Here is a 57,671-nt window from a genome sequence, read left to right as displayed (position 1 = left end):
TATAGATTATTTTTGTAAAGATCTTGTATCTTTTCTGATATTCCTAATGAAGTATTTCTTGAGATTAACTTCGCATACTCCCAATACAGTAGATCTCTAAAAATATCCTCCCTAAAGCCTTTAAGAAAACCAGTTTCGTTTATACTCTTTCTCATCTCCTTCAGCATCATATTAACGAAAATCGCTTCAAACTCTTCAGCAACTTCCCTGAGCTTTGTAAGATTAGCACTCCTAATCTTGTCTTTTACAGACTCTACCTTCACAACATCCATTAGACTTGTGTAATCAATACTATTGACCATAGAATATTTATCGGAAAGTATTTAACGATCAAGAGTTTTGAAGAAAGATACCAATATACCTCTATTGACATAAAGTCATGTTTTTGTTATATTTTATTAGCGTTTGACGATTAGGGGGTGTAGTATGAAGGTAAAGCCTTTAGGAGATAGGTTACTTGTTAAAGTTTTACAAGTTGAGGAAAAAACCAAAGGAGGTATTTACATACCTCAAACTGCTCAAGAGAAGACACAACAAGGTATCGTTGAAGAGATAGGTGATCCTGATCTTGTCAAGGTAAAGGTTGGACAAAAGGTAATATACGACAAATATGCTGGAACTCAAATAAAGATAGATGAAGTTGAGTATCTAATTCTCAAGAATGATGATGTTTTAGCTGTCGTTGAGGACTAGCTATATGGAGGAGTTCTGCTCCTCCAGAACTTTGTTCCATATATCGTATAATCTTCTTATCTTTGCTTTTATATCCTCTGATTGAGTAATGTCTGTTACTATACAGATACACTTTGCTCCCCTTTTCACAACTTCACCTATATTATGTTCTTTTATCCCTCCTATTGCTACAACTGGAACTGTTGAATTCTTAAGTGCAAAATCAAGATATTTCAATCCAACAGGCGGTATAACATCTTCTTTGGTATGAGTTTCAAACAATGGTCCTGCTCCTATATAATCAACACCTTTGTTTATCATATCAATCATCTGGAAATCCCAGTGTGTTGAACCACCTATTATCATATCATCCCCTACAATTTTTCTAACTTCATCTGCAGGGTAATCTTCATGCCCTACATGAACACCATCGGCTTCAACCATCATAGCCAAATCTACATAATCATCCACTATCATTAACGCACCATAATCTCTTGTAATCTTCCTTATCTCTTTTGCCTCGTTGTATCTATAAAGCCCCTTTTTCTTTTTCTCACGATACTGTATTATCTTTATACCGGCTTCAACCATCTCCTTTACCAATTGTATATTCGTTCTACCCAACGAATATTCCTCGGCAGTTATACAATAGATCTGATTTTGGTAAAAAAGAGACATTTTTTCTTGCTTTGTCATACATCAAATTATTATTCCCACCAAAAAGAATTATCAATATAAATTGTTTTATAATTACCTTGTCTATGAACAGCATAATCAGAAACTTCCTCAACCGTAAAAACCTATTCACTAAAGAAAACGAAAGAATACTATTTGAAATCTTTAAACACCTTGAAAAGGAAGACCTGTACTATACGCTTAACGTTTGTCCCTCATCACTTTTCTCACCGTTCGTATTTGAAGATATGGACAAAGTATGTAGCAAAATAGTACAAAACATTAAGAACAATAACAACATACTAATATTCGGTGACAGAGACGTAGATGGAATGATAGGGACTTTTATTCTCAAACATTTTCTAGAGAACCTCAAGAAATCATTTAACTCAAACTCCGAAATATTCTACGAAGTTCCTGAAGGCAATGATGTTTATGGAATTACTCCTGATGATGTAATAAAATACTCAAACAGAGTGTCTCTTATAATAACTGTAGATAACGGCACATCCGCTATAGACGCACTTAAAGAGGCTAAAAATTTAGGAATTGATGTCATAATTACTGACCACCATGAATTACACAACAATGATGTTTTTAAGTATTCCTATGGGGTTTTGAACCCAAAGATTAAAAAGACTGAAGGGAAGTATCTCTCCGGTAGTGGCGTTGTTTTCTTTTTGATACTAGGGATACTAATAAAACACTATTACAACAATACAAGTTTTTCTCATATAAACATAACCAAAGACAATATTGTTGAATTAACTGATGTAGATAAATTTGTTCCGAAAACTCATATTTATAAATTAGATGATTTTAGAAGAAGAACAGATATTGCCAGAAGAACTTTCCTATTCATCAGCAAGGAACATTTTGGTAGAATTTCAAGGTTAGTTGATTTATCAAAAATTGTTGATAAATTCTATTACTTTCAGAGCGTTTGTTCTTTCTTTGGACTAAAGGAGTGCAATTTTCAAAAATTCCTATCAGACTCTAACATTCCTCCGTTCTATTCAGAAGGAGAAAAGTTATCAAAAGTTATGTTTCTAATACACATACTTAACAAAGATGAAATAAAAAATTATGTAGACACTTACTTACCCCTAGTTGGTTTATCTGTATTGTCAGACAATATGCCTTACTTGTCTTACAACAAGTTCTTCATAAAAGAAACTATAGACAAGCTAGATAGGATTAATATAGAAAGTATGAAACTTCTAATCTCAGAGATAGTTGGTAATAACAAATTAAACATATGGAACTTGACCATAAATGTAACACCTTTTATAAACTCTGCTGGCAGAATGGGTAAGGGGTCAAAAATTGTAGAACTACTGCTTGAAAATAATATTCAAAGAATTAAAAGCATGATATCAGAATTAAGAACGATTAACAATAACAGAAAAGCGATAATAAATCAAGTTAGCAAGAAATATTCCGAGGTAATAAAGAGAGATAGAATCTTTGTAAGTAATGAAATTGATAAAGGTATCATAAGTATACTATCAACAAGAATATCAAATGAGGTTGATTCCCCTATAGTCTTGATCAGCAATAGTGGGGATGGAGATAAGTATTCAGGTTCTGCTAGGTTTAGGAATGGAGATATATTTTCAATTATAATGTCTTTGTCTAAACATCTTGAAAATTTTGGAGGACACAAGAAAGCTGCTGGTTTCGTAATATTGGAAAAGAATATCCAGAGTTTTATAAACGATTTCAGAAATATAGATTACACAAAGTTTAAGGACGAACTAAAACCACTTATGAAAATAAAAATATCCGAATTTTACAACAGATATGTAAAGCTACTGTATTCAATAGAACCTTTGAACGAAGATTATAAGCCCATCTTTGAGGACAGAGTCATTATACAGGATTTCAGAAGATCTCGTTCGGGCAAATCATACCAACTGAATATAGATAATAGATGGTTCAATGTAATATACACAGATACAGATTACATCAGAAAGTTTATCGGTACTGAAGTTATAATACTATACTCTTACGATATCATCTTTGAAAATAATTTGCAACAAGAAGTTTTCTATCCGAAAATTTTGGAGATAAGAAATGTTTGATGAAGGCATAGTAGAACCTCAGAAAATAGTTTCTTTCCTTAAGAGGTTAAGGAGCATAAATACAACTATTGAGATAATCTATAAAAATTCAAAAACGAAAGGAAATGTTAGGTATGTAGGAGACTATAGTTTTGAAATATCCACCCAATCTCCAATTGATATTAGCGACCCAATAATAGAATTAGAGCTACCTTTTGAGAATAAGATATACCACATAAGAACAGAAGTTTTGAACAAAAGAGACAACATCCTACTCTTAATTATGCCAACGAAGATAGAAGTATGGACCAAGAGAAAGTATCCTAGAAAGAATGTGTATGGTAAATTATTTATGAGTATATCGTTTATAAAACCTTTGGATTTTTCAAGAATAGTCGAAAAAAAAGAAGAAATCCCAGACAACTTAAAAGACATAAAAACTGAACTTGATAAAGACCTTCCTGACCTAAAGAAGATTGTTAGTATGATAATAAGAGAAATTCATAAGACATCGGAGAAGTATGATTTTATCTTCTATAAAAGAGGTATGTCTTTATCATCATCAGCGATAGTAAGTATGTATTTTAGAAAACCACTTTTTGTTGAAGATACTTCAAACCTAGAAAGCTACATCACAAGCTACGAAGTGTTCAACATAATAACATATGGCGACTATATGCGAAAGATGTCATGGAGTGAAACCAAAGTTATAGAACAGATAAGGAAATTGAGAGCATCATTCCTAGAACAAAACATCAGGAGTTTTATATGTGTTCCTATAAAAGTCATAAACGATATAATAGGTTTTATAGTATGCAAGAACACTAGTAAACAATTCTCTATCAAGGATGTAATTTTCATAGACGCCCTAGCAGGGATAGTATCCGAAGCATACATAAAAACCAAAATTAACGCTATCAAGAACGCAGGAGAACTCTCATTACAAGTAATAGACATAAGCGCAGGTGGAATAAGATTTGAAGTTGATGATATTATAGGCAAGATAATGAAAGTAGGGGACTCAATAAGAACTTTTATCAACATTGAAGGTAGGAATATACAGGCTATTGCTAGGATCCTAAGAATAGATACAACTAAAAATACCAAAAAACTATGGGTAGCTGGAGCATTTACATTCATCTCTCCAGACGATCAACAGTTCATACTATCCTACACTACCAGAGATAATTAGAATGTTATTCTACAATCTTTTAGAATTCCATTTGTATGCCAAGAAAAGTTGAAGATCAATTAACAAGAGGTCTTAAGAAATATCTTAAGGTAATCTCAGATATTGAGGTAGAAAAGGGGGTTGTAAGAGTTAAAGAAATAGCAGATAGGCTTAGAGTTTCAATGTCATCTGTCTCAACCTCGTTAAAAAAACTATCAAACTTAGGCTATATTGACTACGAAAAACACTTCTTTGTAAGATTTACATTTAAAGGGAAAGCACTAGCCGATAAGTTCCACTACAACTCAACATTACTCTACAGGTTCTTCGTTGATGTTCTTAAAGTTGACGAGAAAACAGCAAAACTCCAAGCAGATGAAATATCCGTTGATATCTTTGATGATGTAATTCAAAAACTTGAACTATACCTTAACACGAGGGTATGAAGAAAAGTAAAACAACAGAAGAAATAATCAACGAAATTATAACACTATACAGTCAAGGAGAATTCGGTAAGGTTATAAATATCGTTGATGAAAACCTTGAAGTTGATAACTCTGATCTACTTACAAAGAAGATATACTCATTCTCCCTTTTGAGGACTGGAAACATATTTGAAGCAGAATACATAATTGACAAAGCTTTAGAAGGTAATCCTGAAGACTCCGAACTACTCAATGCTATGGGGTATATCCAGATAATGAAAGGTAATAAGACACCAGCATTAAACTATCTTCTTGATGCAGACTACTACTCCCAAGGTGAAACGAAAGAAAGAATAAAATCAAACCTAAAACTCTTTTCGGAATACCCGGACATTAACACTCTAAAATCAATAGTTAAACCTAAGGACTTCTTAATCCTATCACTTCCAAAAGTCAAAAAGAAATTACTGAAAATGCCTAACTTCAAATTGCCTACGATAAGTAGTAAGATTATGGCAATCCTAGGAGTAATTGCATTAACCTTTGGTGTTATATACCTAGTCTTATCAAACCTACTAAACAAAACAAACACAAAAGATATAGTTTCTGAAAACATTTCAAGGATTGAACTAGAGAGTGCCACAAAACTTGTTGAACCAAAACCAATTTTAACAAATGATATAAGGCTTTCTGAAAAGGAAATTTCTTCTATCTTTAATGAGATAAGGATTCTTTTGTCTAAGGATCGTAGCTCAAACAAAGCAAGGTTTCTAGCAAACTATCTCTTAAACTCAAATGCTTCAACAGAAGTAAAGAGTAAAGTGGAAGTCCTAAAGACTTTCATGGAAGAACCAGATATAAATCTAGACTGGCAACCGATATACGAAGAAGTTAGTTCAAAACCTACTATTTACGATGGAGTATATGTATCTTGGAGGGGCAAAGTAGTCAATGCTGTAAAACAACCCAACTATACCGAATTCACATTTCTAATATATGGTGATAACGAAAGTATTGTAAAAGGCTTCATCAAAGGAGTAGCAAAAGAATTTCTAGACGGATACATCGGTCAAAACATACGAGTGATTGGTAAAATAACCGTCTCAAAGGATATTGTTCTAGAGGTTAAGAGGGTCGTTGGAAACTAAACTACCTTTCAGGTTCTATTCTATCAAACTGTGTGTATGGAACTAAAACTTCTGGTATCACAACAGTTCCATCTACTTGTTGGTAGTTTTCAAGTATCGCTATTACTGTTCTTCCAACTGCTAGTCCTGAACCGTTAAGTGTATGAACGAACTCCACTTTCTTGGTATCTTTTCTTCTAAATCTTATGTTCCCTCTCCTCGCTTGAAAATCAAGACAGTTTGAAACAGAAGATATCTCTCTATAAGTTCCATAACTTGGTATATAAACCTCAATATCGTAGCACTTTGAAGCAGAAAAACCCATATCTCCTGAAGATAGTTTTACAATCCTATGTGGTAAGTTAAGTGCTTTAAGCAAGTTAGATGCATCTTCAACCATCTTGAGGTGTTCCTTTTCAGAATCTTCTGGTTTCGTTATCTTTATAAGTTCAACTTTGTTGAACTGATGTTGTCTCAATATACCTCTAGTATCCTTACCATAGGAACCTGCCTCTTTTCTAAAACTTGGAGCGTATCCCGTTACACATATTGGTAATTCATCTTCGTCTAGGATTTGATCTCTAAATATATTCACAAGAGGAACTTCCGCCGTAGGGTTAAGAAAAAGGTCTTCATCCTCAAGTTTGTATAAATCCTGTTTGAATTTCGGAAGTTGTCCAGTAGATAGAAGAGACTCTCCTTTTACCAAAAACGGAACTAATATCTCCTTATATCCAGATTTTGTAGTATTATAATCTAGAAAAAAGTTTATCAAAGCTCTCTCAAGCCTTGCTCCTTTTCCCTTCATCACAACAAAACCTGAACCTGCAACTTTAGCAGCAGACTCAAAATCCATTATCCCAAGTCTTTCTCCAATCTCCCAATGCGGTTTGGGTTCAAATTCAAATTCCCTAATATCACCCCAATAACTTATAACTTCATTGCTTTTCTCATCTTCTCCCTGAGGAACATCATCAAGTGGCAGGTTCGGAACTAGAAGGAGTTTCTGTTTTATTTCTTCTTCCAAGTTATTCAGCATCTCTTCTCTCTCTTTTATCCTCTCTGATATTTCTGAAATCTCCTGTAATAGGCTTGAAGTATCTTGCCCTTTTGACTTTAGCATACCTATCTCTTTGGATAACTGTTTCTCTCTTGCTCTCAGATTATCTATTTCAAAAACCGCTTTCCTTCTATCTTCATACAGAGAGACGATGTAGTCTAAATCAACGGTACAATTTCTATATTTGATTTTTTCCTTTACTAGCGATAGATTTGAAACAATAAACTTTATATCTAACATAGCGCCCAAATTCTTACTTTATTCTGAACAATCTACAGTATCTAAGGCAATTTTGCAATACGCAGAGTAGTTCAGATGCAGTTTCTCCTTTCCATCACTGTTACTATCAGGGTAGTATGAATTATCTTCTTGGCAATCATCTAGAAGGTATCTAGTGAGAAGTGATACTCTGCAACCGATAAATCTGTCTAGAATCAAAGACTTGAGTAATCAAAAGGCTCATAATTTTATCCTCTCACCTAATTGAGATTATAGTTTATTGTTCAACATTCATATTCTAAAAGTCTAAAATTCACAATTAAGCGTAGTTTCTTCTTTTCCTTTTAGGTCTCTACAAATACAAAATAAACAATCTCCTAATAAGAAACTAAAGTAACCGTTATGAAGTGAAATCTTGGAACTAACAATCCTGCATAGCATCAAAATCAGTCAATAATCAAAATTTAGGATTTTATCAATTTTCAAAATGAAAAAACTGAAATTGTATTGCTTGACTATACTAGTTTAGTTTGATTATATTTAAAAACTTTTTGGGGGTCTTATGAAGGCTATCATAGTTGGTTCTGGTATTGGAGGACTTACATCGGCAGTAGAATTAAGAAGCCTAGGATTGGATGTTGAAGTTCTTGAAAAAAACCCTACTATCGGTGGTAGGATGAACTTCATAAGAAAGGACGGATACTACTTTGATACAGGTCCCTCACTTCTTATAATGCTCAAACCACTAAAAGACCTGTTTGAAAAAAACGGTAGAAAACTAGAAGACTACCTAAAAATCAAACTAATTGACCCCACATATAGGGTATATTTTGAGAAAGATGGTAGTGTTCTAGAACCTTCTGTAATTATTCCTAACTATCTTGCTCAAATACCTAACGAGATTGGAAATCTTTTGAAATTCTTTGGAGACATATCAAATATGTATCACTTCGTTATAACCAACCTAGTTTATAAAAATTTCAATACAATTTTTGATATGATAACTCCGAAAGGTGCTTATAACGCTCTAAAATTTGGCTTCCTTTCTAATCTGTATAGGAAGACTAGTAGTTATTTCAAAGATTACAGATTAAAGTGGCTTAATACTTTCCAATCTATGTATCTCGGCGTATCTCCTTATGATGCACCTTTTGCGTATGCTGTTGTTAATTACATGGAAAGTGTAGAAGGAGTATATTATGCCCTTGGAGGAATGTATAAAGTTGCAGAGGCTATCGCTAAACTCGCTCAAGAAATGGGGGTTAAGATAACAACAAATACTGAAGTCAAAAGTGTTGTCAATAGCAACGGTAAAAAAGTAGTTATAACTAACAGAGGAGAGTATGATGCCGACATCGTAGTTGTAAATGCTGACCTTACTTTCGCAAAAGAGAAACTTCTTAACAAGAAAGTCCCGAAATACAAGCATTCTTGTTCAACACTTATGTATTACATAGGTTATGAAGGTCAGACAGAACTACTACATCATAATGTATTTTTTGGAACTAAATTCAAAGAAGTTCTAGACGACATATTCAAGAGTGGTAAGTTTAATGAAGATATATCGTTCTACGTACATATCTCCGCAAAGACAGACCCAGAGCACGCACCAAAAAATTCTGAAAATATTTATATTCTCGTTCCTGTTTCAAATCTTGAGGTATCAAAAGAAGACTACAATACACTATCTCAAAATATCTTGAACATCGTATTTGATAGGTTAGAGAAGAGGACTAGTTTTAGAAGAGACAAAGTAAAGTTTGTAATAACAAGAACACCTAATGACTGGCAATCTCTTTACAATCTGTATCAAGGTAGCACCTTTGGTATCTCTCACACACTTTTCCAGTCAGCATATTTTAGACCTAAAAACTACGAGAAAGATATAAAAGGCTTGTATTATGTAGGTGCTTCAACGATACCAGGTAGTGGCATACCTATGGTAATCATATCAGCACAACTTGTCAAAGAAAGGATAAAAAATGACTATGGTTTATAACAGAACCATAGCAGTGCTACTAGGACTCACAATAGCAACCTCTATAATCAGTATCGTCGGTTATATACTGAAAGTTATTATTCTACCAGAACTAGACACATCTTCAATAGAAAACTATCTTTCACAAACATTCATACTCCTAACGATAGTTCTAGCACTCCTGATAGGAGTCAGTGCAATCGGTTATGAAAGAACAGCTGCTATATTTATTCTAACCTTTATAATTTCGTTCCTATTTGAGTTATCATCAACATACAACGGATTTCCGTATGGTAAGTATGAATACACTGACAGGATGGGATATAAACTACTTGGGGAAGTTCCTATCCTAATACCGCTTTCGTGGTTCTCAATAATCCTACCTTCATACCTTATCGGTCATAGACTTGGTTATAGAGGTTGGAATTTAGTGATAGTTTCATCTATTTTTGTACTTTTCTGGGATTTATCGCTTGAATATATGGCAAGTTATATCCAGAAGTTCTGGATTTGGGAAAGTGGTTTCTTCTACGGAATGCCGATTGAAAACTGGGGAGGATGGTTATTAACCGCATTTATCATTCATTCTTTATTCTACCTTCTTTTTGGTGATGAAAAAATTAACTATAGTAAAAATGCTTTATTACTTTATCTAACCATAACACTCTTTAGTGCTATTTTTTCAATAGTTTCAGGGGGACTTCTACCTGGGTTGCTCACAGTTGGAGGAATTCTAATCATTATTCTATCCTCAATATACAGAGGAGGCAAAATATGGTAGATCCCTATGAATATTGTAGAAGTATAATGGAGAAGTATGCCAAAACATTCTATTTAGCATCACAGAGACTCCCACTGAGTGATAGAAAACACTTTTGGAGCATATATGCATACTGCAGAACAGTTGATAATATCGCAGATGAATTGTTTCCAAACGATTCATCCAAAGGTATTGAAGAACTTGAGAGAGTCAAAAGAGACTTACTACTCTCTTATAACGGACAATATAACGGTGAAGACCTTATATTCATTGCTTTAAGTCAAACTTTCAAATCATACAAATTTAGGATAGAACCGTTCCTAGAACTAATAGAAGGTGCAAGGTGGGATTTATTAAAAAAACCTATAAACACTATAGATGATTTGATTTACTACTCTAGACTTGTCGCGGGTTCTGTCGGTGCTATGCTACTTCCTGTAATATCCAATGAACCTGATAGTTTATATGAAAGTGCCTATAACTACGGTGTGTTTATGCAAATTGTAAATATAATCCGAGATGTAGGCGAAGACATAAGAGACAGAAATAGGATATATATACCTACAGAACTTCTCAACGAACACAGCATTAGTGTTGAAGACATAAGAAAAGGAATAATAACTAGAAACTACAAGGTTATGATTGAAAGGCTTATGGAAATAGCAGAAAAGATTTTCTTTGAGAATGTCAGAACAGTCTGGAAGTTGAAAAAGGAAGTTAGAACTTCTATCTATCTAGCAGGTATATGGTATCTTGAGATACTTAACGCAGTTCGCTTCTCAAATTACGATAACCTAACTAAAAGAAATTACGTTCCCAAATTATTTAAATACGCGACTATTATCGGTGGCTACAAGATTAGGAAGAAAGTTGCCAAGTTCTTGTTTATCTAACTCGTTAGCAAATTTTGAACCTAGGATTGCTTTGGAATAGGATTTCATTGAATTGAATGACAAAAAATCCCTCATTAAGAATTTCTATTAGTTATGGTTAGATTAAGGTTTGCACCGAGCCCTACTGGATACCTTCACCTTGGGAATGTTAGGACAGCGATATTCAACTACCTATATGCAAAGAAGCATAATGGTAGTTTTATTCTAAGGATAGAAGATACTGACCTTCAGAGGTCAGAAGAGAGATTTGTTGAAGCGATAAAAAAGGACCTTGAATGGCTAGGACTTCAATGGGATGAACTATATTTTCAAAGTCATAGGTTTGAAATATACAGAGAGTATGCCGAAAAACTTGTATCCATAGGAAGAGCATATTACTGTACTTGCACCAGGGAAGAAATAGAAAATAGACTAAAAGATAATCCTAACTCAAAATTCGGTTTAAAATACGATAGGCATTGTAGGGGGAGAAGAGAAAAACCTTCGGGCAATTATGTTATGAGGTTTGACATTGGAGATTTTGAGAGAGTTGAGTATGAGGATGTTGTAAAGGGGGAGGTCAAAGTTCCGTTTTCTGACCTTGATGACTTCATAATAATAAAAGGTGATGGAACTCCTACATATAACTTCGCAGTTGTAATTGATGACTACCTTATGAATATCACTCATGTGATAAGAGGAGAAGATCATATAACAAACACAGCAAAGCAATTACTCATATACGAAGCACTTGGACTAAAAGCACCTATATTCGCACATCTTCCTTTGATTTTAAACTCTAACAAATCTCCTCTATCAAAGAGAGAAGGCTCAATTACTATAGAACATTACAGGAAAGAAGGTTATATACCAGAAGGAATCATAAATTACCTCTCAAGGCTAGGATGGTCTTACGGAGACAGAGAGATATTCACGATTGAAGAACTTATAAACCTCTTTGACATACAAAACCTTAACAAGTCAAACGCAATCTTTGACGACCAGAAAATGCTTTGGGTCAATAGTGAACAGATTAGAATGCTTACTCCAGAAAAGTTTCTAAAGTATTACACGATTTTCATCAAAGAGAATGCATTGGAAGAAGAACTCAGCGAGGACTTTCTTGTAAAGGCTTTTGAGGTATATAAAACAAGAATTAATACTCTAAAGGATTTTTACTACGAAACAAGGGTATATGTTGGTGATGATATTGAGATTGACAAAGAGTTCAACATAGAAAGCATGATTGATGAGACTGTGATAAAGTGCTTCAGGGACTTCGTAAAGAATTTGGATACCATAATCTCTAGCCCCGATGAAGAGAGTGATAGAATCTTGAGAGAAATACCAGAGAGATACGGAATAAAACTTAAGCAATTCGGTCCCCCCTTGAGAATAGCATTAACTAGCCGCAAAGTAAGTCCAGGTCTCGTTCCTGTAATCAAACTATTAGGTAAAGAAAAAACCTTAGCGAGAGTTCAAAAATTCCTAAAGTAGATAAGTTTGAAAATCTATAGACATAAGGTTTATCTTTCCATCAAGAATTATGATAAAAGTTTTTGCTCTCATTTTCACTCTAATACCACTACTCACCTTCGGATACTCCGAATTCACATTCTACAAAGATGTAGTTTTAGCAAAGATTGATATAAAAACGAATGTAATCATTATCCCAGACACTGACCTTGAGTTCGTAGTTGAAGATAATACAATACTTGGTATTTCTAACACTAACTATGTAGACGCTAGGTTAGTCCAAGAATTAAGTAATGTGGTAAATTCCATAAGAGTAATAGAGAAGAGAATCAAAGAGTATAAGAACGAAATATATAAGCACAACGACAGTCTTGAACTTATAAAGATAATTCTAGGCAGTGGATATCAAAAAGACACAAAATACATATCGCAGATGGTTGAAGAATACAAAGAAGTAAGAACAAGAATACTCAAACTTGAGAGCGAGATTGAATCACTTGAAGAAGATAAGAAAACAAAAGAGGAGATGAAACTAGCACTGGAAAAGAGGATAGAAGAAACCAAACAGGATATCAAGGTTATATATCTATCCAAGACTGGAGGAGTTTTATACTTCAAATTCAACGGTTCTTGGAATATAAACTATACTCTTGATGTAAGTAGTTCAAAACTTCTAGTCAAGGTTCTAATAAATTTACCAAGTGGTTTAAAGATGAAAGCATCAAGGATTGTTTTTACAACATTTCCATTCACACCAAACATAGTAAATACTACATTGCCTAAATTGATAGGATATCTTTACGAAGTAGGAATATTCAAACCACAGTTGAGTAGGAAGATGTATAAAATGCAACCTCAAAACGGTCAGGAAGAATTATCAAAAGAAACAATACCTACTTCAGAAAACATTCAAGAAAGCTTTAGTGATGTTGGAATTGTCTGGGAATACACAAAAGACACCACTCTAGAAAATGGGCTTGAAATAACTATTTTTAGCAACATTACACTAGAAATCACCAAAAAGTATATGGCAATCCCTCAAAGATATCAGAAAGGATTTCTAGTATTAAACATCTCAAACACATCCGAACTTACAATCTTGCCTGGTAGAATGGATTTAATAATTGATAACAAAAGAATAGAAGGACTATACATCAGCAGTTTCATACCTAAAAACCTATTCTTTGAAACTGATGGTGTTGTGATTGATGGAATATCAGTAAGGAGAGAAATTGTTGAAGAACGAACCGAAAACCCTAAGTTTCTAGGAACGAACAAAAGAAAAGTCAGAGTGTTTAAGAATATCATTGACAACAATTTACCTTTTGATGTTGATATAACCATAGTTGATAGAATACCCATACCTTCTGATGATAGGATAAAGATAGGTATTGAAAGAATAACACCCACTCCTACTTCACGGTATGAAGAGATACTCAAAGACAGTGTGTTTAACATCAAGACAAAAGTAGGTAAAGGCAAGAGATTTGAGAATACTGTATCTTACTGGATTGAGTATCCTACCGATATGACCTATGGAGAGTATGAGAGATAGATCACTTGTTTAGGTTGAAGAATTTCTTTAGCATTGCTGCTCTCTCTCTACCAACCAGTGACTCCGTTGGAGGTATGTTTGAGTAAAGCATGATACTTGCATCCCGCAGAAGTAAGATTAGATAGTTTATCATCTCACTCAGGTCAATAGTTTCACTATCCCTCATACTACTAAAAAACGATATCATACTCAACTTTGATATTAGAGACACAAACGCTTTGTAGTGTATAAAATTGGCGCTTTTAATGGTATTCTTAAAGTCATTGTATTCTTTTATAAGGTTATGAACACTGAACCTTTGTTCCATCTTTATCCTCTCGTTCATCTCAACTTCTTTAACCCTGTCAATGAGTGTTTTGAAGAGTATCTTGTTTGCTATCATTGACTTATCTGGTTGAAACGAGTATGTAAACTCCATAAAGCTTGTCCTATCGTAGAGAGGATTCCTATTGTACAGGATACCATTTGACGAAAGTGTATCTAGAACATTCTCAAAATTGCTTGAATTTCTAAGGCCCCATATGTTGAGTAAAAACTTGACCTTAACACCATGACCTATCGTTGACACATCACTGGTTATGTATCCATAAGATTTGTTAAACGCAGGAACAAAATAGTCATCAAACAGTATGCTATATCTTTCTATTATATCAAAAGTCTCGTCTATACTATTACCAGTGAAAGTGCTTCTAACATAGAAGTGGTCATAAAAATTTGTAGTTATTGAGTATCTTATTCTATTCTCAAGGTATATCTTGATGCTCCTATTTTTGGTATTCAAGAACTTAATTATATCATATTCAAGGATTTCCCTGTCTATAATACCTAGAAGTTCCACATCTCTTGATGTTATGTAAGTTATATCTGTCATACTATCACCATCAGGCAGAGTTGATAGAAACTCTTTTATCTTTGCGTTTATCTCCTTCTTCTGTTTATCATCAAGTCTTGCTGGTAGATCATATCCTGCTATATTCCTTGAGAGCGTCAAAACTGTATACACTACAAAATTTTCATCTCTCTTTGACTGTGGTGGTATCGCAGTAGTAAAAATTACATTACCAATCATAACATAAAACTATAAGATTTCTTTTACGAAAGTCAAAACAAAATTACACATCAAATCAAAATTCAAAATCATAAATTTCTCCCTTAGGGGCTTCCTAGAAGTTAAGATAGGTATTTAAAGATCTTAAAACTTCGGATTGTTATAGAAACTATCTCCAAAACCTACTATCAGTAAAGTCTGAATTCTTATTAAAACCTTTGCAACTACTAGGAAAGTAACGAATAACTAAATGATGATAAAAATTGAGAAGTCACTGGATTGAAAATGCTAAACACAAACTTTTTTGTAAGGTTCAGACTTTAACTAACCTACTCTATGTTAGATGATAGAAATGAAAATAATCTTAAATAATTAACACTATGAGCAAAGATGTAGAGATTTTGATAAAGGCATTACCATACATAATAAAGTTTAGAGACTCTATAATCGTTATAAAATATGGTGGTAGTGTTATGACAAATGAAGAACTTAAAAAATCGTTTTGTGAGAATGTTGTTCTAATTAAAACACTAGGTATGCATCCTGTGATTGTCCATGGTGGTGGCAAGAAGATAACGGAATTGATGAATAAATTAAACAAAGAACCTGTTTTCATAAAAGGTCAGAGAGTGACAGATGCAGAAACTATGGAAGTTGTTGAAATGGTTTTGAGTGGTATCATAAACAAAGATATCGTATTCAACATAATAAAGGTTGGTGGTAAGGCTGTTGGAATATCTGGCAAGGATAGTTTTACTATAAAAGCAAAGAAAAAAATAATAGAAACTGGCGAAGACCTAGGATTTGTAGGAGAAGTTGATAAGATTGAACCTTCACTAATACTATCCCTAATTAAGGACGGATACATTCCTGTAATATCACCAGTAGGAGTGGACGAAGATGGTAATTCCTACAACATAAATGCTGATGATGTAACCGCAGAAGTAGCAGTTGCTCTTAAAGCAGATAAACTCATTTACCTAACAGATGTAGATGGTATATACGAAGACATAAACAATCCAGAAACTTTCATCTCTTCAATAACCATAAAGAAGTTGGAAGAGTTAGTTGAAAAGGGTGTTATAAAGGAGGGGATGATACCGAAAGCGATGTCAATGATAAAGGCAGTAGAGAGAGGCGTCAATAAAGTTCATATAATAAACGGAACTATAAAGAATTCTCTTCTTATAGAAATATTCACTGACGAAGGTATAGGCACTCAAATAACAATCTAGATAATAGACTTTGAGTCAAGAAAGGATAGAACTACTGAGTTAAACTCTTCAGGTATCTCCAAAGCAGAAAGGTGACCAACATTCTCAAACTCAACAAAAGTTGAATTAGGTAAACTATCAGCCATATTCTTCATTACATCTAGTGGAACAATCTTATCAGACTTACCCGCTATTACCAAAGAAGGGACAGTAATATCCTTGAGTAAATCTCTTGAATCTGGTCTCGTTGCGATAACATGAACAAGATAACATAAGCCTTCCTCAGTTGTATTCTTAACAATTTCACTTATAAACTCTACAACTTTAGGTTTGTTTTGATAACTATAATCTGAAACTAGACTTTTGCTAAAGGTTTCTAGGTATGAAAGTCTATCCTGCTTTATTCTATCTATATCAGATAATCTCTTTTTTCTTGCTTCTTCGTCTAGCGCTTCAGGTCTTGTATGACAGAACACAAATCCTGCTATCCTATCCCTATGTTGTCTCCACATCTCAAACATCACATACCCACCCATACTCGTTCCTATAGGTATAAGTTTGTCAAACGGAAGGTCTTTTATATTATTCCATATAACACTAACCAAATCAGATACCGTCATTTCAATCTTGTCAGGTTTATCACTCTTGCCAATACCAGGATAATTCAAGGATATATAAGGAATACCATTCTTTGAAAAAATTTTAATCTGCTCAACATACATATCTCTAGGAGTAGGAAATGCTGGAAAGAAAATAATAGCATTCCTTGTCTTGTCCAACCCACTGTGCTCTATCTCTAGTCTCATACGAACTATTATGAAAATTTAAAGACTACTTTATCAAGAAACTCAAACTCCCGTTTCCTCTAGGTTTCGTTGAGAGGTAAAAAGTGTCTATCATTATAAATCATAATCATCAACAAACCTTCAATAAATTATATCTTTCAAAGATATCTTTCAAAGATCCCGTATTGAGATTAAATCCATAATCCTTTCTCCGAAACTCCGACTACTATCGTTTAGAGCAACAAACAATTAAATCATAGACTCGCAAGACTACTGATTAGTAATATCAACCATAACTCTTTTTTCAACAATTTTAGACCTACACAAAGAATTAGCCGATATTGGAAAAGACAGGCTATATTATTCATAATTACGCTATGAAAGTCAAAAGTTCATTCATCACTGCTTTTGCGATAATCTCAGTTGCTGCTATAATATTCGCGTTTTTGGTAATAATCTACTTAACACTATTCAACACTGGTGGAAAGGAATACCGAGAGTATATTCTTATCATAGAACGGGGTGATAACCTACACACAATCGCAACAAAGTTGCACAATCAGGGGTTCTTGGAGAATAAGCAAGTCTTTATACTCCTATCAAGGCTTTTAGGTGTAGATAAAAAGATCATCCCCTCCGCATATAAAGTCAATTCAACGATGAATATGCTTGAGATAATAGATATGATACTAAACGAAAGGATATACACAATCAAAGTAAGGATACCAGAAGGAGCAACTTCGTATGACATTGACAAAATAATCGCAGAATCGGGTCTTACGAAGAGAGGTGATATACTAAAAGAAGTAAGAAGCAAAGAACTTATCCAAAAGTATGGTATAAAATCTGACAGACTAGAAGGTTTTTTATTTCCATCAACATACTATATACCATTCTACTATAAAGATAAGCCTGAAAAAATAGTTGAGATGCTTGTAAATACCTTCTTCAAGAAAGTGAATAGAAAGGAATATGAATATCTTGCTAGCAAAGTTGGATTGACATTTGAACAAGCTGTTACTCTTGCATCAATAATAGAGAAAGAAGCAGGAAGTCCCAAAGAAGAGAAGTATCTCGTTTCATCAGTATTCCATAACAGAATGAAGAGGAACATTCACCTAGCATCCTGTGCTACTGTTATATACGGACTTATGGAACTGAATATGTGGCACGATAACAATCTAAAAAAATGGCATCTATCCTACGATACTCCTTACAACACATATATAAAGCGAGGATTACCTAGAACACCAATATCTAACCCCTCTCTTGAATCTCTGAAAGCAGCAGTAATGCCTTACGAAACAGACTATCTTTATTTCGTCTCAAAAAATGATGGCACACATATATTCTCACGAACATACCAAGAACATCTAAAGTATGTTAATATCTACCAGGTTGAATACTGGAGATACCGTAGAAATGGACAATACTAGAATATCAATATCAAATTTTAGAATAACTTACAATCTTTGATTCAAATCCATAAAGAATACTTATCAACTTATATAACATATTTAAGAAGACATCATAAAAACAACATTCTAAATGACCACTAGAACTAAACTATTCCTTTAATCTTCTCCTTGTAGCACCTGTAGATTATTCCAAGTGCTATAAATGAAGTTATAATGTTAGCACCTCCATAACTTACAAGAGGTAAGTTCGTTCCAGTAGGCGGTAGAAGACCTATATTTACAAGTATATTCACAAGCCCCCAGATTGATATTATTGAAGCAAAACCTACCACCAATGAACTTCTGTAAGTATCATTTATCCTTACTGCTAGCCTGATTGAGTAGTAGAATAACATCACAATCAAAACTATTACTAGAAGAGTTCCAATAATTCCTGTCTCTTCTGCTATTACTGAAAATATTGAGTCTGTGTGTGCCTCAGGCAAATATTTGTCTTTAATAACACCATTCCCTATTCCTACACCGAAAATTCCATTCTGGAACGACCTAAGCATACTTATGTAGTGATACCCTTTACCGAAAGGATCAGACCAAGGGTCTAGGAAAGCGATGATTCTATTGTGAAGATAAGGTAATCTATCACCTACAAGAAATGTAAATGACAAAGAGACTACGAATGTTAAAATTATCTGTATAAGAGGAACTCCCCCAACATACATAACTACCAAACTACTCAACAATATCAGAAAAGCCATTGAAACATCCATCTGAAGAGATATAACCCCGAAAAAGAAAACTGCAACTATGAAGATAGGTAAAAATACACTAAAAAAATTCTTCTTATCCATCTTTCTTGATAGGATGACTGAAATATAGATTATAAGAACCATCTTGACAATCTCGGATGAAGATATGTTTAGTATCCCAAGATTTATCCATCTATACGCATCCCCTCTAGCCTTACCAACACCTGGAACAAAAGGAAGCAAACTAACCACTATCCCTACAAGTAGAATAACTTTCACAAATTTGCTATATAGCGATGTATCTATTCTGGAAAAGACCAACATAAGCAATATTCCAACACCAACCCATAAAAGTTGTCTCAAAAAAAGACTAAACGGATTACCATACCTCTGGATTGAGATTGAATAGGTTGAGGATAGAATGAAGGTAAGTCCTATTACAACTAGAGAAAATGCGACCACAATAACCATCTGTATATAAAACGATAACTCTCTCCTCAGATTATCATCTAAGTTTCCTACGTTTTTTTGAAAAGGTAATTGTTTGGTTATAGACTCGTTCAAATAGTTCATAAAGGAATCTTCGGAAAATAAACACTTTTGTGAATACCTCTAGATTGACTTCTTCAAAGTTATGTAATAGGGAATAGATGTATTGAATGTTATAAGTGGTATTTTGTTTGAGGTTGTTGCTATGTAAAGTCTCTCTAAAAAGGTAGAAATCCTATCAATGTAGTTCTTATAGGACTCACTTACCAGTATAAGTTTTTTGACATTCTCTTCAGGCTCCACCAACTCAACAAAACTGCCTTCTACAAAATCTATCTCTTCCTGTGATAGAATTTGAAATGCTATTATATCTCGTTTCGGAAAGCATCTTCTTATAAACGAAACCTCTTGTGATGTTATAAACACAAAATCTGAGACTATAAGAAGATTGGAGTTGCTATTCACAAAAGCAGGTAATCTTTTGAGAACTTCTGAAAAGTTAGTTTTGCCGTAAGGTTTAACTTGCGATAGAAATTTGTCAAACCTACTGAAATTCTTTATCCCAAAGGAGAACGTCTGATATAAAGCATCACTGAATGTTGAGAAAATAACCTTGTACCCTTCAATACACAACTTGTAAGCGACGACACTTACTAAATACTTCGCATACTCCAACTTTGAGATACTTCGCCCAGCAACCATTGACTTTGAGATATCAAGAAGTATAAATACATCCTTACTCACGTCGGTTGAGAAGACTTTTGTATATAATTTACTTGTTCTCGCAAATAACTTCCAATTGATATTCTTAAGGTCATCAGAATACTGATACTCTCTGTGCTCTAGAAATTCGTTACTATTACCTTTGATGTTTACACTTTTGTTACTACTTTCTGATACAAAATACTTTTTAAAAATCCTATCTATCCTTACATTCTTTAGGTAATCAACGGCTATTTTCTCAAGATACATAAACTAGTAGAATAATCCTAGAGCCTGCTTACCTTCATCCGATATCATCTCTGGTGTCCAAGGTGGGTCAAACACAACATTCACACTAACATTTTCAAACTTTGACTTCAAGACTTCTTCAACCATGTTGATTAAGGTAGGACCTATCGGACAACCTACCGATGTTAATGTCATATCAAGATCAACACTCTTTCCATCCTCGGATATATCAATTCTGTATATAAGCCCTAGATTGACTATATCAAGACCTATTTCAGGGTCATATATCGCTTTGAGAAGATCCAAAACTTCCTGCTTTGTCATACATCCTCCGCATTAAAATTTAATAACCTCTTTAGTTTTGTGTCAAGGTTAGTTGAGATAGTAGTTAGAAACTTATTTATAATTCAGTTATGGGATTCACATACGACAAGTCAAAGTCCCTTCTTGCTAGAATTGAACAAAACCTTGAGATATTCAAAATACCTCAAAAGTTAGAAAGGATGAAGGAGATAACAGAACTTATCTCAAAAGCCTACTCAAATAACGACATCCAGTATGCATCATCACTATTAGTTGAACAGAACAACCTAAAGAAAGAGATTGAAAAGTGGATCAACCTAAGAAAAGAAGCATTTGACATTACAAACTTATCACAAGAAGCAGAAAAGATGGAAGATGAAAATTTACTTTCAGAGATAAACAAAGAACTAAAAGCAATAGAAGATAAATTGAATGAATATGAGATTGAGAAGTTTTTTGACTATGAGATTGATAATAGCAACTGTTTTATGAACATACACCCGGGAGCTGGAGGTGTTGAGTCGTGCGACTGGGCAGCAATGTTGTTCAGAATGTATACAAGATTTCTTGATAGAAAAGGTTTCAAATATGAAATTGTAGATTTCCTACCTGATGATGTTGCAGGAATAAAAGATGTGACTATCTATGTTCAAGGTGCTTTTGCTTTCGGCTACCTTAAGTCAGAAACAGGAATCCACAGGCTTGTGAGAATATCACCTTTTGATGCATCCAAAAGAAGACATACTTCCTTCTCCGCTGTTCATGTGATTCCCGAACTGAAAGAGGACAATAAGATCATAATAGACCCTTCAGAAATAAAGATTGAAACATTCAGGTCAAGTGGCAAAGGAGGACAGCATGTCAACAAAACGGAGTCCGCAGTAAGAATAACACACATACCAACGGGTATAGTAGTGTCAATTCAAAACGAAAGGTCACAGATACAGAACAAGGAGCTAGCAATAAAGATACTGAAATCCAAACTCTATGAACTCAAACAAAAAGAGTTGAAAGAAAAACAAGAGGAAGTAGCAGGTGAAAAGAAAAACATTTCTTGGGGTAACCAAATAAGAAGTTATATACTTCATCCTTACAACTCTGTAAAGGACCACAGAACAGGAGTTGAAACAGCAAAGACATCTCAAGTTTTAGATGGTGAGATTGATGAGTTTATAAACGCTTACATAAAGTGGGCATATATCAACAGAACAAAATGATATGAACATCCTATATGTATTTGACTTGTTTGGGACAATGGTTTTCTCTTCCACTGGAGCGATAAGAGGACTTGAAAAGAAACTAGACCTTTTCGGTATATTCGTTGTAAGTTTTCTAACTGCTGTCGGCGGTGGAACCATAAGAGATATTATCATAAACAGAATACCATTCTATTTCTACGACCTTAACTACACATTCGCTATACTTTTAGGTATTCTGATAGTAGTTGTGTTTAGAAAATTCGTTGAGAAGTATAAAAGCATTCTAGTTTATCTGGATGCTCTAGGACTTGGAGTTTTTAGTATCATTGGTGCAGAGAGGGGACTTAATGCTAACTTACCTGATATTGGAGTAGTAATAGTTGGGCTGATAACTGGAATAGGTGGTGGAATTCTGAGAGATATACTTGTTAAAGAAGTTCCTTTCGTTCTGGAAAAGGAGATATACGCAACTGCAAGTATCGTAGGATTAGTTTTATTCTTACTATTCGTCAAAACTTCAATATTTCCTTTTGTAGTCTCTGTTTGGATATGTATAGGGGTTATAGTTATGATAAGAATAACATCCTACCTACTTAACCTAAACCTTCCAAGGTTCTGAAAGATTGATTTTTTGAAAATCGGACCCGATCTAGCAAAAACCTTGACGAACCTTCTAAAAGTTGCTATCTTTTGATACTTTGAGGGGGCTAGATTATGGCAAATGAAAAGGTAGCATTAACAATAGCAGGTTCTGATAGTGGTGGTGGGGCCGGTATTCAGATTGACCTAAAAACTTTCAATAGAATCGGCGTTTTTGGCGCATCCGTCATAACATCTCTGACAGCACAAAATACTTTAGGAGTTCAAGGCATTTATGATGTTTCACCTGAATTTGTGGTAAAGCAACTTGAGTCATTGTTCTCTGACCTAAACATACATTACAGCAAAACTGGAATGCTATCCAACGAACAGATAGTAAATGCTGTAAGTGAATACCTAAAAAAAGTTTTAGATGAAGGAAAACTAAAGGGACTCGTAATAGACCCTGTTATGCGAGCAAAAGGTGGAGACCCCCTGCTAAAACAAGATGCAGTTGAAGCACTCGTTAATAGACTCTTACCTCTTGCTCTGATCATAACACCTAACATTCCAGAAGCAGAACTACTATCAGGAATGAAGATAAACAACATAAGCGATATGAAAAAATCAGCAACCGAAATATATAAAATGGGACCTAGGTATGTGATAGTAAAAGGAGGACACCTAAAAGGGAAATACGCAGTTGATGTTGTGTATGACGGAAAGGATTTCGTAATAATGAAATCCAAAAAACACTACAAAGGTGATGTTCACGGAACAGGGTGTAGTTTCTCAGCTGCTATAACCGCATACCTAACAAAAGGAGAGAAACCTCTGGAAGCAATAAGAAAAGCTAAAAGGTTTATATCCATCGCTATAAAGAACGGTATTTACATAGGTCAGGGGTTTAGAGTTTTAAAAACTTATTAATGAGTATTTATCCCTAACCTTTGATATCAACACTCTTTGAGACAACCTCTTCACGCCCGTTGACATTTTGGTTCATATTGGATATTTGCTCCCACGCGTCTCTTAATTTTCCCAGTATATTCCTTACCTCAAGTAGTATATCCTTGTTTTTTTCAATGTTTCCTTCAAACAATCTTTTGCTACAATACAGGTATATTGAGTAAAGGTTGTTAGCAATATCCTGCCCTTTTTCAAAATCAAGAGCAGTCATAAGTTCAATAAGCCCTTCCTGCGCTCTAGCTAACTCCTTATTAGAAAGGTCATACTTCCTTGTCTCAAAGTATTTGAGAGCCTGGTCAATTGAGTTGATTATTATATCATAGAGTATAACAACCAACTTTACAGGTGTCGCAGTCTCAATCTGCGCTTCTTTATAAACCCTAGCGTAGTTCATAGACCTAATTTTCGGAATCAAGTAGAAGTTCTTTAGTTTAAAGCTTAAGATATAAATTAGATTATTCTAATAAAATTAGACTACCTAAAACCAAAATATTTTGGTATCAATTTTAGTCGTATTTTAGGTATCTCTCTTACACGCACAAAAATGTGCGCGCATTCAAAACCTATTCAGAATATACCCTTCAAAAGAAAATACCTAAATATTTTGGTAAATTGGTTGCTAGTGGAAAATATTCGTTTGTGCGTGAATCTTAATATGTTTCAATATACCTTCAAGACTTGCATTTTTGGATTAAAAACCAAAATATTTTGGTGATGCGACGCACATTGACACGCACAAAATGTGCGTGATTGGATCTGTAAGTCTTTAAGCACTCTTTTGAGCCCATTTACCAAAATATTTTGGTATCAACAAAGAATCTTCTACGCACATTGACGCACAAAGTTAACATAATTTAGCCTTTTTACGCACATTGACGCACAAACGCACATTGTACGCACATTGCTACGCACAATTTTGTGCGTGCATTCAATCAAAGTCCCGAAGCACTCTTCAGCAATTTTTACCAAAATATTTTTGTATAAAAAACGCGCACAATAATAATGATAATAATATATATTATTATTATTTATTATCGTTATTATTTTAATCATGTTATTATCAACCGTATGGCTGGAATTGGTTAACAGACTCGTAGGACAAATTCCTATCATCGTTCTAAACATTTCTGATATGAACTACATTGTCACGCAGACATACCCATAACGCTTTTAGGAAGCTAATGCTGAGATTGATTACTGTTATTTTTTACCATTTATTCCAACCTCTTACTCTTTAGAAGTCCTTCTGAAAAAATCTACTATCAATATCTCAACAAAGTTATAAGTAGAACATCGTTGAAAATTGTAAACTACTACGGAGATCAAGACTATTGAACCTGGAAGATAAACTATCTAGATGGAACAACCGGGGATTTCAAATTTGAGATGAGTTTCAAAAGGAAGTTGGTTATTCTAACAGATGGACTTATCTCCATAGGATCAACACTTATGAAAGTAGAATTAAGCCCTAGATTCCTAAGTTCCTCCTCAATTAGTTTGTTGTTTTCGGTAGATAATACAATGATATCTGGAGACAACTTAAGCAGAGTTTCAACTCCAACTGTAAGCGTCTGGTAAGGTGATTTCAGGTGATCAACTACGTTTATTCCTCCAATTCTTCTTACTATATCAGATGCATAACTATTAGAACTGGCTGTGTATATTAGTGGATAGGAATATAAGAAGAAAAACCTCTTACCTTTTGCGAACTGAATAGCATTTCTGACACTAGCATAGAAGGAGTATCTGAAACTCCTGATAATTTCCTCCTTTTCTTCTCCTTTAAGGAGTCTTGAGAGTTTGAACATATTATCAACTATATCATCTACTCGTTTGTAGTCAAGAACGAATACCTTTACACCTCTTCTCACAAGGTACTCATAGTTTTCATAACTCCCCATCTTTAGCATCAGGACCAAGTCAGGTTTTAGTTTTATTATCTTCTCAAGGTCTGGGTCGTAAATCCCCCCCACAATTTCCCTTTCTACTCCACAATACCTAGTAACACCTATCAACCTATCACCGAGTCCCATAAAAAACAGAGTTTCTGTTATACTAGGAGCAAGAGATATTACCCTAGTGTATCTCTTCTGCTCAAATTTCTTACCTAAACTATCAATAACTACAGCATAGCAGTCATAGGTGAGAAACATGAAAGTTAGCAGAATTACTAACAACACTTTCATATTCACAATAATTATGTCAACCACTAATCGCTTTCTTCAATAAACCAAACGGCGAAAACTTTCAAATAGTTCGATAACAAACCTGAAACTTGAGATCTATTGAGAAAATCTCGGATCTCTGCTGAATCTCAAGTATTAAAACAACTTGAAAAATTTTACAGAGAGACTATTTTTAATAATACTGATTTCCGAATATATCTAGTATGATATTGTTTTTGAAGCCAGGGATAATAATAACACCTGATGAGGTAGTAGAAGATAAAGGTATATACATTGACACTACGAATGGTCTTATCATTGATGTAAGCGAGTATAAAACTAAGGCGGATATTAATGTGCTTCTAACCAAAAACACGATAGCAATACCAGGAATAATCAACGCACACGACCACTTGTTGGGTTCATACTGGCCCAGAGTCGGAGAGGGTCCTCACATATCTTGGAAACCCTGGGATGATATACTAAAGTCCTCCGACCTTTATAAGGAGAGAAGTAGAATACCAAACTTCTATCTCTACCTGATTGGTTCGTATAAAAACCTGATATCTGGCGTAACTACTGTTATGGATCACATCCCTCACAAAGTAAACGATAACTTCATAGACAAATTACCTATTAAGGTTATAAGAGAATACTGTCTTGCACATGAAGTATCTTCTTACGACCTCAAGTGGGGAGATGGAGTTGACATAGAACACAGGAGAGCAGTTGAGAATAACTGGCCCTTTGTAACTCATATAGAAGAGGGTTTTGACGAAGAGTCAATGAAAGGTGTTGATTACTTGATAGATTACGGAGCACTAACAGACCATACGGTTATGGTACACGGCCTTGCGCTATCAGATGAAGACCTTGACAGAATAGCAAAAGCAAGAGCTCATCTTGTAACCTGTCCTGTGTCAAATTACTTTATGTTTAAGTTAATTGCTAGAATAAAAGAATGGTTGGCAAAAGGCATAAATACTTCTTTGGGAACGGACTCACCAATGTCAGGAGGTATGAACATTCTTGAAGAAATGAGGTTTCTTAAGATGGCATACAAGAGTAAGTATGGTGAGGAACTAAGCGATAGAACGATACTTTATATGATAACGAAAAATCCAGCGAAAGCTTTCAGGATACAAAGCAAGGTAGGCTATATAAGGAAAGGTTATCTTGCGGACATAACGATATTCAGGAGAAACAATGAGGATCTGTTTTCAAACATAACTCAAGCGTGGTTTAACGACATTGAGTTGGTATTCATAAATGGGATACCTAGATATGGTTACGATTACTACCAAGAACTCTTTGACAAATTCTCAAATAACATTGAATACTCAAAAGCAATAATTGATAGGCAAAACCGGATAATTGTCGGTTCTCTTGAAGGGCTTATGAGGACAGTATGGAAGTTTGTAGGTTTCAAGAAACAGTTGCCATTTATTCCTATTACCGTAGAGGATGACTATGGCAAGAATAATACTGATAGCAGTAGTGTTATTGGTGATATTACTAGGACTTCTAGCGCTGATCTTCTATATTGACTACAGGAATAAAAAAAGGCAATATGAAATGAGAAAGAGAAGCAAATAACAGATTTTATCTACCAATCTGCAGAGCCTTTTCAAACATCTGTCTAGTTGAGTTTATTACGGTTACGTTTGCTTCGTAGGATCTTGACGCTGATATCATATCAACCATTTCTTGGACTACATTCACATTAGGATACAAGACATAACCTTTATACTTACCATACTTTATGGCATCTGGATGAGATGGGTCATAAACCATCCTTGGAGGATTATTGTCTTTCTCAACTTTTACAACCTTAACACCAGCACCCTGACCAGGTTGCAGTGCTTCAGGTAAAAGATAACTTTTGAACTTCAAACTATCATCTCTCGGCATAAGTACAACTCTTTGTCTCTGGTAGGGACCTCCTTCAGTAGTTCTCGTTGTTTCAACATTAGCGATATTATTTGCTATTACATCAAGTCTAAATCTCTGTGCTGTTAGACCACTACCTGCTATGTTTAGAGACGTAAACATTCCCATACCTGGACTCCTTAAGATAAAAATCGTCAGACTCCTAATATGATTTAGTTTTTCAACGCTTCTTGAATAACAAAAGAGTCTAAAACTATTGAAGGTTTTTTATACTGGTCAGTACCAACAAACTGAGATCACTAACTATAATCTATTTTTACCAAATTAGATCTTGTTCTAAGACTATTTGAATCTTACGAAGCAGAATAATAAGAATAATTTGAGTGAAATTCAAAGTCTTGGAAACAAACATACAGGGTTTGTTCATAATAGAACCTAAGGTTTTCAGAGACAGTAGGGGCTTTTTTCTTGAGAGTTGGAATGAAAGAGAGTTTGAAGAAGTAGGCCTTAACATTAAGTTCGTCCAAGACAACCATTCAAGGTCTGTTAGGGGAGTTTTGAGGGGACTACACTTTCAAGATCCTTATCCTCAAGGTAAGCTTGTTAGGGTAGTGCGAGGTAGAATATTTGATGTTGCTGTTGATATTAGAAAAAACTCTCCAACACTAGGAAAATGGTTCGGGATAATTTTGTCAGACGAAGATATGAAAATGCTTTACATTCCTGAAGGGTTTGCACATGGTTTTCTTGTGTTATCAGACTTTGCGGATGTTGTGTATAAGACTACTGAATTCTACTACCCTGAATATGACAGGGGAATCATATGGAGCGATGAAACGATAGGAATAGAGTGGCCTCTTGAAGAGATAGGAAATCAACATCCAATATTATCAGAAAAGGATTCCAGGTTACCTAGGTTGAAGGATATAATAGAGAATTTGTAGAAAAGTATACATATAGTTGCTTAGAGGTGTTTTCACATGAGGAAAATTTAACTACTATTATCACTTTGAAAGCAAGATAGTAGAGTAATTATCATTTCTATCGTGATTGAACTTAAGGTAAAACTTCTGAAGCGTAATTCTCATATTCCTATTTACCAAACTTCGCACTCAGCAGGATTGGATCTTTGTGCGAGCCTAGATGAAGATATTGTCATACGGCCGGGTGAGATAAAGATGATACCAACAGGAATAAGCATAGAACTTCCGGATGGATACGAGGCACAGATAAGACCAAGGAGTGGGATTGCGTCAAAGCATGGAATAACTCTTGTCAACACTCCAGGGACGATTGATCCTGACTATCGTGGAGAAATAATGATACCATTGATAAACCTTGGCAAAGAGTCTTTTGTAATAAAGGATGGTATGAGAATAGCACAGATGGTCATAGTAAGATTTGAGAGAGTTGAGATTAAGGTAGTTGATGAACTTACTCCTACACAGAGAGGAGATGGGGGTTTTGGATCTACGGGGTTGATGAAAGATGATAAGTAAGATCGTTGAAAAACTAAAGACTGACAGATTTTACTTTGACTCAATTGTTCTAACTATATTTACACTTCTAGGTAACCTAGTAGCTTTTCTAGTAAACATAATATACACACGGACATTACCTCCAGGTCAGTACGGAGCAATAATGTCAATAAATTCATTCATAAATATACTTACAACAATCTCACTAGCATTTAGAATGTTTAATGTAAGAGAAACTAGTGACCTTATAGCGAAAGGTCAAAATCCAAAAGCAATAATAGTATCCTATAAATTCACACTATACTCATTCCTAGGACTTGTGTTGTTCTTCCTACTACTATCTCCACTTTATGGCTACATAGTAGGATTTATGAAAATAGACTACTTACCGTTTGTAATGTCAGTAATGGTAGTAATATTCTCATACCTAATAAGTATTACTTCATCCCTCTTTCAATCACTGAAGTTGTTTCTAATACTTGGTATAGTATATTTTTCCTACCCATTCTTGAGATTTGTATTCACATACCCTTATATAGTAGTGTGGGATGGACAATATATTGGTGCTACCTCTTCAATGCTTCTAGGTGTAGTCATATCCTTTGTATTAAGTTCACTAGTTATAATACTCAATAAAAACAGTAGAGAGTTGCTTCTCAACGAGAATAACAACAAACTATCTCTAAATTTATCTTATTTTCTACCTCTTATTCCAATAGTGCTTATAAATATGTTATACAGTGTCTTGAACTTTGGTGATGTGATATTTTCTAGAAGGTACTTTAATGATGTAGAAACTGACATATTTGCACTAGCAGCTACTGTTGCAAAAGCAAACTTTTTTGTGATCATTCCAATATCTTTTGTAATGCTACCTAGAATGATAGAGGATTTGAATAATAAAGGTTATAGGGCAAGTGTTATGGCACTCGTCAAAGGAGTCGTTATAGCACTCTTTGCTTCCTTTGCATATCTTATCTTTGTTCTAATCTTTGGAGATATTATTCTTAAGATATTTGGTGAAAGATACCTAGAAGCAAAAAGCATACTGTTTTTATTTACATTAGCAGTGATACCAATAGGTATATCACTTCTACTTATAAACTACAGTATCGTTTTCAAGAATTGGTATTTTCTAATTCCTCTTGCAGTAACCGATATAATACTAATAGTAGGTTTCATACTGTTTCATAATAACTTCGTTGAAATGATACTTGTAGATCTTGTAGCTGGTTTGGTTTTGCTGTTTTCTCTATCATTCATGGTTCTACTCTCAAAAGAGCCAAAACAAGTATCAAAGGAAGACATAATCTATGAAGAAACACAGCATACAAGTTAGATTTTTTACCTTCTGAAAATGAAAATAGTCAAAATCGGAATAAATAGTATTCAAAATCCCAAAAACTTTTAGAATATACTTATGATAAATCTTATTACTTAGTGTTTTCTCTTAAAAACTCTTCTAACTCTTTAAGTTTTCTTGCACCACCTACGAAGTCTCCATTGCCTGTTAATTTTTTATATTCCTCTATATATTGAAGTGCTCTTAGGAGGACTGTTTTTGAGATACCTGTTGTTTTTTCAGGCACCTGTGAGGCAACCTTTTCAACTTCGGTTATTTCAATCTTTTGACCTGTAAATAATTTTGATATTGTCTGTGGTACTGTCTCATCCCATACTATTCTCTCGCCATCAGACATAGCAACTCTTCTAAACTCTGGTATTTTGGCTTCCTCTGCTTGTAGGTATATTGGTTCATAGTATAGAAGTGAATTCTCTATGGGCAGTATCATCATATTCCCTCTTAAAACTTGAGAGCCTTGTTGGTTCCAGAGTGTTATCTGTGCTGATATTTCGGGGTCTTGGCTTATCCTCGCTTCTATCTGAAGAGGACCAAAAACAAGCCTGTCTTTTGGCATTCTATATACGATAATCTCTCCGTAATTTTCGTAGTCTGATTTAACGGCCATCCAAGCAATGAGATTATCCTTATCTTTAGGGGTGAAGGGCAAAACAAGTATAAAATTCAGTTCTTTCTTATCAGGCAGTTTAGTTACTATATAGTAAGGTTCAACCTCTATGTTGTTCCCAAACTTAACCTCTTTCGCTATGTTCCAGACATCCTCTTGATTAAAGAATATTTCAGGGTCCTTCATATGATATAATCTAAAAATTCTGCTCTGGACTCTTAAGAGTCTTTCTGGATACCTTATGTGTTGTCTTAAATCTTCATCCATCTGTTCTAGTTCCTTAAATTGAATGTTAAACATGTTTTTGAAAACATTTATAACGGGTTCATTCTTATCAACGATATAGTATTCAACATTACCGTTATAGGCATCAACAACAACCTTTACAGCATTTCTTATGTAGTTTATACCTCCTGAATAGGTTGAGTATGGAAACTGGTCGGATACAGTATAACCATCAATAATCCAGTAAAGTTTGCCTTTTGATACAACTATGTATGGATCATCTTCATATAGAATGAATGGAATTATCTTATCAATCCTTTTTAAGACATTCCTATTTATTAGGATTCTAGTTTCATCGTTTATGTATTCGGAGAATAACATTTTTATTTCTTCATTTAGATAAACTGCAAAAAGTAGTTTCTTCCAGAAGTTATCAATCTTTATACCGGCAGTTCCCTTATACCTTGTATATACATTCTCCTCTCCCTCACCAGCAGACGATGGATAATCAAACTCGTCAATACCAGCGTTTACGAAGACATAATGGTCTGTGAGTTCTCCAAAGTATATTCTAGGTTCTTCAACGGAGACTTCTGGATATGAAGATATAGGGGGGATGTCCTTGACGAAGAGTTTAGGCATACCGTTCGGTAATATCTCATTCACTGGACTCACAACAACACCTATACCGTGAGTGTATCTAAAATGAACATTTATCCAACTCTTTGAGTTCTCTGGCAATGCTTCAATATCCAACTCCCTCGCAGATATCATAACCTGTCTTAAACTACCACCTAGCCTGTACCTGTCAATGTCAATGTCATTAAACTTGTAATAAAACCTTATTGTTTGTATTTGCTTGTAGGCATCTCCTAATGGTTTCCAGTCCCATAACCTTAAGTTTTGAATTATCTCTTTGTTTCTTGATAACATATCAAAAGTTAAAGGTTTGTTGTCAAAGAAAACTTCTTTAACTTTGTCTAACTTGTAAGCAACCAGTGTTGATTCAATATTGTTTTTGATAAACTCTTTCTGTCTATCCAATTCAGATGGCTTGACTACGAAAACTTCAATTAGCGAAGGATAAATAACATAGAGTGCTAGAGATATACCGACTGTTCCACCAGATAATATGAGTATATTGCGAATTTTACCGCTGAAGAGGAAGAAAGTGGATAGGATAGCGAGTAATATCAGGAGTATTCCTATTATTCTAATAACTGGTAGTGTTGCGTATATCTCTTTATAACCTGGACCACTAAACAAACCACTGTCTACAAACATTATATGGTAAGGTGTAACGAACGCTATTCTGATACCAAGAACCAGTGTCCAAACTATCAGAACAAATATTGAGTAAAGAAAGATACCTCTTGAGATTTTATCTGGCATCCTGCCCGAGAGTAATGCGAAAACAAAACTCTGTCCGTAATATCCCGATTGAAATCTCAAATAAACATACAGTATGAATATCATAAACGCAGAAACTATGAACAGGAACCAAAGTATGTTATTAAATACAGCGTTTATAAATGGCAAAGAGAACATATAAAACTCGGCAGGCATCTTGAATATTGGGTCCGTGTATTCAAGCGTTGATACTCTACTGAAGAATTTTGCTATATCCATCCAGTCATTTGTTGCTGCAATGTATCCAAAGTATCCGGAAACAACAACAAGAAAGAGCCATACAATAACATTTGAAAACCTCTCAACAACCTTCATCATCTCAAACTCAACAACTTTTATAAGTCCTATCGGGAACCTCGGAAAGAAAATCTTAATGGGAATATACACGAATAGTATGAATCCTGTAAGCACGATAACAAACGTTATAACGAATATCCAAATCTTGTATTGAATGATGCCCCAGAAAACATTGAAATACCCAACTTCAGAGAACCAAAGAACATCAACGATAAACTTTACAATTTCATCTAGAACCAGAACGAATAAAGCACCTAAAACTGCTATTATCACTCCTATCCATACATCTTTGAATGATACGGTCTTTCTCCTAATGTAAGAGGATATCGCTTGGATAACTAAAGGTAATGAAAAAATGAACAGAATTATAGTTTTTACCATGCTAACCTCCTTTTTGAAGGATAATGAAGATTATTATGTTTTTTCAAATAAATTCTAGTGTTTCAGAGTTCTGCGGTGAAGTGTTGATATGTTGAATTTCTCAAATATATCAAGTATCTTTGAAACGAGTCTTTCCTTGCCTTGATGTATAAGGTTGTTTGAGAACTCTTCAAAAACATTTGAGTGTAAAAACTCATATATTCTATTCTCTATACTTCTTCTGTTGTAGATATTGATTCCATTCTTGACGACAAAGTCAACTAATCCTGAAAACGATTCTATCTCATCTTCACCTGGTTCTTTGATAATTTTTTCAATGCTGTCAAAGATATATCGATACAACGCATTCTCAAGTTTTGACATTGATATCTCAAGGTTATTCTCTCTTATTACTTTCATAACCTTTGACAAGTAAAGCAAATCAATCTGTTGTTTGTTTAGTAAGTTTTCTGCCTGCTTGTCTATAAACTCTTTTAGTAGGAACGATATTAGTGTCTTTTCACTTTTTGGTAGTTTTACGCCTAGAAGTGAATAACTGTCTATTATCTTTATGTATTCATCAATTTCAAACTCTGACCTAGCTCTTAAGGATTTGAACTTACTCTCAAATATTCTGTAAAGTATTTGTTCTCTAATTTCGTATTTTATGTCCATCAGAGAGTATCCACCAGAAAACCAATCATCAAAGAAACGTCTTGCTTTACCGAAAGGTAGTTCTTTAACTACCTTACTTATGTATGTTTCAATACCTTCATACATATGTTCTTTTGTGTATATATGAACTTCTCCTGTTGAGAAAGAGACGAAGATGTAGTATATGTATTTACTTTCTTCAAGCGTTATGTTGTTGAAAAGGTCAGCAATACCTGAGAATACCTTAAAACCATCAATTTCAAACGAATTTGAATTCCTAACAGATATGGTGTAATAGTAGTAATAATCTTTTGATATATCTGAATGGATATTCTTATCGTAAACGAGAAACTTGTAGAGTATATATTGTGCTATCACTCGTTCTGGTGTGAATTTATACTTTTCAATCCAGTTTTCAAATATCCATCTTCCGTCGTTGAACTGCCTTATATTACTCTTCGCCCTACTGATTATCTCAAGGAAGTGTGTCTTAATTTCGGGTCTTATGTATTCTTTCAGTAAGTGGAATATGTAAGATGGATACTTCATAACTTGGACAGTTTCTATACCTGATATATCTGCGAAAAACCAACCACAACTTGTGTACATAAGCATCTCGTTGTAGAGTGCTTCCATAAACTTTAAAACCTTTACTTTCTCATCATAACTCAAGTTTTTCCTTGAGTGCTTCTTCAAAAATTCTTCAATCTTACCTTTCCACTCCGGAGGCTTCAAAGAAGACCTAACAAAAACCACATCAATGTAATCATTCCTTGCTTTCCAAACATTACTAATTATATCTTTTAGTTCTTCTTCGGAAAGTGAGTATAGTTCTTCTCGCAGATAATCAAAAGCATTCCTCAAAGGTTCTCGCCATGCTTGATTCCAACCAGGTTGTGCACCAGTGCTACAACCACAATCTCTATACCACCTATCAACTCCGTGAGCACAACTCCAAGATGTTCCTAGATTGTTGTTCCCTTTCTTCAAAACAACCTCATACCTTGGTTTTATATACTCAAGAACATTTGCAAAGTTTGTGAAAATAAAGTTATTCTCAAATTGATTTCTGTATATCATAGATGAGAGACACATATCTCCAAATGGTTCATGATGACCATATATCTCGCCGTCGGTGGCTATGGATAAGAAAAAATCATCTTTGTTTGGAGTTCTATACGAAAGTATGGCATCTCTAAAGCCTTCAGAACTCCTCAAAAGATGATTGAAGCTAACAGCGTGTGATAAAGGTCCATTGTAGAAAAATACTATTATTTCTCCATTAGGTTCCCTCAGAATGTAAGGCTCTGAAAAGTCTATATTACCTTTTGATACATCTGTCCATTCTTTCCCGTTGAGAAACCTAACTCTTTCTGCTTGGTGAGGCGAAAGTATGATAAACTTAATGCCGTAACTAATTAGAAACTGAACGACAATATCATTCACTGCAGTTTCTGGTAGCCATATACCCTCAGGTTGTCTCTCAAACCTTTTCTCAAAATCTCTGATACCCCATTCAATTTGTGTTATCTTGTCTCTATCCGATGCTAGAGGAAGTATGATATGATTGTATCCTTGTGCTATTGCATTTCCATGTCCGTTGTTTCTATCTCTACTTCTAAAGTCTGCTTCTAGAATCTTTTCGTAAGTTTTTTTGTGATACTTTTCAAGATATGTAAGTAGTGTAGGTCCAAAGTTGAAACTGATGTATTCATAGTTATTTATAACTGCTTGTATTCTACCAAAATTGTCCAAAACTCTTGAGAATGCGTTTGAGGTGTAGCATTCCTCCGTAATCCTCTCATTCCAATCATGCCACGGTAGTGCAGAATCTTGGAGGTCAATCTCATATGTAAATGGATCTTCTCTGGGTGGTTGGTAGAAGTGTCCGTGTATCACAAGGTAAAAATTACTCTTCCTCATATCATTTACCTCTGCAATTTTACTCAAAAATTATTTACATAATATCTTCCTATTGACAAATTGGTTATTAATTCTTCATTTAAAGTTTAAAAATTGATAGTTATTTAGCAACGTTAAGTGTAAGTAGTTTATAATTACAAAATGTGAGGTATTTTTATGCAGGATGGCGGATTTTCGTTTCTAATATTGATGGTATTGATGTTTGTTGTATTCTACTTCCTCATTATATTCCCCGAAAACAGGAGAAGGAAGAAACTTATGCAACAGATAAACGAAATGAAAGAAGGTGATAGGTTTGTTACTGCTGGTGGTATAATCGCCGAATTCATATCTCGTGACGAAGAGAAGGGGATTATAAAGGCAAAAATCTCAAAGGATACTGTCGTTGAGATAGGTAAGGATTTTGTTGTTTCGGTTTTCCAAAACAAAGTTGAAGAGAAGAAGTAGAATTTTTTATATTTATTAACGACGGAGAGGTGGCCGAGCGGTCTAAGGCAACGGTTTGCTAAACCGTCGTAGCACTGAAAAGTGCTACCGTGGGTTCAAATCCCACCTTCTCCGCATTAATTTTATCTTTAGGGTTTTTGTAATTCCCATTTATTGAAGTTCCAATATATTCCTACTGTTGAAGGATCTATATTAATTACTCGCCTATCTGCTCCTACAAGTGATGCTCTTGAGAATAGGAATATGTAAGGTAAATCATCCTGTATTATCTGATGAACCCTTGCATATATTTTCTTTCGTTCTTCCTTGTTAAAGATCCTTCTACCTTCTTCACAGAGTTTATCAACTTCCTTGTTTGAATAACTTACATAGTTTATTCCTCCATTTATCTGCGAAGAATGCCATATATCGTAGGGATCTGGGTCAAGAGAAAGTGACCATCCAAACATCACCATCTGGAATGTCTTACTATCTATTGTTTTCGTAACCATTGACCATTCCATAACTCTTATATTGAGTTCAACACCTATGTTCTTTAATGTTTCCTTGAGTATCTCTCCAATCTTTATACCTGTTTCGCTACCCTGAGGAATAATAAGTTCAAGGGATAGTTTTTTGCCCCCTTTATCTCTCACTCCATCACCGTCAGTATCCTTCCAACCAGCCTCATCTAGTAGTTTTGAAGCCTTTTCTAGTGAAAACTCGTAATCTTTCACATTAGGGTTAAAAGCCCAACTGTTAGGGGGGAAGGGACCTGAAAGTGGCTCTGCAAGACCGAAATATACACTCTTTTTGATCTCTTCTTTGTTTACGGAGTGAGATAGTGCTTTTCTAACGAGTTTGTCTGATAATATCTCATCTTTTAGGTTTATCGCTATTTGAGATATGTTTAGAGTGTAGTATCTGTAAGTGTTAAACTTCTGCTTAAACCAGTCTTCTTGTGCCTGATTGACCCAGTCTATTGGTCTTATACCTGCCAGGTCTACCTCACCAACCTTGAGTGCGTTAAACTCAACTGTAGGGTCTTTTATGATTTTAAATACAATTCTCTTTATTTTTGGTGTGTTATCAACATCCCAGTAATTTGTTATTCTTTCAAGTATAATATACTGCCCGGGAACAACCTTCTTCACTTCATAAGCGCCACTTCCAATAGGAAAAGAGTTATATTTCGTATTTTGAAAATCTTCTTTCTCAAAGATATGCTTTGGTATTGGTATCATAGCCCAACTCTCAAGTGCTGGTGCGTAAGGTTGTCTGTATTTTACCTCAAATGTTAGTTCATCTATCTTCTTCACATACTCAACATCCTTGTATTGTGCAACTTTGTTAAACGCTCTTGATATAGGATTTGTGATCATTGAGTAGGTGTATATAACATCGTCTGCGGTTATTGGTTTCCCATCTTGCCATCTCGCGTTTTCTTTTATCTTAAATCTGAAAACTTTGGAGTCAGATGATACTGTATATTCCTTCACTATCTTTGGAGTGAAATTCAGATTTTTATCAACTTCAAAGAGAGAGTCATACACAAATGATATTACTATTGATGAATACAAATCCAGAGATGAAACAGGATTAAGAGTCTGTGGCTCTTGAGAAAGGGTTAGAACAATTGTCTCCTCATCCCTTAAACTAGGTCTGGAACAGAATGTTAGTATCATTGATGAAAGTATAAGGAAAGCAAGGAACTTCTTCTTCATAAGCCCTCCAGATTATTCTTACAGAAGTATTATTTAGGTTTCTCAAACCAGTTTCTACAAACTGATTTATGAATATTTATAGAAATCAATGCGTTGATATAACCATAATTTGTATTATGATACACAAAGTTATTCTGTCAGTGTTAAGCCTACTGATTGTTTCGGAGTGTATGAAAATTTATGGTCATACTACTTTCTCTGTCAAAAGTTTTTCAGTTATCAACTATACAAACTTCATTCCTCTAAACCCTATATTCATATTAGAGTTATCATACTCACTGAAAGAAAACCATAAAAATAGTCATGGACATCAAGATATAAAGTTATCAGTAAAGATAGACAACAAGGTTCAAACCTTTACACTAGGAGAAGATATACTATTCAAAAGAGTTTCTGAGGACACGATAAGATTATTCACTCCTTGGTTTCATACCATAACTTATGGTAAAGGAAGGATTGTATCGTTTTCTTTCTCTGAAGGTAAGAAGATCGTTTTCAAGACCAACATTGCCTTTTCAATATCAAACACAACTCAAACTCCAATAATAATATCTGAAGGTATCAATGAAGTTGAAATTCCTAGAAAGATAACTCAACAGGTTCGTTTCTTTTTTATCTATCAATCTCCTGTCAAGGCTCTTGTTATAGACAGTTATGAAGGTGTAACGAATGTGTTAATTACACAACCTACATCAAGAATAAAAGGTTTATACTCTGCTGATCATACCTTCTTTAAGGAAGGCGAGTATTTGGTAGTGATTGGTAATAGCCAGATTACAAGTAGAGTTTATTTTGACAAAAACCCACCTACATTCAGAATACTAAATCCTACAAATGGTTCAGTATTCTACCGAACTAATGACATACAGATAAAGTGGCTAGACCCTACTGACATATCAGGTATTGATTTTTCCAAATCCTATCTGTCTATAAGTGATGGTAGAAGTAGAGTTGTTGAATACCCTCTTTATAGGAAGTTCAACAGGGAATCAGAGATAAACCCTTATGAAATAGTTTATCTGTCGCTATCGGAAGGTAACTATGAATGTAGTATTGGATACACAGATCTTGATGGAAACTTCACAAATCAAGTTGTAAAGTTCAAAGTTGTTTCATACTCTCTAGACAGAGAAAAACCTTTCTTTAAAAGGGTAGAAATTGAAGGTTCAAAGAAGTTATCAGAAAGTAAGTTTGTTGTAAAAGGGCAAAGGGTGTCTGTATTTCTGGAGTTTTCAGATGGAGATTATGGTAGCGGTGTTAAACTCATACACTATACAGTTAACGAAAAGAAGCTGAGTGAGAGTGCTTTTGGGAATGTCAAATATCTATCGTTTGAAATAGATAATAACACCAACGAAGTTTCAATGTGGCTGGAAGATATGAACGGAAACTTTAGCGAGACTAACTTTATATCGCTAATTAGGTAAATAGTGTTAGATTTGCTGAATTAAGATTTTTCAAAATTTGGCGTAGTGATTATAGATAATTAATATACCTTTCAAATCCATAACTCTATTAACTCATTTTTAATGTTAATTACTCAATTTTCTGGATACTCTTCAGGTTAGTTGAAAATTTGTCGGATTAATTTCAAAATTATCCCAACAGTAGGTTGAATTTGAAAAAAGGGTAATATTTGACTATAATTCTTACCTATGATTGTGTTTATTGATAACTATGATTCGTTTGTGTATAACCTTGTTCAGTATGTTGGAACACTGTATAGTAATGTAAAAGTTTTTAGGAATGACGAGGTTAGCGTAGAAGAGATAAGGAAAATGTCCCCCTCAGGCATAATAATCTCACCTGGTCCCGGGTGGCCCAAGGATGCAGGTATTTCAGAGGAACTAATAAAAGAATTCTACACAAAGATACCAATACTAGGCGTTTGCCTAGGTCATCAGGCAATAGGTGAAGTTTTTGGTGGGAAGATAATACACGCAAAGAGAATCATGCATGGAAAAACTTCTGTGATAGTTCATAACCAGAAAGATGTTTTCAAAGAGATAACCAACCCTCTGAAAGCAACAAGATATCATTCTCTTGTGATAGACCCATCTTCATTACCTAAAGAACTTGAGATTACTGCTTCAAGCGAAGATGATGAGATAATGGGAGTTAGACACAGAGAATATCCTCTCTTCGGCGTTCAGTTCCACCCAGAGTCTATCGCAACGGAGTATGGTATGAAGATGATCAAAAACTTCATAGATTTTATTAAGCCTACTATCAGTGTGTCATTCTTCATAAATAAAGTAAGTTCAAAGGAAGATTTGTCAGATCAAGAATCACAGATTATTGCTGATAAGATAATTAGAGGTGAAATATCACCTGTTCTGACATCTGCTCTACTTCTCGGGATTAGAGTAAAAGGAGAGAGTAGCTCCGAAATTCTTGGCTTTGCGAGAGGTATGCTTGATAATGCTATCAAGATAAACGTTGATGGAGAAACTGTAGATAACTGTGGAACTGGTGGTGATGGAAAACATACTATAAATATCTCTACTATATCTTCTTTTGTGATTGCTGGAGTTGAAGGGTTGAAGGTTCCAAAGCATGGTAATAGATCAGTGTCAAGCAAGGTTGGTAGTGCAGACCTGTTAGAATCGCTAGGTGTGAAGATAGATATAAAGCCTGAAAGGATGGAGAAAATAATAAATACATTGGGTATTGGGTTTCTGTTTGCCCCTATTTACCATCCTGCGATGAAGAATGTAGCACCGATAAGAAAAGAACTTGGTGTTAGAACGATATTCAACATACTTGGACCACTGGTAAACCCATCAAGACCTAAATATCAACTCATAGGAGTATTTGATGAGAAACTACTTAAGATACTTCCTGAAGTTTTACATAATCTTGGCTTGCAAAAAGCTTTCGTGGTTCATAGTGAAGATGGGCTTGATGAAGTTTCACCCTCTTCCTCAACAAAAGTAGCATACCTAAACAATGGTAATGTCAAGTATGTCAGACTAAAACCTCAAGATTTTGGTCTTGATCCAATACCGTTTGAAGACATACTAGGTGGTGATATTGAGTATAACAAAAACATTTGTATGGACATACTTAATGATAAACCTATACCTCAAAAAAATGCAGTTCTAATAAACTCTGCTTTGGCTATATTCCTAACAGGTAGAGTTAAAAATCTTCAGGATGCTGTTGAGCTAGCAAAGAAATCAATCTCATCAGGTAAAGCACTTGAAAAACTACAGAACCTGATAGGTGAAACGAACAAGGCTTAAAAATTTAAACTCTGACTAGAGTTTAGAACTCTTAAAGATAACCCTAAAACCACGAATTAAAGTCTAAAAATTTTCTATCATCCTTAAGGAATTATCCTATAATCTTCATGATTTTGAATAGTCCCGATAGTCTTGTTATGTCAATCAAACTGACTACTGTGAAGTTTAGTATCTGGAATACTTTAAGAGCGATTTCTAAACCATTCCTATTTGAACTTTAGTTTTAGATAAATACCTATTGTAGATTGAATGATATTAACATCTGTCGTTTTTTAGATACTTTCACATTTAGGTATCCATCTTTCGCTTTGAACCTTTCGTTTGTGAATACATCAAATCCTTCTTCATCAATTACACCTGATGGATAAACTGGAATTGATATTTTCTTCTCTTCTTCGGATCTTGATAGAGTACCTACAAAGCACTTACTCTCATCAAACCTTGAGAAAACAAACGTATCTTCATCGGCATACAGAGGTCTGTATGCTCCTGTATGGAGTACTTTTTCTACTCTTTTGAGTTTAGACAAAGTAGAGTATAGATTTAGAAACCATCTGTCCCATTTTTCTTCATTCCATTCCATAGGATATCTACATCCTTCAACATCTGTTGTTCTTCCTCCTAATCCTATCTCATCCCCATAGTATATTGACACAGTGCCCGGTAGTAGAAAGAGAATTATTAGCATACCTTTATATATATCTCTTTCAAAGAATACTGAGTTGTGGAATCTATGTATGTCGTGTGAATCTATTAGGTTAAACTGAAGGAATGCTATCTGGTTTGGCAGTCTTGTAAAGTGTTGTTGGATCTGTTCATTGATTTCTGCACCTGTAGATGGCCTCAACTTTCTTCCTGGTTCTACTACATTTCTTAGAAATCTATCAACCTCACCAGCGAATACTCTCAAAGGTCTTGATGATGCAAAGTAGTTCATACAACCATCCAACTGATCTCCAAGCAAATAACTAATATTATCCTCCCAGTGTTCGCCAATTAGGTAAGCACTCCTTTTTACACTCTTCACTCTTTCTCTTATCCTTGCAAATATTTCATTACCGAACTGGTCTCTACCATTCCTACCAGTGTCATTAGCAACATCAAAACGCCATCCGTCTATATCAAAGTTTTTAATGTAATACCTAACAACAGAGTTCTCACCTTCAAAAATTAACTCTCTCAATTTCTTTGAGTTGTAATTAAGTTGAGGTAGTTCAGAAAGTCCAGCCCATCCCTTATACTCGTCTCTCTCGTTAAAATAGTAAAAACTTCTCTCTTCGGAGGATTTGTCTTCAAGTGCTTTAAGAAACCAGTAATGTTTATCTCCGGTATGGTTAATTGATATGTCAAGTATTATCTTCATACCATTCTTGTGAAGTTCATCAACTAGTTCTTTCAAAGCTTCATTACCGCCAAGGTGAGGATCTACATTGAAGTAGTCAATGGTATCATATCTGTGATGTGTCATCGCCTTAAAAATAGGATTTAAGTATAGCGCATTTACTCCAATAGAAGCAAGGTATGGGATTTTTTCTTTTATTCCGTACAAATCTCCGCCCTGAAAATCAAGACAGAAACCTTTGCTGTAAGGTAGAGGTTCAGTTCCCCATTCAAGTTTAATAGTTTTGTGTCCCCTGTATTCGTATTCACCTGTTTTTACAGACAATTCTGGTCTTCCTTGACAGAACCTATCTGGAAAGATTTGGTAAAATACACTTCCTGGAACCCATTCAGGGTTTTCAAACTCGGCTATTATTACAAAATCGTGGTCTTCAGTTGGAGCATATGAAAATAGCCCAGCTCTTGTATAGAAGAGAACCTCGCTTCCAGCATCAATTATGAAATGATAGTTTATACTCTTTTGAGACATTCTAAGCCAACCTTCGTAATACACAAAATGTTTTGTTTGTCTTGAGATATTCATCCTTGAGTAATGCGAACCACCATCAATTATAGCCCTTATGTAAGCATTCTTTATAGGATTGTTCTTTATAACTCTGAAACTTACTTTCACATACTCATTATATCTTGGATAAGGGTTTGAGACAAATGTATAATTTACTTCAGAGAGTATTGACTTCTTCCAGTCCATCGTTTTCTCCAGAACTAACTTTTGGAATGATATATAAATACTCTCAATTAAGTCAATTAGAGTTTAAGATATGTTAAAAAGATGCAAGATAGTATCTTCAATGCCATTGGTAAGGGTAATAGTTGTTTAACCTCTTATATTGAAAATCAGATACTAATAAAAAATAATATCTACAAGAGGAATTGGGAGGGAACGATGAATAATATCCTTGAGTTTTTGAGAAACGTTTTTAACAGATTTAGGGAGCTTTCTCTCACATCAAAGATAGTAGTAATATCTTCAATTTTAGCAGTAGTAGTTGCAGTTGTTGTTGTAGTTTTAATATCAAGGCCAACTACTAAAGTTTTACTTTACCCTCAGGCACTATCTCCAGACGATTTTGCAAGGATCACAAAGAAATTAACCGAACTTAACATACCATTTGAGACAAGAGACAATAAATTTGTTCTAGTTTCAGATGAAGAGACAAAACAAAAGGCAAAAATGAGACTTGCCTGGGAAGGGATAATCCCAAACAACATAAAAGGATTTGAACTTTTTGATGTTCAATCTTTCACAACGACCGACTTTGAAAGGAATGTTAATCTACACAGGGCAATAGTAGGTGAAATTGAGCGACACCTTAAAATGATTGATGATATTGAAGATGTCAAAATAGTGCTACCTTTTCAGAAAGAAAGACTCTTTAAAGAGGATGAGACAGAGAAAACCGCTTCAGTTGTAGTAACACCATCTCCTTACTCGGACTTGAGAGAGAATAAGAATAAAGTGAAAGCTATAGTAGAACTCGTTGCTCGTGGTATTGACGGTCTGAAACCTGAAAATATCGTTGTTGTTGATAATCAGGGTAATGTATTAAGCGACCTCCTTCTGGGAGATCAAGTTTCGGATGATATAAGAGCGGCGAGAGAGCAAATAAAGGTTAAAGAGAGAATAAAGAGAGAACTTATTGAAAGAGTCCATAATGAGCTTTCAAAGGCAATAAGTGAGGATAGAATAATAGTAAGTGCAGAAGTTGATATGAGGTGGGATAAGAAGGAGATACAACAGGATAAGGTAATACCAACTGTTGTAAAACAGGATAATCCTCTTACGCCCTATGATGAGAGTCAGGTTGAAATAAATGTGCCTATAAGTAAGAAAACAACGAAAGAGGACTTCAAAGGCCCCGCTTATATACCGGAAGGACCTCCTGGTGTTGAAGCAAATGTTCCACCTGGTATAAAAGAAAAGATAGATAAGTTCACTACATACCAGAAGAATGAGGAGATTGTGAATTATGAGTTGAGTAAGGAAAAAGTTAATCAAAAGAACCAACCTTACGATATAAACCGTGTTAGTGTAGCAGTTGCTGTTGATGGTGTATGGGAAGTTGAACTCAAGGACGGTGAACCAGTGCTTGATGAGAGGGGTAGAGTCAAAAGGAAGTTTACTCCACCTGATGAAGAAGAACTACGTAGGATAGAAGAATGGGTAAAGAGAGCAATAGGTTATAACCCTATAAGAGGGGATAGCGTTGTTGTAACCTTCATAAAGTTTGACAGAACGAAGCAGTTTCAAAAAGAAGATGAAGAACTTCTAAGAAGATACCAGATAAGAAGAATCTTGATTGCTACTATACTTGTCTTAATAGTCCTATTCCTACTGTTACTACTCTACAGAGCGATAATGAAAGAAGTTGCAAGGAGAAGGAGACTACGAGAGGAAGAACTCGCAAGGCAACAACAGCTTATGCGTGAAGCAGCACTCAGAGCAGCAGAACAAGAAGGTGCTATGGTTGAACTATCTGTTGAAGAGAAAGCCAGAATGGAACTACTTGAAAGTATAATAAGCATAGCAAGAGAGAAACCTGACATCGCTGCTAGAGTCATAAGAACTTGGATCTCCGAAGAGTAGAAATAATCAAATTTCACGTATTGTAGCTTGTTAATTACCTTTACAATACCATATTTTTAGAAGAGTGTAAATGGTAGTATTATCACAATGACATTACAGGCGTTATTTTAAAACTCTGAGTTCCTGTAGATGCATTTTTGAACTAGTTTAGAAATACTGATGTTGTATTCTGGATCAATAAAGTTAGGCTCTATCTCAAAAGTTGGAATTAGGACAAATCTTCTGTCTAACCTGTAGGGATGTGGAATACGAAGAGTATTTGTGTGGATTACGATTGATGAGTAATACACAATATCAATGTCAATTTCTCTAGGTCCCCACTTGAACCTATCCTTTCTACCAACGGATTTTTCAATATCTTTTATAAAAGTTAGGAGTTCAAATGGAAGAAGATTGGTGTATCCAACAAGTGAAAGATTAAGGAAATCATTCTGTTCTTCATAGCCCCATGGCTTCGTTTGGTAGATTCTTGAGATCTTTAGGATATTAACTCCTACTCTTAACTTTTCAATTGCTCTTTCTATGAAAACATTTCTTGGTTCAATGTTAGACCCAAGTGAAAGAATTACCTTCTTCATAATTCCAGAACAAGTCCATCGTAAGCAGGTTCTATATTTGTTCCCTTAAGATATTCAACTATTTCATCATAGTCGGCATCATGACCTATATGAGTAAGATATACTTTCTTGAACTTAATATCTCTAACCAGATTCACTACTTCAGAAAAGCAGAGATGTGTCGCATGGGGAAGAAACCTTAAGGCACTTATAACCAAAACTTCAACTCCTTCTAGCATTTCCAAAGTCTTCTTCGGTATGAAACTAACATCAGTAAGGTACGAGAAATTACCCATTCTATAACCGTTAACTTTCAGTCTTCCGTGATAGTAGAAGAAAGTAGATATTTTAGTTCCATTTAGGTTTATCTCATCAAAGTCTTCAACGACATGAACGCTAACCAAAGGCTTTCCTCCACCAAGTTGATTTGAATCACTAAAAACATATTCAAACCTACTCTGTAATTCCCAGTATGATGTTCTATTGATAAATACAGGGATTACCTTCCAGTTCATAGAGAAGTTAATTTGTCTTAGATCATCAAAACCATTTACATGATCTGCGTGAGAGTGCGTTATTAGAACAGCATCAATATAATTTATATTGTTTGACAGCGCCTGGAACCTGAAATCTGGTGTGACATCTATAAGTATCTTTTTGTTATTATACTCAACAAAAGCAGAAGTTCTTAGTCTTTTGTTCTTCGGATTGTTAGAATTGCAAACTCTACATTTACAACCTATTACAGGAACGCCGGTGGAAGTTCCAGTTCCTAGAAAGACTACTCTCATATCTTTTTCTCTCTCCTTTCCAACCAATTGTAAATACTTCTTCTTGAAACACCTAGAATTTTTGATGCCCTTGTTATGTTGTTCCCAGTATGTTTGAGAATATAACTGATATAAATGTCTTGTATCTCCTTCAATGAATAAAGTTTGGGGAAGTATGGAGCTTCGCTATATAGTTCAATATCCACATCTTCTATCTCATCTCCATCTCTTGACATGACCAAATACCGTAAAACCAAGTTCTGTAGTTCCCTTACATTGCCAGGGAAGTTATATGACATTAGTTTTTTGATGGCTTTTTGGGAGAATGAAATCCTTTTTCCATAAACCAAGGAATATCTAGTTATGAAGTGTTCAATTAGTAGTGGTATATCTTCTTTTCTTTCTCTTAGCGGTGGTATGTATATCGGGAATACATTAAGTCTGTAGAATAAATCCTCTCTAAACTTTCCATTTTCTATGAGTTTTTTTAGCTCTACATTCGTTGCACTGATGATTCTAATATTAACTTCAATGTTCTTTAGTCCTCCTATCCTTGTGAAGCTTCTCTCTTGTAGAAACCTTAAGAGTTTTGCTTGGACTGATAGTGGCATATTCCCAACTTCATCTAGGAACAGTGTTCCTCCATCTGCGTATTCTATCTTACCAATCTTCTTTGAGTATGCTCCTGTGAAAGCACCTTTTTCGTATCCAAACAACTCACTCTCAATTAGTGTTTCTGGAAAAGATGAACAATCAACAGGAACAAACTTCTTATCTCTTCTTTTACTTTTAAGATGTATAAGTTTGGCAACTATCTCCTTTCCAACACCGCTCTCACCACTTATTATTACATTAACATCAACCTTTGATGCTTGTTCTATTTTTGATAGAACCTCTCTAGCAGCTTCGCTTTTACCAACAAACACCACAGCATCTTTGGATTTCTTTAGTTCATCTATTTCCTTGTATTTTGAGACGAGGATCTTAACCTGGTTAATTATTATCTCAACTCTACCAACATTTATAGGTTTTACTATGTAATCATAAGCACCCATCTTAACACATTTCACAACTGTTGCTATGTCATCTATCGCTGTCAAAACTACGATGTAAGGTGGGGCATTTGTGTCAGTTTTCAAACTTGAGACTTTATCAAGCACATCAATACCACTCATCACAGGCATCCTCAAGTCAAGGAATACTAAATCGTAATTATTATCCCTTATCTTTTCAAAACCCTTAAGTCCATCTTCGGCAGTATCCACTTCACAACTATCCTTTAACATCTCTTCAAAGAACATCCTTATACCTTTCTCATCATCTACAACGAGAACTTTTAGCATATTGATATAAATTTTATATGTAAAAACATTTCTCTTTACAGATAAAGAGATAATTCTAATATCCACACCTAATAGCGCTTCTTATTTATCTTGTAGAGATTAAGAAAATGATTTCTGAACGCAACATCTCATTATCCTTACCTAATACTCACAACTACTACTATAGGAGGCAAAATAGACCTTAATGTTTTACCGAATTCACTATCTGACAGGTAGTCTGACATCACTCTTGGTGAGATTGAGAATGTTGAGTTATTGATAGGGTTCTCATAACTTGTTATGTATCCTTTCTTGGAATTGTTAGCAACATTATTCTTTAGTTCTGATGTGAGTATAACTGTCCCAAAGACCCATTTGCTTCTCTCTTCAGAGATATCATCAGTTCTACTAGGTCCAACTCTGTAAATACCATCAAGTTTTGAAAGTATTATAACATTCCTCAAAACCTCTACATCTTCTTTGATGAAGACACCCTTGGCAGAGATAATAACTAGTGTTTTTGGATTAGGTATCCTGTTTATGCTATCAATATAGATATTATCTTCTGAAACTACTATGACGGGTTCGTTAGGACTACCTTTTAGAATGACAGGATTTTTGGAATATATTAGTCCATTCTTTGGTAAGTTTTGAATTGAGTCAAAGTCTATCAACACAGCTTTGTCTGTCTTGTCAGTAAAAAGGTGAATGCCGTTTTCAGGTAATGATTTCCTAATAAAAACTTTTGGTATTTTGTGCATAACGATAATGTCTTTACCTTTTTCTGGAGTAGTTGGCATAACTATCTCAAAGTTATCTATGTAAAAACCTCTTACCTCTCTACCTCCAACGAAAACCTTTTGAGGGTTTATATCTGCTGAAATCCTAAATCTACTTCTTACGCCATCACTCTTACCAATATTTGTATAATACCGACTCCTTATATCTGGTGATGTGATAGTTAGAATATCTTTGTCTAGTATTACTCCGTCGTTAAGAAGGTTTCTATTAGTATCCTCAAGATACACTCCTATTACCTTCCTATACTCACTGACATTCCTCAATGTATCACTGTTGAGTTTTATTTTATAAGGTTCGTAAAATGATTCGGGTTGTAGAGTGATCTGAACAGGAAAAGTATTGAATTTTAAAAAACCATCTTCAAATTTTATGAATTTCCTTGTAACTTCACCTCTGGAACCAAAGGTATCCGAATTGTTTAGAATGTCTATAGTTTCACTATTCCTGCTTCTGGAAAAGTATATGTTTTCAACAGATTTTGACAACCTTATTTTCGCTTCCGAGTATGAAAACCTCCCAAGATACTCTTTTTCAGAGATTAGACTATTTTGTATCTCTTCGGTTGTTTGGTAGTTTGAGTCAATCAACCAACCTTTGCTTACTAGAGGTATTGTCTTCTTAACTATCTCATTAATATCTATACTTATACTTGCAGAGTTGACGATGTTTGTTTTGTATTTTATGTTTAGGTTAAGAGAAGGAGTTTCTGGTGAAATGTCAGCGGATGCTACATAGGATACTAGATTTAAGTTCGTCATATCTGAAAACAAAGGTGGATATGTATATGAAAAGAATAAGTTATCAGATTCACCTAATGCACCTCTAACGAACGAGTATCCCCAAAATACCCCTTTAGTATCCTTCTTTATATTTAATCTGTCAATAACCATGTAGCAGAAATCAGTAGGAGTTATTACATAGAATTTAATGCTTCTTCTAACTCGTGCTTTAGGCGATTCAAGGTCAAGCACTACAGTGTATAGATTGTTAGTTGAAAAAATTCTTCTACTAACTTTATACACAAAATCGTCGGTATTGGTTCTAAAAACCGTATTTGTGATAAATTCACCTCTCCTGACTGATAATATGGTTTCAAGAATATCGTTTTCAGATGCTAACTTGAGTTTTTCAAATTCGTAGAACCTTGAAGCATCTAGATAGTAGAAGTTGATAAAATTTAGTAGAGATACTGATATTATTGATAGTATCATTATCATAAGTAGCGCAACTATGAGTGCCGAGGCAGAGTTATTGAACATATTTTTACCTTGGTAAGGAATAATTTTTATCTATTCTCTTCGGTCTTTACCACTATCTTTTGATAGAATTGATTAGGAATTCAGTGTTTTTGAGAAAGAATGTTTTTAGAATGTTTCATATTGCCTGATAGGATAATCTTCAACTCTTCCTTTTGTATCTCATCCTAAAGTGTAAGAATGCAGGAACTTTTTAATCTATCTAGTTGTTTTGAAATGATAAAATCTAGGTATTCTATTGCCTACCTTGTGTGAATTTGCTATATTATACCTTGAGACTAAATAAGATATATGTGTGATGTACGGGGTTAGAACATCTAAAACTTTCAGTTCATTGATAGAAAGTAGATTGTTTGTATATCATTATGTTCTAGGGAGATAGTATGTATTTTCAAGATGTGTTATCTACGCTGAAGGAGTTTTGGGCGGAGAAGGGATGTGTAATCAGAGAAGGATGGGACTTGGAAGTAGGAGCTGGAACTTTCAATCCTGATACATTCTTAAGAGTTATTGGTAAGAAGCCTTGGAATGTTGCTTATGTGGAGCCTTGTAGAAGACCAACTGATGGTAGATACGGTCAGAACCCAAACAGACTCGGTTTTTACTATCAATTCCAAGTGATAATGAAACCTTCACCGATAAACATACAGGAGATGTATCTTGAGAGCCTTGAGAGGCTTGGAATAAACACGAAAGAGCACGATATCAGGTTCGTCCATGACGACTGGGAATCTCCTACTCTAGGGGCTTGGGGTCTTGGATGGGAAGTATGGCTTGATGGAATGGAGATAACTCAATTCACTTACTTCCAAGCAGTTGGTGGAATAGAACTTTACCCTATACCAGTTGAGATTACTTACGGTTCAGAAAGAATAACTATGTATCTTCAGGATGTTGATAATGTGTTTGATATTAAATGGAATAAAGATGTCAAGTATGGAGACCTTCAGAAATACTTTGAATACGAATATTCTGTGTATAACTTTGAGCTTTCAGATACTTCACTATACTTTGAACTATTCAACAAGTTTGAGAAAGAAGCGAAAAGATTAATAGAAGCAAAACTAATATTCCCTGCTTACGACCTAGTTATGAAGTGTTCCCATACCTTCAATATGCTTGATGCAAGGAATGCTATTAGCATAACCGAGAGAGCAAACTACATAGCAAGAGTTAGAGAACTCGCAAGTATGTGTGCAAGACTTTGGAATGAACTAGAAGAAAGTAAGAGATAATTCGTTTTTTATGTTTTCAATTAGGGTTATAGAGTTATGAAGTTGAAATTTATTCTACTGACTAGCCAACTAGAATTCTCTCATTTGAGCACTAAAAGATTTGTTAGTTTATATTGTTTAAAATATGCGTAGTGTTGAAGATCAAAACATTTCAAATAGTATCACAATAAGAGATGCTACTTTAGATGATGTTGATAGTATATACGGCTTAATGGATCCCTACGTCAAGACTGGAGACTTGTTGCCTAGAACAAAGGATGACATTTCTGATCACATAAGGAACTTCATAGTTGCTCAATATGATGGAGAGATTGTAGGTTGTATGGCTATAAAGTTTTATAGTAAGGAGATGACAGAATTTAGAACATTGGTTGTTTCAGAGAAGTTTCAAGGTAGAGGGATAGGAAGAAGGTTGGTTGAAAAGGGGCTTGAGATTGTTAGGAGTTTAGGTGTTAAGAGAGTTTTCGTCCTCACAAGAAGTGAGGAGTTTTTTAAAAAAATTGGTTTTGAAACTGTTGTGAAGGAGATATTTCCTGAAAAAGTTTGGAATGATTGTATTCTATGTCCTAAACTCAACAGTTGTGATGAGATTGCTATGATAAAGAGGCTTGCATGAAATACACTTTACTAACTTCAGCAAAAGTAAATCTTGGACTTACGGTTGTTGGCAAATTGCCTGATGGGTATCACGAGATTGAGAGCATATTTCTTCCTATTAGCATATACGATAAGTTAGAGTGTTCATTTAACCTAGAAAATAACACTAAGGAACTTAAAGTTATTTTTGAGAATAGTTTGTTTGAAAGTTCTGAAATACCTGAAGATAGTAGGAATATTGTTTGGAAAGTTGTTGAATTCGTTGAGAAAACATTAGGAGTGGAGATGGGTTTTGATATTAAGATTTACAAGAGGATTCCTACTAAAGCAGGTCTTGGTGGTGGTAGTGGTAATGGAGGGGGAGTATTGCTATCACTCCTTCGGTTTCTTGAAGAAAATAGGCTCTTGAAGCAGGACAAGAAAGAATTGATACTATCAAGTATCCACACTATAGGCTCTGATATTCCATTCTTTCTGCGCAAAGGAGGATGTATTGTGAGGGGTAAGGGTGAGAAGATAAGAGAAGTTAGAGGGCTTGTAGAGGTGCTCAAAGATTACACCGTCATCGTCGTGTATCCAAACTTTTCGGTATCAACTGCGGAAGCATACAGATACATATCGGATAACAAACTCTACGATAAGCACAGGTGGGCTGATGAAATAGCAAGTAGAATAATTCGGAATCAAATTAATATTCATAATTTAAGAGGTTTGTTGAAAAACACATTTGAATTGTTCATAATAGACAGAGTTGAAAAAATAAAGAACGAGTTTTACTTATTGGGAGCGTTGTTTGCAATGATGAGTGGTAGTGGTTCGTCGGTTTATGGTGTTTTTGATGAGGGATTGGATGTTGAGAGAATAATTAAAAAACTATCGCAGAGAATCAATTTAACAAATGATAGATTTTTTGCTTCTAGGTTTGTAGAAGCACCTGTTGAATTTATCTAACTTACTGGAGGTTTGTATGAAGATTACAGATGTAAAAGTCAAAAAACTGCCTAGTGACTCAAGGAGACCTAGCAAAGTCAGGGGTATTGCTTCCGTGACTTTTGATGGGCAGTTTGTGGTTCACAACATTAAGATCGTTGAAGGTAAGGGCAAACTCTTTGTCTCAATGCCTTCAAGGAGAGTTGGCGATCAAAACAAAGATATTGCGCATCCAATAACTTCAGAGTTTAGAAAGGAGTTAGAGGATACAATCCTATCACACTACAACTCTATCTAGTTTGTAGTTATTTGTTGATACACTAGTCCCTACGGGAGTTTGATCTCCCGACTATACCTTTTATAGATGTCAAATGAAATAATAATCAAAGATAGTGAAGAGATCGCAAAAATTAGAAAAGCTTCAAGGATTGTTGCCGAGACTCTCTCATATTTAGAGAATTTTATAAAACCTGGTATTTCTACATTAGAAATAGATCGGATAGCAGAGGATTTTATCCTTTCAAGAAATGGAAGACCTGCTTTTAAGGGGTATTCCATTACGGATGGTAAAAAAGTATTGAGGTATAACCACTCCATTTGTGCATCTGTAAATGAGATAGTCATTCATGGTGTTCCTTCAAAGGATGTAATACTCAAAGAAGGCGATATAATCTCAATAGATGTAGGTGTTGTGTATGAAGGAAGGTATGGTGATGGAGCAAGAACTTATGTCGTGGGTAATGCTTCTCAACTAAAAATCAAACTATCAGAAGTTACTAGACAAGCACTTATGGTAGCAATAGATATGTGTAGAGTAGGTGTTAGAATTGGAGAGATATCAAGAGCGATCTATGAGTACGTTAGAAAAAATGGTTTTGATGTCATAAGAGGATACACTGGGCACGGTGTAGGTAGGTATTTACACGAAGCACCACCTATACCTAACTATCCAGTCTCCATGGGGCCTAGATTGCAGAAGGGTATGACTATCGCTATTGAACCTATGGTTGTCTCTGGAACTTACAAAGTAGTGATACTTGAAGATGGTTGGTCTGTATGTACTCTTGATAGAAAACCGTCAGCACACTGGGAACATACTATACTCATAACTGACTCTCTACCGGAGATTTTGACTATTTGATTTCTGCTCTATACTGCTCCTTACAAGCATTTTGAAAAAACTAAACAACAATCTATATTATTGACTGAGGAGGTTGTTATGTATAGATTAGTTGTGTTGTTTATCTTATTCACCTGCTTTGCGATACCGTTTTCTCTAGCGAGTCAATATGTAGTTGATAACGCAATAGGTGATGTATTCGTTAGGAACAAGGGTAAAACAATTGGTGTTGAAGTAGGATATGTAATAAAACAAGGCGATACCATAACTACAGGAAGAGATTCGGAATGCTATATTTCAATCAAAAATGGATACATAAAAGTTGAACAGAATTCTTCTATAACATTTGAACAACTTGATAAGATTGCTAAAGGCTTTAAAAGTGATAATGTTAGAGTATCTGGTAGCGTGATACTGTCAGTAGGTGGTGTGTTTTCAAAGGACAAGACTCTAAATATTAAGACACAGACTGCTTTTGCTACTGTCAGGGGAACTGAGTTTGTAATTGATGCCGATAGTAGATCAACAGTTGTTTATGTTCTTGAAGGAGCTGTAGGTGTTGCTCCTTTGCTATCATTAACCGAAGAGGAACTTATCCGTAGAGCAGTGGATGTGAGAAAAGGTGAGAAGATAGAAATATCGGAGATAGATATAATAAACGCAACAACATTCATCAAAGAAGGTAATGAAGAAGGTTATGGTATTTTCCTCAACGGAAAGAAAAGGTTCCTAATAGAATCGGAGAAGGAGAGGTTTAACCAGAGAATGAAAACATTAAGAGAACTTCAGAAGAAAAGAAAAGAGGAACTTGAGAGAAAGAAAAAAGAATACTTGAAAGATCCATCAAAGATGTTTGAATAGTCTATTTTTGATGAAGGTAATACTCTTTGGGGGGACATTTGACCCCCCTCACATCGGACATCTCGTAGTAGCGGAGTTGTCATTAGAATACTTGAAAGCAGACAAAGTCATTTTCATACCTTCCAAAGTGTCTCCTTTCAAAGCAAACACAAAACCATTATTTTCTAACGAAGAGAGACTCGAGATGGTAAGATTATCAATACAAGATAACGAAAATTTTGAGGTATCCAACTTTGAGATAATGTCTAACAAAGAAGTATCTTACACTTACCTGACTATCCAGCATTTCACAAACGAATATCCTAAAGATGAGTTTTTTCTACTCATAGGTGGAGATAACCTTAAAGATTTTCATAAATGGAGAAACTACGAGTTCATACTAACGAAGGTTAAGTTGGTTGTGTATCCTCGTTTCGGCTACACTACCAAAGTTCCGAAGTCTCTTGAAGAGTTCAAAGATAGAATCTTGTTCCTCAACACACCTCTTATTGACATAAGTTCAACATCTATAAGAGAGAGGATTATTCAAGGTAAGGATGTAAGATACTTCCTTCACCACAAGGTTTATGAATATATAAAAGGTAAGTTTAGATAAACCTGTGATAAATAGGTATTTCTTTTATGTTGTGTTAGTCAAAAATTTAAAAATTAAGACCTTACTGGTTTTCTTGCCTCCACTCACTTATTTTGCTTTCTAGTTTCTCAATTGAAAAATATGGCTCTAGGACACCATCAACCATTGCTGCTGGTGCTACTCCACAAGCACCTATACATCTTGCAGACATAAAACTAACAATCCCATCCTTCGTTGTCTGTCCCAAATCCACTCCATGCTTTTCTTTCATATACTCTACTATTTTATTTGCTCCCTTGACGTAGCAGGCCGTTCCCATACAGAGAACAACAACATGCTTACCCTGTGGCTTTAGTTTAAAGAAGTGATAGAATGTGACTACACCATAAACATAAGATTTTGGTAGCCTTAGAGATTTGGCAATGTAAGTCAGAACTTCATCTGTCAAAAAACCGAAAGCCTCCTGTGCTTTGTGTAATATTTCTATAAGTGCATCCTTCCTATACTGGTGTAACTTTAACTGACCTTCTAGTATCTTCCATCTTTTATCAGTTTGCGTATCAGGTTTCTTGGTCTCAACCATTTGCTACCTCCAAGTAGAATTATCTATCACTACCTATAGTCAATTCTACAAACTTGTATATCCTTATATCACTAGTATGATTTTTCAGAAATACTTGATTTCTTATACTCAACTGCTAGGATGGCGAGGTTTCCGTATATGTTTATAATTTTACCGAAGATTATCACTTCACTTGAAGTATTTATAGGGTCTCTTGATACTACTCTTATCCAACTGTTTAGGCTTGAACGAATAGTGTAAAGTTTATACTTCTTACCACTTTTGGTATAGACTTCAAGGTTATCGTCATATATCTTACCCGATATGGCAACAAAGTTAACCTTCATATCAAACCTCCTTTTATTAATTAAACATCAGAATGTAAAGTTTTATTACAGAAACTCTCCTTTTCTAAAAATTCAGAATTTACCTCTAATGGATAAGATAGGTTGTAAATTCTAGAAATTGAATTGAGAGATATGCGAAGCAGAATGCTACCTTCTAGTAAGAATTCCAATAACTACTAAGGTTATAAGTTTTGGAGATGAGGGGATTTGAACCCCCGACCCCTGCCGTGCGAAAGCAGTGCTCTCCCGCTGAGCTACATCCCCTAGAGTAAAACAGTTTGGTAAGTTAGTATATGGAGAAAAGAAAATACGAATGTAGCAATACCTATCAAGTCTCCGTATTGAGACCTTATTCTAATTAATTGTTCCTTCTTGTTGGTTTGGATGTTTAGGATTTGTAGTATGTAGTGTAAGGATATTGAAGCTCCAGAAAGTATGACAAGGAGTGATGGTATAGTTGCGCCAAGTATTGTAATGTCAGCTCCCGGAATATCAACCCTGAAACCAAAGTTTGGAGAGAACAAATTCCAAACTCCAACAAATATTGCTACTAAACCTATAATTAGGTCAAACTTATCGACTCTGTCAAGAAATCTATTTATGGTTTCAGATTTTAGTATCCTCTTTACTAATCCCCCAGCAGAAAGGATTCCGATAACCATCCCAAACAAGGAAAACAAAACAACTCCTACCATCCTTAACCTCAGAATTATTATAAGTAGAGATTTACATCCATTTCAAATTGTCAGAATGTCTCAAATAAATTCCAATTTCTACTAGGTAGGCAGACAGGGGTTTAGACTTTTTTGATGCTCTTCAGAAAGAGTATCAAATCCTACCTTCAAGATACATTATTTAATATACTTTCACAAATTTATCCTTCTTCTTGGCTAATCTCTAAAGACGTATAGCAATTTTTTAAACATCCTCATTATAAATTAAACAACAGTTTGTCTTTACGTAAAAAGGATATAGCCCATTCATATATTAAGCCTTATCTGAACTTTCAGGATTTCGTAATTGACCATCATACGATTAAATAAAAACCTCTATATGGTAAAAAACTATCCTCCCAGTATCTCCAATCTTAGGAGAAGACACGCTCAAGACTTTGGTCTTTTTGTCTTCAATACCTTTACTAGATGGAAGAAAAAGAGTGAAGTTTGTATTGAAAAATTTTCGGATTGCTTTTATATCGTTGAATGCCTTTGTTACAACACAAAAGTTGGA

General features: G+C 34.8%; 53 protein-coding genes and 2 tRNA genes (2 of these 55 running past the window's edge). 31 read left to right on the top strand and 24 right to left on the bottom strand.

What is annotated here, in order from left to right; all coding sequences use genetic code 11:
* Positions 1 to 302, bottom strand: the 5' portion of a protein-coding gene (locus NZ579_01085) for a rod-binding protein (GenBank protein ID MCS7298538.1). Its footprint begins 1 nt before the window's first position; the window shows 302 of its 303 coding nt (coding positions 1-302); its start codon is at positions 300 to 302; its stop codon straddles the left edge of the window (only 2 of its three bases are visible, at positions 1 to 2).
* Positions 303 to 426: 124 nt separating this feature from the next.
* On the opposite strand from NZ579_01085, the gene NZ579_01080 reads away from it, so the two are divergent.
* On the top strand, positions 427 to 693 hold the full coding sequence (locus NZ579_01080; protein ID MCS7298537.1) for a co-chaperone GroES: 267 nt from the start codon (positions 427 to 429) through the stop codon (positions 691 to 693).
* On the opposite strand, the gene thiE is transcribed toward NZ579_01080, so the two are convergent.
* Positions 694 to 1,368, bottom strand: coding sequence for a thiamine phosphate synthase (gene thiE, locus NZ579_01075; protein ID MCS7298536.1), 675 nt, complete (start codon positions 1,366 to 1,368; stop codon positions 694 to 696).
* A 65-nt stretch (positions 1,369 to 1,433) separates the two neighbouring features.
* Here thiE and NZ579_01070 point away from each other — a divergent pair, with 65 nt between their 5' ends.
* Genes NZ579_01070 through NZ579_01055 form a run of 4 tightly spaced genes read left to right on the top strand, consistent with a single transcriptional unit; the run spans position 1,434 to position 6,154 of the window.
* Positions 1,434 to 3,431, top strand: a complete 1,998-nt coding sequence (locus NZ579_01070; protein MCS7298535.1) for a DHH family phosphoesterase — start codon at positions 1,434 to 1,436, stop codon at positions 3,429 to 3,431.
* Complete coding sequence (locus NZ579_01065) at positions 3,424 to 4,602, top strand: PilZ domain-containing protein (protein MCS7298534.1); 1,179 nt, start codon at positions 3,424 to 3,426, stop codon at positions 4,600 to 4,602. Before NZ579_01070 ends, NZ579_01065 begins: the two co-directional genes overlap by 8 nt.
* Positions 4,603 to 4,637: 35 nt before the next feature.
* A complete protein-coding gene (locus tag NZ579_01060) occupies positions 4,638 to 5,027 on the top strand; it encodes a metal-dependent transcriptional regulator (protein ID MCS7298533.1) in 390 nt (129 codons plus the stop codon).
* A complete protein-coding gene (locus tag NZ579_01055; GenBank protein ID MCS7298532.1) occupies positions 5,024 to 6,154 on the top strand; it encodes a hypothetical protein in 1,131 nt (376 codons plus the stop codon). Before NZ579_01060 ends, NZ579_01055 begins: the two co-directional genes overlap by 4 nt.
* Before the next feature lies 1 nt (position 6,155).
* On the opposite strand, the gene serS is transcribed toward NZ579_01055, so the two are convergent.
* Entirely contained in the window at positions 6,156 to 7,433 is a 1,278-nt protein-coding gene (gene serS / locus NZ579_01050) for a serine--tRNA ligase (GenBank protein MCS7298531.1), read from the bottom strand.
* 541 nt (positions 7,434 to 7,974) lie between these two features.
* On the opposite strand from serS, the gene crtI reads away from it, so the two are divergent.
* From crtI to NZ579_01025, 5 genes are all read left to right on the top strand, one after another.
* On the top strand, positions 7,975 to 9,411 hold the full coding sequence (gene crtI, locus NZ579_01045; protein MCS7298530.1) for a phytoene desaturase family protein: 1,437 nt from the start codon (positions 7,975 to 7,977) through the stop codon (positions 9,409 to 9,411).
* The gene (locus NZ579_01040) at positions 9,395 to 10,171 is read left to right on the top strand and encodes a carotenoid biosynthesis protein (GenBank protein MCS7298529.1); all 777 of its coding nucleotides are present in this window, start codon (positions 9,395 to 9,397) and stop codon (positions 10,169 to 10,171) included. The genes crtI and NZ579_01040 overlap by 17 nt, the downstream gene beginning before the upstream one ends.
* A complete protein-coding gene (locus NZ579_01035; GenBank protein ID MCS7298528.1) occupies positions 10,165 to 11,043 on the top strand; it encodes a phytoene/squalene synthase family protein in 879 nt (292 codons plus the stop codon). Before NZ579_01040 ends, NZ579_01035 begins: the two co-directional genes overlap by 7 nt.
* Before the next feature lie 93 nt (positions 11,044 to 11,136).
* Positions 11,137 to 12,519: a glutamate--tRNA ligase gene (gltX, locus tag NZ579_01030; GenBank protein MCS7298527.1), complete on the top strand. Its 1,383-nt coding sequence runs from the start codon at positions 11,137 to 11,139 to the stop codon at positions 12,517 to 12,519.
* 49 nt (positions 12,520 to 12,568) lie between these two features.
* Positions 12,569 to 14,053, top strand: coding sequence for a DUF4139 domain-containing protein (locus NZ579_01025; GenBank protein ID MCS7298526.1), 1,485 nt, complete (start codon positions 12,569 to 12,571; stop codon positions 14,051 to 14,053).
* 1 nt (position 14,054) lies between these two features.
* Here NZ579_01025 and NZ579_01020 read toward each other — a convergent pair whose 3' ends face one another.
* Positions 14,055 to 15,122, bottom strand: coding sequence for a hypothetical protein (locus NZ579_01020; protein MCS7298525.1), 1,068 nt, complete (start codon positions 15,120 to 15,122; stop codon positions 14,055 to 14,057).
* Positions 15,123 to 15,481: 359 nt separating this feature from the next.
* On the opposite strand from NZ579_01020, the gene argB reads away from it, so the two are divergent.
* A complete protein-coding gene (gene argB, locus NZ579_01015) occupies positions 15,482 to 16,336 on the top strand; it encodes an acetylglutamate kinase (GenBank protein MCS7298524.1) in 855 nt (284 codons plus the stop codon).
* Here argB and NZ579_01010 read toward each other — a convergent pair.
* Positions 16,333 to 17,121 (bottom strand): alpha/beta hydrolase, encoded by a 789-nt coding sequence (locus NZ579_01010; protein MCS7298523.1) that lies wholly within the window; start codon positions 17,119 to 17,121, stop codon positions 16,333 to 16,335. The genes argB and NZ579_01010 overlap by 4 nt on opposite strands.
* Positions 17,122 to 17,477: 356 nt before the next feature.
* On the opposite strand from NZ579_01010, the gene mltG reads away from it, so the two are divergent.
* Entirely contained in the window at positions 17,478 to 18,536 is a 1,059-nt protein-coding gene (gene mltG, locus NZ579_01005) for an endolytic transglycosylase MltG (protein MCS7298522.1), read from the top strand.
* A 125-nt stretch (positions 18,537 to 18,661) separates the two neighbouring features.
* Here mltG and NZ579_01000 read toward each other — a convergent pair whose 3' ends face one another.
* Genes NZ579_01000 through NZ579_00990 form a run of 3 tightly spaced genes read right to left on the bottom strand, consistent with a single transcriptional unit; the run spans position 18,662 to position 21,028 of the window.
* Positions 18,662 to 19,837 carry a putative lipid II flippase FtsW gene (locus NZ579_01000; protein ID MCS7298521.1) on the bottom strand — a complete coding sequence of 392 codons (1,176 nt, stop codon included), beginning with the start codon at positions 19,835 to 19,837 and terminating at the stop codon, positions 18,662 to 18,664.
* A gap of 39 nt (positions 19,838 to 19,876) precedes the next feature.
* Positions 19,877 to 20,725, bottom strand: a complete 849-nt coding sequence (locus tag NZ579_00995; GenBank protein ID MCS7298520.1) for a DUF58 domain-containing protein — start codon at positions 20,723 to 20,725, stop codon at positions 19,877 to 19,879.
* 3 nt (positions 20,726 to 20,728) lie between these two features.
* The gene (locus tag NZ579_00990; GenBank protein MCS7298519.1) at positions 20,729 to 21,028 is read right to left on the bottom strand and encodes a metal-sulfur cluster assembly factor; all 300 of its coding nucleotides are present in this window, start codon (positions 21,026 to 21,028) and stop codon (positions 20,729 to 20,731) included.
* Between the two features lie 89 nt (positions 21,029 to 21,117).
* Between NZ579_00990 and prfB the strand changes: the two genes are divergently transcribed.
* From prfB to thiD, 3 genes are all read left to right on the top strand, one after another.
* Positions 21,118 to 22,224, top strand: coding sequence for a peptide chain release factor 2 (gene prfB / locus NZ579_00985; protein ID MCS7298518.1), 1,107 nt, complete (start codon positions 21,118 to 21,120; stop codon positions 22,222 to 22,224).
* A 1-nt stretch (position 22,225) separates the two neighbouring features.
* Positions 22,226 to 22,825, top strand: coding sequence for a trimeric intracellular cation channel family protein (locus tag NZ579_00980; protein MCS7298517.1), 600 nt, complete (start codon positions 22,226 to 22,228; stop codon positions 22,823 to 22,825).
* 95 nt (positions 22,826 to 22,920) lie between these two features.
* Positions 22,921 to 23,715 (top strand): bifunctional hydroxymethylpyrimidine kinase/phosphomethylpyrimidine kinase, encoded by a 795-nt coding sequence (thiD, locus tag NZ579_00975; protein MCS7298516.1) that lies wholly within the window; start codon positions 22,921 to 22,923, stop codon positions 23,713 to 23,715.
* 13 nt (positions 23,716 to 23,728) lie between these two features.
* Here the strand turns inward: thiD and fliS are convergent, their stop codons facing one another.
* Positions 23,729 to 24,148 (bottom strand): flagellar export chaperone FliS, encoded by a 420-nt coding sequence (gene fliS, locus NZ579_00970; GenBank protein MCS7298515.1) that lies wholly within the window; start codon positions 24,146 to 24,148, stop codon positions 23,729 to 23,731.
* A gap of 955 nt (positions 24,149 to 25,103) precedes the next feature.
* Positions 25,104 to 25,940, bottom strand: coding sequence for a helical backbone metal receptor (locus NZ579_00965; GenBank protein MCS7298514.1), 837 nt, complete (start codon positions 25,938 to 25,940; stop codon positions 25,104 to 25,106).
* A gap of 203 nt (positions 25,941 to 26,143) precedes the next feature.
* Here NZ579_00965 and NZ579_00960 point away from each other — a divergent pair, with 203 nt between their 5' ends.
* A complete protein-coding gene (locus NZ579_00960; GenBank protein MCS7298513.1) occupies positions 26,144 to 27,466 on the top strand; it encodes an amidohydrolase family protein in 1,323 nt (440 codons plus the stop codon).
* Between the two features lie 55 nt (positions 27,467 to 27,521).
* On the opposite strand, the gene flgC is transcribed toward NZ579_00960, so the two are convergent.
* A complete protein-coding gene (flgC, locus tag NZ579_00955) occupies positions 27,522 to 27,977 on the bottom strand; it encodes a flagellar basal body rod protein FlgC (protein MCS7298512.1) in 456 nt (151 codons plus the stop codon).
* A gap of 215 nt (positions 27,978 to 28,192) precedes the next feature.
* Here flgC and rfbC point away from each other — a divergent pair, with 215 nt between their 5' ends.
* The 3 genes from rfbC (at position 28,193) to NZ579_00940 (ending at position 30,626) form a co-directional block, all read left to right on the top strand.
* Positions 28,193 to 28,753 carry a dTDP-4-dehydrorhamnose 3,5-epimerase gene (rfbC, locus tag NZ579_00950; protein ID MCS7298511.1) on the top strand — a complete coding sequence of 187 codons (561 nt, stop codon included), beginning with the start codon at positions 28,193 to 28,195 and terminating at the stop codon, positions 28,751 to 28,753.
* Positions 28,754 to 28,852: 99 nt separating this feature from the next.
* A complete protein-coding gene (gene dut, locus NZ579_00945) occupies positions 28,853 to 29,308 on the top strand; it encodes a dUTP diphosphatase (GenBank protein MCS7298510.1) in 456 nt (151 codons plus the stop codon).
* Positions 29,298 to 30,626 (top strand): hypothetical protein, encoded by a 1,329-nt coding sequence (locus NZ579_00940; GenBank protein MCS7298509.1) that lies wholly within the window; start codon positions 29,298 to 29,300, stop codon positions 30,624 to 30,626. The genes dut and NZ579_00940 overlap by 11 nt, the downstream gene beginning before the upstream one ends.
* A 94-nt stretch (positions 30,627 to 30,720) precedes the next feature.
* On the opposite strand, the gene NZ579_00935 is transcribed toward NZ579_00940, so the two are convergent.
* On the bottom strand, positions 30,721 to 33,570 hold the full coding sequence (locus tag NZ579_00935) for a UPF0182 family protein (protein ID MCS7298508.1): 2,850 nt from the start codon (positions 33,568 to 33,570) through the stop codon (positions 30,721 to 30,723).
* Between the two features lie 54 nt (positions 33,571 to 33,624).
* Complete coding sequence (locus NZ579_00930; protein MCS7298507.1) at positions 33,625 to 36,126, bottom strand: DUF3536 domain-containing protein; 2,502 nt, start codon at positions 36,124 to 36,126, stop codon at positions 33,625 to 33,627.
* Positions 36,127 to 36,282: 156 nt separating this feature from the next.
* On the opposite strand from NZ579_00930, the gene yajC reads away from it, so the two are divergent.
* Together yajC and NZ579_00920 are read left to right on the top strand one after the other, a co-directional pair.
* The gene (gene yajC / locus NZ579_00925; GenBank protein ID MCS7298506.1) at positions 36,283 to 36,573 is read left to right on the top strand and encodes a preprotein translocase subunit YajC; all 291 of its coding nucleotides are present in this window, start codon (positions 36,283 to 36,285) and stop codon (positions 36,571 to 36,573) included.
* A gap of 23 nt (positions 36,574 to 36,596) precedes the next feature.
* Positions 36,597 to 36,687, top strand: a tRNA-Ser gene (locus NZ579_00920).
* Positions 36,688 to 36,701: 14 nt separating this feature from the next.
* Here NZ579_00920 and NZ579_00915 read toward each other — a convergent pair.
* The gene (locus tag NZ579_00915) at positions 36,702 to 38,276 is read right to left on the bottom strand and encodes a peptide-binding protein (protein ID MCS7298505.1); all 1,575 of its coding nucleotides are present in this window, start codon (positions 38,274 to 38,276) and stop codon (positions 36,702 to 36,704) included.
* Between the two features lie 116 nt (positions 38,277 to 38,392).
* Between NZ579_00915 and NZ579_00910 the strand changes: the two genes are divergently transcribed.
* Both NZ579_00910 and NZ579_00905 read left to right on the top strand, forming a co-directional pair.
* Positions 38,393 to 39,703 carry a hypothetical protein gene (locus tag NZ579_00910; protein MCS7298504.1) on the top strand — a complete coding sequence of 437 codons (1,311 nt, stop codon included), beginning with the start codon at positions 38,393 to 38,395 and terminating at the stop codon, positions 39,701 to 39,703.
* Positions 39,704 to 39,931: 228 nt separating this feature from the next.
* Positions 39,932 to 41,521 (top strand): bifunctional anthranilate synthase component II/anthranilate phosphoribosyltransferase, encoded by a 1,590-nt coding sequence (locus NZ579_00905; protein MCS7298503.1) that lies wholly within the window; start codon positions 39,932 to 39,934, stop codon positions 41,519 to 41,521.
* A 235-nt stretch (positions 41,522 to 41,756) separates the two neighbouring features.
* Here NZ579_00905 and NZ579_00900 read toward each other — a convergent pair whose 3' ends face one another.
* On the bottom strand, positions 41,757 to 43,613 hold the full coding sequence (locus NZ579_00900) for a glycoside hydrolase family 13 protein (protein ID MCS7298502.1): 1,857 nt from the start codon (positions 43,611 to 43,613) through the stop codon (positions 41,757 to 41,759).
* Between the two features lie 195 nt (positions 43,614 to 43,808).
* Between NZ579_00900 and fliF the strand changes: the two genes are divergently transcribed.
* Positions 43,809 to 45,509: a flagellar basal-body MS-ring/collar protein FliF gene (gene fliF, locus NZ579_00895; GenBank protein ID MCS7298501.1), complete on the top strand. Its 1,701-nt coding sequence runs from the start codon at positions 43,809 to 43,811 to the stop codon at positions 45,507 to 45,509.
* 107 nt (positions 45,510 to 45,616) lie between these two features.
* On the opposite strand, the gene folK is transcribed toward fliF, so the two are convergent.
* The 4 genes from folK to NZ579_00875 form a co-directional block, all read right to left on the bottom strand.
* A complete protein-coding gene (gene folK, locus NZ579_00890; GenBank protein ID MCS7298500.1) occupies positions 45,617 to 46,087 on the bottom strand; it encodes a 2-amino-4-hydroxy-6-hydroxymethyldihydropteridine diphosphokinase in 471 nt (156 codons plus the stop codon).
* Positions 46,084 to 46,857: an MBL fold metallo-hydrolase gene (locus NZ579_00885; protein MCS7298499.1), complete on the bottom strand. Its 774-nt coding sequence runs from the start codon at positions 46,855 to 46,857 to the stop codon at positions 46,084 to 46,086. The genes folK and NZ579_00885 overlap by 4 nt, the downstream gene beginning before the upstream one ends.
* Positions 46,854 to 48,179: a sigma-54 dependent transcriptional regulator gene (locus NZ579_00880; GenBank protein MCS7298498.1), complete on the bottom strand. Its 1,326-nt coding sequence runs from the start codon at positions 48,177 to 48,179 to the stop codon at positions 46,854 to 46,856. Before NZ579_00880 ends, NZ579_00885 begins: the two co-directional genes overlap by 4 nt.
* A 137-nt stretch (positions 48,180 to 48,316) precedes the next feature.
* On the bottom strand, positions 48,317 to 50,218 hold the full coding sequence (locus NZ579_00875; GenBank protein MCS7298497.1) for a hypothetical protein: 1,902 nt from the start codon (positions 50,216 to 50,218) through the stop codon (positions 48,317 to 48,319).
* A 380-nt stretch (positions 50,219 to 50,598) separates the two neighbouring features.
* On the opposite strand from NZ579_00875, the gene NZ579_00870 reads away from it, so the two are divergent.
* The 7 genes from NZ579_00870 (at position 50,599) to nadD (ending at position 55,553) form a co-directional block, all read left to right on the top strand.
* On the top strand, positions 50,599 to 51,450 hold the full coding sequence (locus NZ579_00870; GenBank protein ID MCS7298496.1) for a glycine--tRNA ligase subunit alpha: 852 nt from the start codon (positions 50,599 to 50,601) through the stop codon (positions 51,448 to 51,450).
* A 124-nt stretch (positions 51,451 to 51,574) separates the two neighbouring features.
* The gene (locus tag NZ579_00865; GenBank protein ID MCS7298495.1) at positions 51,575 to 52,066 is read left to right on the top strand and encodes an N-acetyltransferase; all 492 of its coding nucleotides are present in this window, start codon (positions 51,575 to 51,577) and stop codon (positions 52,064 to 52,066) included.
* Positions 52,063 to 52,998, top strand: coding sequence for a 4-(cytidine 5'-diphospho)-2-C-methyl-D-erythritol kinase (gene ispE, locus NZ579_00860; protein MCS7298494.1), 936 nt, complete (start codon positions 52,063 to 52,065; stop codon positions 52,996 to 52,998). Before NZ579_00865 ends, ispE begins: the two co-directional genes overlap by 4 nt.
* 16 nt (positions 52,999 to 53,014) lie before the next feature.
* On the top strand, positions 53,015 to 53,275 hold the full coding sequence (locus tag NZ579_00855; GenBank protein ID MCS7298493.1) for a SpoVG family protein: 261 nt from the start codon (positions 53,015 to 53,017) through the stop codon (positions 53,273 to 53,275).
* A gap of 66 nt (positions 53,276 to 53,341) precedes the next feature.
* Entirely contained in the window at positions 53,342 to 54,118 is a 777-nt protein-coding gene (gene map, locus NZ579_00850) for a type I methionyl aminopeptidase (GenBank protein ID MCS7298492.1), read from the top strand.
* 78 nt (positions 54,119 to 54,196) lie between these two features.
* Positions 54,197 to 54,958, top strand: a complete 762-nt coding sequence (locus NZ579_00845; GenBank protein MCS7298491.1) for a FecR domain-containing protein — start codon at positions 54,197 to 54,199, stop codon at positions 54,956 to 54,958.
* 10 nt (positions 54,959 to 54,968) lie between these two features.
* A complete protein-coding gene (nadD, locus tag NZ579_00840; GenBank protein ID MCS7298490.1) occupies positions 54,969 to 55,553 on the top strand; it encodes a nicotinate (nicotinamide) nucleotide adenylyltransferase in 585 nt (194 codons plus the stop codon).
* 61 nt (positions 55,554 to 55,614) lie between these two features.
* On the opposite strand, the gene NZ579_00835 is transcribed toward nadD, so the two are convergent.
* The 5 genes from NZ579_00835 to rsmG all read right to left on the bottom strand — a co-directional run.
* Positions 55,615 to 56,115, bottom strand: a complete 501-nt coding sequence (locus NZ579_00835; GenBank protein ID MCS7298489.1) for an NAD(P)H-dependent oxidoreductase subunit E — start codon at positions 56,113 to 56,115, stop codon at positions 55,615 to 55,617.
* A gap of 71 nt (positions 56,116 to 56,186) precedes the next feature.
* The gene (locus NZ579_00830) at positions 56,187 to 56,441 is read right to left on the bottom strand and encodes a hypothetical protein (GenBank protein ID MCS7298488.1); all 255 of its coding nucleotides are present in this window, start codon (positions 56,439 to 56,441) and stop codon (positions 56,187 to 56,189) included.
* Between the two features lie 192 nt (positions 56,442 to 56,633).
* A tRNA-Ala gene (locus tag NZ579_00825) sits at positions 56,634 to 56,705 on the bottom strand.
* The gene (locus tag NZ579_00820; GenBank protein MCS7298487.1) at positions 56,705 to 57,136 is read right to left on the bottom strand and encodes a hypothetical protein; all 432 of its coding nucleotides are present in this window, start codon (positions 57,134 to 57,136) and stop codon (positions 56,705 to 56,707) included. The genes NZ579_00825 and NZ579_00820 overlap by 1 nt, the downstream gene beginning before the upstream one ends.
* 340 nt (positions 57,137 to 57,476) lie before the next feature.
* A protein-coding gene (gene rsmG, locus NZ579_00815; GenBank protein ID MCS7298486.1) for a 16S rRNA (guanine(527)-N(7))-methyltransferase RsmG crosses the window boundary here: on the bottom strand, positions 57,477 to 57,671 show its 3' portion. 390 nt of this gene lie beyond the right edge of the window; only the last 195 of its 585 coding nucleotides appear in the window; its start codon lies off the right edge, out of view; it ends in the stop codon at positions 57,477 to 57,479.

Source organism: Spirochaetota bacterium, from assembly GCA_025061835.1.
Lineage (GTDB): Bacteria > Spirochaetota > Brevinematia > DTOW01 > DTOW01 > SKYB106.
Note: the sequence above shows the minus strand (reverse complement) of the source record. Positions and strands in the feature narration are given on the sequence as shown.

Bases quoted from the DNA above. Each gene is read 5' to 3' on its own strand.
- NZ579_00940 (MCS7298509.1), top strand. From the start codon at position 29,298: ATGATAAGTAAGATCGTTGAAAAACTAAAGACTGACAGATTTTACTTT.
- NZ579_00835 (MCS7298489.1), bottom strand. From the start codon at position 56,115: ATGGTTGAGACCAAGAAACCTGATACGCAAACTGATAAAAGATGGAAG.
- mltG (MCS7298522.1), top strand. From the start codon at position 17,478: ATGAAAGTCAAAAGTTCATTCATCACTGCTTTTGCGATAATCTCAGTT.
- NZ579_00845 (MCS7298491.1), top strand. From the start codon at position 54,197: ATGTATAGATTAGTTGTGTTGTTTATCTTATTCACCTGCTTTGCGATA.
- NZ579_00830 (MCS7298488.1), bottom strand. From the start codon at position 56,441: ATGAAGGTTAACTTTGTTGCCATATCGGGTAAGATATATGACGATAAC.
- NZ579_00980 (MCS7298517.1), top strand. From the start codon at position 22,226: ATGAACATCCTATATGTATTTGACTTGTTTGGGACAATGGTTTTCTCT.
- crtI (MCS7298530.1), top strand. From the start codon at position 7,975: ATGAAGGCTATCATAGTTGGTTCTGGTATTGGAGGACTTACATCGGCA.
- NZ579_00880 (MCS7298498.1), bottom strand. From the start codon at position 48,179: ATGCTAAAAGTTCTCGTTGTAGATGATGAGAAAGGTATAAGGATGTTC.
- NZ579_00900 (MCS7298502.1), bottom strand. From the start codon at position 43,613: ATGGACTGGAAGAAGTCAATACTCTCTGAAGTAAATTATACATTTGTC.
- NZ579_01000 (MCS7298521.1), bottom strand. From the start codon at position 19,837: ATGAACTATTTGAACGAGTCTATAACCAAACAATTACCTTTTCAAAAA.
- NZ579_01065 (MCS7298534.1), top strand. From the start codon at position 3,424: ATGTTTGATGAAGGCATAGTAGAACCTCAGAAAATAGTTTCTTTCCTT.
- argB (MCS7298524.1), top strand. From the start codon at position 15,482: ATGAGCAAAGATGTAGAGATTTTGATAAAGGCATTACCATACATAATA.
- NZ579_00990 (MCS7298519.1), bottom strand. From the start codon at position 21,028: ATGACAAAGCAGGAAGTTTTGGATCTTCTCAAAGCGATATATGACCCT.
- fliF (MCS7298501.1), top strand. From the start codon at position 43,809: ATGAATAATATCCTTGAGTTTTTGAGAAACGTTTTTAACAGATTTAGG.
- folK (MCS7298500.1), bottom strand. From the start codon at position 46,087: ATGAAGAAGGTAATTCTTTCACTTGGGTCTAACATTGAACCAAGAAAT.
- NZ579_01035 (MCS7298528.1), top strand. From the start codon at position 10,165: ATGGTAGATCCCTATGAATATTGTAGAAGTATAATGGAGAAGTATGCC.
- yajC (MCS7298506.1), top strand. From the start codon at position 36,283: ATGCAGGATGGCGGATTTTCGTTTCTAATATTGATGGTATTGATGTTT.
- NZ579_00910 (MCS7298504.1), top strand. From the start codon at position 38,393: ATGATACACAAAGTTATTCTGTCAGTGTTAAGCCTACTGATTGTTTCG.
- ispE (MCS7298494.1), top strand. From the start codon at position 52,063: ATGAAATACACTTTACTAACTTCAGCAAAAGTAAATCTTGGACTTACG.
- NZ579_01040 (MCS7298529.1), top strand. From the start codon at position 9,395: ATGACTATGGTTTATAACAGAACCATAGCAGTGCTACTAGGACTCACA.
- NZ579_00905 (MCS7298503.1), top strand. From the start codon at position 39,932: ATGATTGTGTTTATTGATAACTATGATTCGTTTGTGTATAACCTTGTT.
- NZ579_00870 (MCS7298496.1), top strand. From the start codon at position 50,599: ATGTATTTTCAAGATGTGTTATCTACGCTGAAGGAGTTTTGGGCGGAG.
- NZ579_00865 (MCS7298495.1), top strand. From the start codon at position 51,575: ATGCGTAGTGTTGAAGATCAAAACATTTCAAATAGTATCACAATAAGA.
- NZ579_00875 (MCS7298497.1), bottom strand. From the start codon at position 50,218: ATGTTCAATAACTCTGCCTCGGCACTCATAGTTGCGCTACTTATGATA.
- NZ579_01080 (MCS7298537.1), top strand. From the start codon at position 427: ATGAAGGTAAAGCCTTTAGGAGATAGGTTACTTGTTAAAGTTTTACAA.
- NZ579_01025 (MCS7298526.1), top strand. From the start codon at position 12,569: ATGATAAAAGTTTTTGCTCTCATTTTCACTCTAATACCACTACTCACC.
- NZ579_00960 (MCS7298513.1), top strand. From the start codon at position 26,144: ATGATATTGTTTTTGAAGCCAGGGATAATAATAACACCTGATGAGGTA.
- NZ579_00995 (MCS7298520.1), bottom strand. From the start codon at position 20,725: ATGTATCTTGAGAAAATAGCCGTTGATTACCTAAAGAATGTAAGGATA.
- NZ579_00885 (MCS7298499.1), bottom strand. From the start codon at position 46,857: ATGAGAGTAGTCTTTCTAGGAACTGGAACTTCCACCGGCGTTCCTGTA.
- nadD (MCS7298490.1), top strand. From the start codon at position 54,969: ATGAAGGTAATACTCTTTGGGGGGACATTTGACCCCCCTCACATCGGA.
- NZ579_00935 (MCS7298508.1), bottom strand. From the start codon at position 33,570: ATGGTAAAAACTATAATTCTGTTCATTTTTTCATTACCTTTAGTTATC.
- map (MCS7298492.1), top strand. From the start codon at position 53,342: ATGTCAAATGAAATAATAATCAAAGATAGTGAAGAGATCGCAAAAATT.
- thiD (MCS7298516.1), top strand. From the start codon at position 22,921: ATGGCAAATGAAAAGGTAGCATTAACAATAGCAGGTTCTGATAGTGGT.
- NZ579_01060 (MCS7298533.1), top strand. From the start codon at position 4,638: ATGCCAAGAAAAGTTGAAGATCAATTAACAAGAGGTCTTAAGAAATAT.
- NZ579_00965 (MCS7298514.1), bottom strand. From the start codon at position 25,940: ATGAAAGTGTTGTTAGTAATTCTGCTAACTTTCATGTTTCTCACCTAT.
- serS (MCS7298531.1), bottom strand. From the start codon at position 7,433: ATGTTAGATATAAAGTTTATTGTTTCAAATCTATCGCTAGTAAAGGAA.
- gltX (MCS7298527.1), top strand. From the start codon at position 11,137: ATGGTTAGATTAAGGTTTGCACCGAGCCCTACTGGATACCTTCACCTT.
- NZ579_00855 (MCS7298493.1), top strand. From the start codon at position 53,015: ATGAAGATTACAGATGTAAAAGTCAAAAAACTGCCTAGTGACTCAAGG.
- NZ579_00930 (MCS7298507.1), bottom strand. From the start codon at position 36,126: ATGAGGAAGAGTAATTTTTACCTTGTGATACACGGACACTTCTACCAA.
- flgC (MCS7298512.1), bottom strand. From the start codon at position 27,977: ATGGGAATGTTTACGTCTCTAAACATAGCAGGTAGTGGTCTAACAGCA.
- fliS (MCS7298515.1), bottom strand. From the start codon at position 24,148: ATGAACTACGCTAGGGTTTATAAAGAAGCGCAGATTGAGACTGCGACA.
- NZ579_00820 (MCS7298487.1), bottom strand. From the start codon at position 57,136: ATGGTAGGAGTTGTTTTGTTTTCCTTGTTTGGGATGGTTATCGGAATC.
- prfB (MCS7298518.1), top strand. From the start codon at position 21,118: ATGGGATTCACATACGACAAGTCAAAGTCCCTTCTTGCTAGAATTGAA.
- NZ579_00915 (MCS7298505.1), bottom strand. From the start codon at position 38,276: ATGAAGAAGAAGTTCCTTGCTTTCCTTATACTTTCATCAATGATACTA.
- NZ579_01070 (MCS7298535.1), top strand. From the start codon at position 1,434: ATGAACAGCATAATCAGAAACTTCCTCAACCGTAAAAACCTATTCACT.
- NZ579_01055 (MCS7298532.1), top strand. From the start codon at position 5,024: ATGAAGAAAAGTAAAACAACAGAAGAAATAATCAACGAAATTATAACA.
- NZ579_01020 (MCS7298525.1), bottom strand. From the start codon at position 15,122: ATGATTGGTAATGTAATTTTTACTACTGCGATACCACCACAGTCAAAG.
- NZ579_01010 (MCS7298523.1), bottom strand. From the start codon at position 17,121: ATGAGACTAGAGATAGAGCACAGTGGGTTGGACAAGACAAGGAATGCT.
- thiE (MCS7298536.1), bottom strand. From the start codon at position 1,368: ATGACAAAGCAAGAAAAAATGTCTCTTTTTTACCAAAATCAGATCTAT.